General features: G+C 58.8%; 21 protein-coding genes and 7 pseudogenes. 12 read left to right on the forward strand and 16 right to left on the reverse strand.

The genetic code is table 11. The annotated features are described in order from the left end of the window. Positions 1–137 precede the first annotated feature (137 nt). From ACXYMN_RS18415 to ACXYMN_RS18425, 3 pseudogenes are all read left to right on the forward strand, one after another. Positions 138–1388 (forward strand): annotated as a pseudogene (locus tag ACXYMN_RS18415) (IS256 family transposase). A gap of 353 nt (positions 1389–1741) precedes the next feature. Continuing rightward, a pseudogene (locus ACXYMN_RS18420) lies at positions 1742–1822 on the forward strand (IS66-like element accessory protein TnpA); the annotation flags it as partial. Between the two features lie 83 nt (positions 1823–1905). Continuing rightward, positions 1906–2747, forward strand: a pseudogene (locus ACXYMN_RS18425) (IS3 family transposase); the annotation flags it as partial. Positions 2748–3031: 284 nt separating this feature from the next. On the opposite strand, the gene ACXYMN_RS18430 reads toward ACXYMN_RS18425, so the two are convergent. From ACXYMN_RS18430 to ACXYMN_RS18470, 9 genes are all read right to left on the reverse strand, one after another. Next, positions 3032–4585, reverse strand: coding sequence for an ISL3 family transposase (locus ACXYMN_RS18430; protein WP_459015394.1), 1554 nt, complete (start codon positions 4583–4585; stop codon positions 3032–3034). A gap of 270 nt (positions 4586–4855) precedes the next feature. Next, complete coding sequence (locus tag ACXYMN_RS18435; RefSeq protein WP_459015396.1) at positions 4856–5455, reverse strand: hypothetical protein; 600 nt, start codon at positions 5453–5455, stop codon at positions 4856–4858. A gap of 125 nt (positions 5456–5580) precedes the next feature. Continuing rightward, positions 5581–6954, reverse strand: coding sequence for a DUF3131 domain-containing protein (locus ACXYMN_RS18440; protein ID WP_459015398.1), 1374 nt, complete (start codon positions 6952–6954; stop codon positions 5581–5583). Then, entirely contained in the window at positions 6951–8783 is a 1833-nt protein-coding gene (locus ACXYMN_RS18445; protein WP_459015400.1) for a glycosyltransferase family 2 protein, read from the reverse strand. Before ACXYMN_RS18445 ends, ACXYMN_RS18440 begins: the two co-directional genes overlap by 4 nt. Then, positions 8780–9919 (reverse strand): acyltransferase, encoded by a 1140-nt coding sequence (locus ACXYMN_RS18450; protein ID WP_459015401.1) that lies wholly within the window; start codon positions 9917–9919, stop codon positions 8780–8782. Before ACXYMN_RS18450 ends, ACXYMN_RS18445 begins: the two co-directional genes overlap by 4 nt. After that, positions 9916–11655, reverse strand: coding sequence for a DUF3131 domain-containing protein (locus tag ACXYMN_RS18455; RefSeq protein WP_459015403.1), 1740 nt, complete (start codon positions 11653–11655; stop codon positions 9916–9918). Before ACXYMN_RS18455 ends, ACXYMN_RS18450 begins: the two co-directional genes overlap by 4 nt. Before the next feature lie 47 nt (positions 11656–11702). Beyond that, the gene (locus ACXYMN_RS18460; RefSeq protein ID WP_459015405.1) at positions 11703–12113 is read right to left on the reverse strand and encodes an ATP-binding protein; all 411 of its coding nucleotides are present in this window, start codon (positions 12111–12113) and stop codon (positions 11703–11705) included. Further along, entirely contained in the window at positions 12110–12454 is a 345-nt protein-coding gene (locus ACXYMN_RS18465; RefSeq protein WP_459015406.1) for an STAS domain-containing protein, read from the reverse strand. The genes ACXYMN_RS18460 and ACXYMN_RS18465 overlap by 4 nt, the downstream gene beginning before the upstream one ends. A gap of 4 nt (positions 12455–12458) precedes the next feature. Further along, the gene (locus ACXYMN_RS18470; RefSeq protein ID WP_459015407.1) at positions 12459–13676 is read right to left on the reverse strand and encodes a PP2C family protein-serine/threonine phosphatase; all 1218 of its coding nucleotides are present in this window, start codon (positions 13674–13676) and stop codon (positions 12459–12461) included. 224 nt (positions 13677–13900) lie between these two features. Here ACXYMN_RS18470 and ACXYMN_RS18475 point away from each other — a divergent pair, with 224 nt between their 5' ends. Both ACXYMN_RS18475 and cynS read left to right on the forward strand, forming a co-directional pair. Next, positions 13901–14434, forward strand: a complete 534-nt coding sequence (locus tag ACXYMN_RS18475) for an ATP-binding cassette domain-containing protein (protein ID WP_459015453.1) — start codon at positions 13901–13903, stop codon at positions 14432–14434. Between the two features lie 17 nt (positions 14435–14451). After that, complete coding sequence (gene cynS / locus ACXYMN_RS18480; RefSeq protein ID WP_459015409.1) at positions 14452–14919, forward strand: cyanase; 468 nt, start codon at positions 14452–14454, stop codon at positions 14917–14919. 142 nt (positions 14920–15061) lie between these two features. Here the strand turns inward: cynS and ACXYMN_RS18485 are convergent, their stop codons facing one another. Beyond that, the gene (locus tag ACXYMN_RS18485; protein ID WP_459015411.1) at positions 15062–15847 is read right to left on the reverse strand and encodes an acyl-homoserine-lactone synthase; all 786 of its coding nucleotides are present in this window, start codon (positions 15845–15847) and stop codon (positions 15062–15064) included. A 138-nt stretch (positions 15848–15985) separates the two neighbouring features. Between ACXYMN_RS18485 and ACXYMN_RS18490 the strand changes: the two genes are divergently transcribed. After that, the gene (locus ACXYMN_RS18490; protein ID WP_459015412.1) at positions 15986–17413 is read left to right on the forward strand and encodes a sensor histidine kinase; all 1428 of its coding nucleotides are present in this window, start codon (positions 15986–15988) and stop codon (positions 17411–17413) included. A 224-nt stretch (positions 17414–17637) separates the two neighbouring features. Here ACXYMN_RS18490 and ACXYMN_RS18495 read toward each other — a convergent pair. Next, positions 17638–17928 (reverse strand): annotated as a pseudogene (locus tag ACXYMN_RS18495) (integrase core domain-containing protein); the annotation flags it as partial. 215 nt (positions 17929–18143) lie between these two features. On the opposite strand from ACXYMN_RS18495, the pseudogene ACXYMN_RS18500 reads away from it, so the two are divergent. The 3 genes and pseudogenes from ACXYMN_RS18500 to ACXYMN_RS18510 form a co-directional block, all read left to right on the forward strand. Further along, positions 18144–18347, forward strand: a pseudogene (locus ACXYMN_RS18500) (IS21 family transposase); the annotation flags it as partial. A gap of 287 nt (positions 18348–18634) precedes the next feature. Then, positions 18635–18880: pseudogene (locus ACXYMN_RS18505) on the forward strand (ATP-binding protein); the annotation flags it as partial. A gap of 197 nt (positions 18881–19077) precedes the next feature. Next, complete coding sequence (locus ACXYMN_RS18510) at positions 19078–20628, forward strand: hypothetical protein (protein WP_459015414.1); 1551 nt, start codon at positions 19078–19080, stop codon at positions 20626–20628. A 61-nt stretch (positions 20629–20689) separates the two neighbouring features. On the opposite strand, the gene ACXYMN_RS18515 is transcribed toward ACXYMN_RS18510, so the two are convergent. The 3 genes and pseudogenes from ACXYMN_RS18515 to ACXYMN_RS18525 all read right to left on the reverse strand — a co-directional run. Continuing rightward, on the reverse strand, positions 20690–22447 hold the full coding sequence (locus tag ACXYMN_RS18515) for an ATP-binding protein (RefSeq protein ID WP_459015415.1): 1758 nt from the start codon (positions 22445–22447) through the stop codon (positions 20690–20692). 13 nt (positions 22448–22460) lie between these two features. Further along, entirely contained in the window at positions 22461–23003 is a 543-nt protein-coding gene (locus tag ACXYMN_RS18520) for a heme NO-binding domain-containing protein (protein ID WP_459015417.1), read from the reverse strand. A 293-nt stretch (positions 23004–23296) separates the two neighbouring features. Next, positions 23297–23485, reverse strand: a pseudogene (locus ACXYMN_RS18525) (integrase core domain-containing protein); the annotation flags it as partial. Between ACXYMN_RS18525 and ACXYMN_RS18530 the strand changes: the two are divergent. From ACXYMN_RS18530 to ACXYMN_RS18540, 3 genes are all read left to right on the forward strand, one after another. Further along, the gene (locus ACXYMN_RS18530; RefSeq protein ID WP_459015457.1) at positions 23441–23716 is read left to right on the forward strand and encodes a carboxymuconolactone decarboxylase family protein; all 276 of its coding nucleotides are present in this window, start codon (positions 23441–23443) and stop codon (positions 23714–23716) included. The pseudogene ACXYMN_RS18525 and the gene ACXYMN_RS18530 sit on opposite strands and share 45 nt — an antisense overlap. A gap of 696 nt (positions 23717–24412) precedes the next feature. Continuing rightward, entirely contained in the window at positions 24413–27022 is a 2610-nt protein-coding gene (locus ACXYMN_RS18535; protein ID WP_459015419.1) for a Hint domain-containing protein, read from the forward strand. Between the two features lie 270 nt (positions 27023–27292). Next, complete coding sequence (locus ACXYMN_RS18540; RefSeq protein WP_459015420.1) at positions 27293–28225, forward strand: IS5 family transposase; 933 nt, start codon at positions 27293–27295, stop codon at positions 28223–28225. Positions 28226–28287: 62 nt separating this feature from the next. Here ACXYMN_RS18540 and ACXYMN_RS18545 read toward each other — a convergent pair whose 3' ends face one another. Beyond that, positions 28288–31764, reverse strand: coding sequence for a hypothetical protein (locus ACXYMN_RS18545; RefSeq protein WP_459015421.1), 3477 nt, complete (start codon positions 31762–31764; stop codon positions 28288–28290). An 18-nt stretch (positions 31765–31782) separates the two neighbouring features. Beyond that, positions 31783–41571 (reverse strand): DUF7507 domain-containing protein, encoded by a 9789-nt coding sequence (locus tag ACXYMN_RS18550; protein WP_459015423.1) that lies wholly within the window; start codon positions 41569–41571, stop codon positions 31783–31785. Between the last annotated feature and the right edge of the window lie 112 nt (positions 41572–41683).

Here is a 41683-nt window from a genome sequence, read left to right on the forward strand (position 1 = left end):
ACTCGGCATCGGTCCATCATGACCCAGAGGGGTACGATCCATCCCCCGCTATCACGCCAATTTGCGCGATCAGCGTGATGGCTCCCATCATGCAACGGGAGCTGCCAAAATCATAAGACAAGAAAGGGATATGCCACATGTCAGAGACTACCATCACCAAGCTGCCCGATCCATCAGGATTTGGTTCCGACCCGTTCACCGACGTCCTGCGCGACGGGGCGCGCCAGTTGATCGAACAGGCGATCCACGCGGAACTGGCCGCGCTTATGAACATCTTTTCCGGGGAAAGGCTCGAGGGAGGGCGGGCGCTCCTGGTTCGCCATGGTCATCTGCCGGAGCGCGAAGTTCTGACCGGCATTGGTCCGGTGCCGGTGAAGGTGCCGCGTATTCGGGATCGGGGGGCTGGCGAGAACAAGACCACCTTCACGCCCAGCATCCTGCCGCGGTATCTGAGCAAGGAAAAAAACGGTCGAGGGCCTGCTGCCTTGGCTTTAACTCAAGGGCGTGTCCACAGGCGACTTTACCGAGGCTTTGGAGGCCCTGCTGGGCCCAAATGCCAAGAGCCTGTCTGCCAAGACTGTCACCCGGCTGAAGGCCGACTGGTGGCACGACTATAAGGCTTGGCAGAAACGCGACCTCGGCACGCGGCGGTTCCTCTATATCTGGGCCGATGGCGTCTACTTCAAGCCTCGGATGGCTGAGGAAAAACAATGCGTTCTGGTGATCGTCGGGGCGGACGAATACGGTTGGAAGGAGCTGCTGGCCATGACCGACGGCTTCCGCGAAAGCACGCAAAGCTGGCGCGAGGTGCTGCTCGATCTCAAGCTCCGTGGCCTGAGGCAGGACCCAAGCTGGCCGTCGGTGACGGTGCCCTGGGGTTCTGGACCGCGCTGCGCGAGGTATTCGCCACGACGCGGGAACAGCGCTGGTGGGTCCACAAGACGATGAACGTGCTGAACGCGATGCCACAATCCATCCAAGCCAAGGCGAAGGGGCATCTGCACGACATCTGGCAGGCCGAGACAAAGGCCAAGGCGAACACCGCCTTCGACTTCTTCTTCGAAACCTACGGCGTGAAATGGGACAAGGCGGTTGCAAAGCTGATCAAAGACCGGGAAGCGCTGCTGACCTTCTACGACTAACCGGCGGAACACTGGAAACACATCCGGACGTCAAATCCGATCGAGAGCACCTTCGCCACCGTCCGGCACCGGCCGAAACGCACCAAGGGCTGCCTCAGCCGCAAGACCGGTCTGGCCATGGCGTTCAAGCTGATGATGTCGGCGCAGAGGTAATGGCAAAAGCTCGACGGCCAGAACCGCCTGCCCGAGATCATTGAAGGGGTTGAGTTCCGCGACGGGCTCCGCCACGTTCAAGCCGCCGCCTGATCAAGCGTCACCAACTTTTGCGCATATCTCGGAAGCGCCATCATAGTGGCAATCGCTCTCAGATCTGGTCTCGGCAGTGTGAACCAAATCTTCGACGTATCCGTTGAAGACGGCGCGCGCCCTGGCTGTGAGCCCGTAGCGCTCAATGTACTCGAGGAGGGCCTCTTCAAGCCGTTTTTCTCGATTACAGTCCATAGCGTCCCTCCAATTTTCTGCATTAGTGAACCCGAATATGGTTAATATTGGGTTAACAAAAGGGCGGATCAGCCGCTGGTATAGTGACCTGGCCCCACTTTCGACCGGACATTCAGGCATAACCATGGAGGCTTAGGGATAGCCCTAAGCACGTGCTTATGTCTGACTATGAGATCATCACCGATGGCGGTCGCAGGCGTCGCTGGTCGTCATCTGAGAAGCTTCGCATCGTTGAGGAGAAGTGGTTCCGGAAATCTGAACAGCCGGGACAAGTGGATTTTCCGCGCAACAGCAGCATGATGCTGCGAGCGAGGAGAAGACCATGGCAAGACGACCGCGCCGGAACCACAGCCCGGCATTCATTGCGAAAGTGGCTTTAGCCGCGATCAAGGGCGAGAGGACTCTGATTGAGCTGGCGCAGGATTTCGACGTCCACCCGAACCAGATCAAGCAGTGGCGTGATCAGCTACTTGAGGGCGCGACCGGGGTCTTCGGCGACGGCCTGAAGACGGTTCCGGAACCGATGATCGACGTGAAGACCCTGCATGCCAAGATCGGGGAGCGGACGCTGGAGAACGATTTTTTGTCCGGCGCGCTCGGCAAGGCGGGTCTGCTGCCGAGCGCAAGCTAATGATCGACCGCACAGCGAAGCCAAGTTTCGACCATCAGGCCAAGGTGCTGGGGATTAGCCGGGGCAGCCTCTACTACAATCCGCGCCCGGTGTCAGACGCTGATCTGAAGCTGATGCACCGGATCGACAGGCTGCACATGGAGTTCCCGTTTGCGGGCAGCCGGATGCTGCGGGGGCTGCTGGTCCAGGAAGGCTTCAAGGTTGGGCGGTTGCACATCGCCACGCTGATGAAGCGCCGGGGCATCGAGGCGCTCTATCGCAAGCCAAACACGTCGAAACCGGCACCGGGGCACAAGATCTACCCTTATCTGCTGCTCAAGCTGGCCGTGACCCGGCCAAACCAAGTTTGGGCAATGGACATCACCTACATTCCAATGGCCCGGGGCTTCATCTACTTGGCCGCCGTTCTGGACTGGTTCACCCGCCGGGTGCGGTCCTGGCGTGTGTCGATCAAGCTGGAGGCAGACTTCTGCATTGAGGCCCTCGAGGAGGCGCTGGCTCGGCACGGCCAACCGGAGATACTCAATACGGATAGTCATACGATTGGTGCCAGTTCTCGGGTGGTTTGACTCAAACACCGATCGACCGTTCGCTGGGTTGGTGCCGCATGGCTTCCCGGTTGGTTTGACCCAAACAGCGACCGACCAGACACGTGTCTTTCCCTGGACCTGTCAATCACCCGGAAACGCACTGCGGCGAGCTTGTCTCAAAGGTGCGCCGTGACCCGGTCAAAAAGAGCCGCCTGACCGGTCTACCCCGAGGGGCGCACTCCAATAGAGGGTCAAGATTGGGGTCCGACTCAATTTCTGTGGTGCCATCATGCCGAATGTTGGAGGCGTGCGAGGAGGAGGTCGATACCGGCGGCACCATACATCTGCCGTTTCAGCATCTTCAGCCTGTTGATCTGGCCTTCAGTCTGGCCGTTGGACCAAGGCTCGCGAAGCGCCGCCGCAACCGCGTCGAGATCGGCAGAGAGCCCGCGCGAAAAGGCCGCCAGCCCAGACGCCTTCGCCTGATCCAACCAGTCAGCCAGCCCGTCCTCCTCGCTGTTGCGGACCATGGAGGTGAAGGCATCGAGGAGCCGACGGTCCTGCGCCAGTTGCGGCAGAGCGTGCTCGACCTGCGTGACGAATATGCTGTCCGCCTTCGAGAGCTGGTGCCGACCAGAGGCCATCATGCGGGCAATCTTGCGGCTCGGAGGACATTTGCCTGAGCCGTGGGGGATGGCGGCCTCGGCGCGGCGTTGACGCGTGGCCCATTCACCGACGACACGGAGACTTCCTTGGAAGCCGTTCGACCGCAGTCGGCGCCAGAGTTCAGCGCCATTGCGACATCCGTCCAGCCAATGCTTCTCCAACAGCGGGAACCAGGGAGTAAGGCTGCTTTGTCGCAGCCGGAAGACGTCTTCTCGTTCGTCACGGAGGACGCGCCGGACAAGACCCCGGCTCAGACCAGTGATCCGCACGATCCGCTTGATGGGCACACCTTCGGACCCCATGCGCTGGATCATCACGTTGGTTTGCTGGCGCCGCTGAAAACCTTCGAATTGCAGGCGCTCCGCCGCAGTCAGAATGCCGGGGTCCAGCTCGGCGCTGCAGGCCGTTCTTCTTATGGTGGGCATTGCGCGACGGACGGCGGCCAAAAACGCATCGCTCGCGTTCTGCAAGAGATGCCAACGGTCGGCAACCTGGGTCGCATCAGGGAGCGCTTCGGAGATTGCCTGCCTGTATCCGCCGTTTCGGTCACGAGCGACGACTTCGATCTGCGGATGCTGACGCAGCCAGGCAGCGACCGTCGCAGGCTCGCGATCCGGCAGCAGGTCGATAACGGCACGCCGCTCGAGATCGCAGATCAGCGTTCCATAGCGCTGTCCCTTGCGCCAGGCCCAGTCGTCGATCCCGATGACGCGCGGTTCACAGCCCATGGTCCGCACACCTGACGCAGCCCCACGGAGGAAGGTATCCTTGCTCAAGCCGAACCGCAGTCGCCGCCCAAGTGCCTGGGCTGGCCGACCGCCCATCGCACGGCCGAGGTAGGCGACGAGGTCCTGAAATCGCCCGGTCCGACGACCATGACGGCACGCAAGGCACTCCGGGACTTTCTCGCTGAAAGTTTTCGTGGCGCAGTGCGCCTCAACACAACGGAACCGCTGCACTGACAAGCGCACCTGCACGGAACGACCATGCGCTGGAAAATCCTTGAGGTGCCGGACATAACGTCCATGCCGACGGGAAGACCGCTGCCCGCAACCCGGACAGATCACCTCGGCATCAATGACCTCTGCGTCAATCGCAAGGATCGCGCCATCTGCGCTGTATCCAGTTGCGCGAAGCCCTTCAGGCAACAGCCTGGTGTCGAAACGTCCTGTCATGGCGCTCATCCCTTCAGATTATACGCCAAATGTAGGGGCTATGCCGCAAAACATCACACGATGTGCGTCAGAGCCAAGATTGCGTGCCGATTGACACCCATAGGTTTGGGGAGGATTACCCGATCAAGACGCGCGGCTCATTTCGCTACCGTCCGCTTGCGCCGAAAAGCATCGTACCAATGGACCAAGGGCTGACGATACACTAACCCTCAAAACAGACACCCGACGGTGGCCCGTCAGTTCTAAAACGCGCAACTCTGGCATTGTCGGTTAGTCTGTTGTCCGACACAAGAAAGCATTCAGAGCGGCAACCGCCGCTTCGAGCTCGAGATCCTCGGCGCTCTCCCCCAACACCTGAACAAGGGCTTGTCTGGTATTCCGGCCGGGCAGCCCGTCGATGGGGCCGGGATCGACATCCGCCTCGACCAGCAAGAGTTGCAGCGTGGTGCCTGGATCTTCATCTGGAACAGCCGCCAACCCGCATGCGGCGGAAGTGGGCTCTGGGTCGGTTGTTTCTGCAACCGGCTCCCCTGGTTTCGGGGTCACGTCCCATCCCTCTGTCGCGGGAGCGACAAGGGCTGGTCCGGGAGCAGTGATGGCAGGCGTCTTGAGGTTGTCCGGTGCAACGAAACACTGCCCCATCAAGTTAGCAACCAGAAAAGCAGCCTCGGGTGGGGAACCCTCGGCGGTTTCAGTACATGTTCTGGCTTCAAGGTCGCACAGAACAGTAATTGACCAGTCGGGCTCGGCACCGCCGTTCTCAAGGGTTGCCTCGCCATTGGCATAGAGGAAGTAGCGATCGCCGTTGATCCGACCTTCCTGCCATAGGCCTGGGAAACGCGGCGAAGGAACATCGGCATAACGGGTCAACACGTCCGTAGCCCCGGGAAATGGCTGGTCAAAAGTTGGGCCCACACAGGGCGCGGCGAAAGCCGGTCCGGCCAGAAGCGGATGGACCAAAACACAGACAGTCCAAGGATGCAGGCCCGACCGCATCACAGATCCGCCCGGGCCAAGGGTCCGTGTACGCGGAACGCAAGTGCAGCCAGAACGACGGCGTTTGTATTGGTGGTGAAGGACCCATTGATCGATCCGTCAGCCTCATACAACCCTTCGGGCCAGCCACGCTCTGTGTCCCCCAACGGAGCCAAGGCATCAACCAGCTCGCGGGTGTACTCTGTGCCGAAAAGCGAATCCCAGGCAAAAGCTGTTTTGACCGTGACGGTGCGTTTGCTGTCCAATCGATCCCCTTGGAAGGTCATGACGGCCCAAGGTGCACCGCCGCCCCAGATCGTCGAATAGATGAAGTAAGGCGCCTCATCGAGGTGCGACTCGCTCACCGCGGTCAACTGGCCGGTCTCGCGCCAACGTGCTTCTTGGGCCCTGTAAATCGCGGTGGCAAAACGATGTGAACGTGCATCAAAGCCAAACTCCAGCCCGTCAAATAGATAGGGCTCCGATACAGTGAATGCTGGCGTGACGTTGCGGTGTAAACGATCATCCACCGGAATTGGCTGGTCTTCGACTTCTTTGACCATCAGATGCGCTTCGGCGTCGTAGGCGTGCACCATGTCGAAACCGTAGAGCATCATGGCCTTAGCGGCATACTGACCATAGCCGATACGGCCTTCCTGGTCGCGGCGCAAACCGTCTTCGCCGATGTTGCCGCCGATGAGCTGACCGTCATCGACCATCTGATCGAGGTCCCAATGATTCATGACCGCGGCAACCTTTGGCGCAAGACCCGGGTAGTTGTTCTCGGCATGGCTCATTGCGCCGACCATGCGTGCGATGTCCAACGCAGACCAACCAAGGCCACGCTCGACCGGTTTGTTGGTGTAATCCACCAGTTCGCCGGATTGAACGTTGTAGGCTTTGTTCGGCAGAATGTCGTCGAATAGCCTTATGGTTGCCAAGGTTTCCAGCGCACGGTCGAGGCGCACTGTGGCCTCATCGGCATCAATCAACCCCAACAAGTCAGCAGAAATAACAGCGACAAAATAGGATCCCGTTTCCCACATGGTGGTCGAGGGGTATTTGTCAGCGGAGTTGACAAGGCCCGTGTCAGGATTGGTGTTGTTCTCGAAATAGGTCCAAGCGATGCGGGCATGGGCCAGATCCTCGGGGCGGCTTGCGCCGGTGATGGAAAGGGCCAGCGGCTCGACATCGCCGAAAGCATCAATGGGAGCAGGCAAATCCAGTGGCACCGAGAATTCCGAAGGTTGCGCACGCGGTACGGGCGGCGCGGCAGAGGGGGGATCCGAAGGCATGTTCTGTTCCAGCGAAATGACAAGCGCCAGACCACATCCCAGCGCCAACAAAAAGACGATATGGCTGCGCGCGTTTATCAAGTTCTCTCGAAAGCTCATGCAGCTTGATCCTCATCAGATTCAGGTGGTCGCCACATCGCGGCCGCTATTATCCCACCCATAGCGAAACAGTTGTTCAGCCCCCAAAGCACGTTTGCCACCACGCCGCTGGCGGAGTGACTGGTGTTGCCCAGCCAGAGCGCTCCGCCCCCCCAGATAGCACCGGCCAGAGTAAGGACCACTACCGCGATCTGGGGCCGTACGAGACCCAGGAAATTGCCCGATTGGCGGACCTTGGGCGTCACCTTGAACGATATCTTTTGACCTCGCGCTACGGTCAGTATGCTCTTGAGACCCAGCGGGAAGAACGCCAAGTAACTGGCCTTTGCCGCGTATCCGGCGATACCCCAAGTTCCCAACATGATGGCAAGTTCAAGTGTCACGAGGAAGGGGACCAGATGAAGAAAGAATTCCGTCGAGTAGGCGGAAACAGGCGATATGCCGGTAAACAGGTAAACCACTGGTGAGAAGAGAAAGATGACGTTCCACAACGGTGCAAGGTAGGAATAAAATGTCGTGCCGTACATAAGCCGCTGACCAAGGGTCAGACCTCTCCGGAAAATCGGGTTGTCGTTGATTAGAATATCAAGGCTGCCTCCCGCGTATTTAAAGCGCTGGACCGTCCATGTCACCAAATCCTGCGGCGAAAGCATCTTACTTTCGACAATAGGGTGCATCTTGGACTTCCATCCTCGTTCCCTGTCTGAATGAAGGACGATAGACGTATAGATGTCCTCGGAGACGTGAAACCGATATGGGGTCAGCACCTCGTCAGCAGCGGCTTCGGTCTTGATCGCCTCTATGAGTTCGGGGGCAATGTCGCGTTCCTTTGAGGAGACGGTCACGACCTCTTCGACGGCCCAGGTGCGTTCTTCAACCTTCTTGCCGAAGCTGCGCAAGGCCGCCTCCATCACCGCCTCGCGCCGGTGGATCGAGCCGGCACCGCAGCAGAACGAGGCGTTCACCCAGTTCCGCCGACGCTGGATGATGTCGTAGAACATCTTGGGGTCGTTCACGAAAGGATCGTCGCCGCAAATGACGGGCCCGATCACCTTTTCGATCCCTCGGCCAAGCAGTCGCCCAGGTGCGCCGATGTAATTGGCCAGCCGGGCGGGCAAGCGCTCGCCCTCAGGTAGGTCATAGAACCATTGAGGCGTCTGGACCCAGGCCATTTTCGGATCGCGAAAATATCCCAGCGTGTGTTCCAGCAACGTCGGAAAGGGCCGCGTGTCCGCGTCACAGATCACGAGGAAGTCGCCATGCGTCACTTCCATGGCATTGCGCAGGTTGCCGGCTTTGAACCCCTCGTTGCTGGTGCGGGAGATGTAGTTCACCCTTTCAGATTCGGTGACCGCGCGCATTTCGTGGCGGCAGCCGTCGTCAAGGATGTGAATACGTACGTCGATGGGATGCGGATAGGTCATCCGCTTGGCGTCCTGAATGCCCAAGCGCACCAATTCGGGATCCTCGTTGTAGGTGGCGAACATCACGTCGATGACAATCTGTCGGCCACCTTCTGGGTGATTCGGATCGACGTCACGCAGCAGCGCGGGTGGTTCTTCGAGCTTGACCGGTTCGTCTTTCCACAGGTTGAAGGCGAACAGCAGCATGCCGAAATAGGCGCAGGTTTCTGCGAGGGCCAGCGGAATTGCGAACCACATCGCGTCAGGATTCAGGGAATGCGCCCAACGCCACCAGATGTACCAGCCGCCGGCCACGAGAGCGACAGTGACAGTAAACTGCCACAGCGCTTCTCGCCATGGGTTGTAGTGCAGCGGAGGCGGCGGGGTGCGATACTCGAATTTGAGGAAATATTGGTCGTCGATCATGCGCGTGCCTTCGCCTTGCGCGCTTCCCACGGGGGCGGACCCAGCCCGACGGTCCATGCCAGCAAGCCGATCTTCGAGAGGCTCAGTGCGACGAGGAACGACCCCGGTAGCGCGAACGCATAGCGCAGGATTACGATGGCCGTGGGCGACATGCTGTCAGACAGGCCAGAGGTGAACAGCGCAACGTCATAGAGATCGATCACTGCCGGGTGCACGAGGTAGACCCCGAAAGTGTATTTGGCCAATTTCGACCAGCGCGACGACCAATCCAGGTATTGGCCGCCGAGGAAGATCAGGAAGATACAGATCGGCATCAGAAAGTGGCCGTAGAAATCCCATCCACTGCGTATGCCCCAATTTCCTGTCTCGTAGGCTACCGCGAAGAAGGGGGTCGTAGCAACATAAGCCAGTGCTGCAAAGTAGAGCCCGCCCCGCCGAATAAGACGGCTTTCGCCGCGCGGGATGCCGTGTTTCCACAGGCCGTAGAGGGCGAAGGCCGCCAGCCCGTATCCGACATAGCCAAAGATTTTCAGCGCTCGGATGATGTAATCCCTGACGTCGGGCTCCAGGCCAATCCCCCAGACCCAAACCTGAGTGTTGTTCATGATGCCCAGAGTCAGGAATAGTGTGAGCCCAAGGATCGGGTAACGTGTCGCGCCGCGCATCAATGGGTAGAACAGGAACAGAGCAAATAGGGTCGGCAGGAAGTGCATGTGATACTGGACTTTGCCCAGCAGGAAGTAGCCGAACCAACTCTGGACCTCAGTAACTTGGCCCCAAATGTAATCAGTGTAGTCGAACGCCTCTGCCTTCAGCAGACGGAAGAAGGAATAGAATACCACCCAGAACGCAAAGGGGATCAGCAGGCGCTTGGCCTGCGTTCCGATGGCCGAGCCGTAGCTTGGCAATTTGCGGTCTACCCTCATCGCCATTAGGAACAGCGAGAAGAAGAAGAACATCTCCGACCCGGAAAACTCTCCGATGGAGCGGAGGAAAAGTGGTATCAACCTCTCTGATGGCTCGGCGTAAGCGAAGGGTTTGCCGCCGAAGTCAGTGGTGGAATGAATGAGCACGACCCCCATCGCGGCGAACACGCGATTGGCGTCGAACCAGACAAGACGAGGTTTCCCGCTCACGGATTGGTTGCCGAAGCTGGGGCAACGCAGGACTTCGGCAGCACGCGATGAGGTTTCGGTGCCGGAAGGTTATGCTTTACTGTACTGCAGTTGGTCGCGGCGGTCTCGCCCGCAGTTGGCACGGGGCGGCAATAGAGGAATTCGTCCAGCGGGATCACCGGCGGAATGTCCACGCCTTCGCAGTTACAGCAGTTCACGACCTCTTCCATCAGGCGAGGATGACATTTGTTGTCGCGCAGATCGGTCCCGGCAAACGACGTGTTCCAGAACTGCGTGTTTGTCGATACCTGTTGCAGGATCGGTCCCTGTACCTTGTAAAGAAGCGCGGCCATAATGATGCCGTTGTTGTTGGCGGTCTGCAGCGGGATGAAGCCGTTTCCGTTCTCGTATAGGCCCTCATAGAACCCGAGATCGGGTTCATACAGGTCAGCCACGCTTTCGAACAAGAGGTCGGTGTAGTCCGTATCCCAAAGAGCCCACATACCGATGGCAGCTTTGGCGGCGATGGCTGCGCGGTCGGGCTGATATTCGCCCGTCGGATCCAACGTATTCCACGCATAACCGTTGGCAAAAATCGAGTCGTAGACAAAATATGGCTTGCCATTCACTTGGTGTTCGGATCGCGCAGTGACGATACCGGTCTGTTCGTAGCGGCGCTGCTGCACAAGGTAGATACGGTTGGCAAATTCAGCACGCCAGCCATGCGAGGCAGTCAGACCATCATTGCTGCGATCAGTGGGCATGTCCCACCCAAGCTCCAGCCCGTCCAACAGGTAACCTTCTGTCAGAACATAGTTCTGATTCTTGAATACGCGCGGGTCGCGCCCATCGTAGGGGATCTTGACGTCGTAGATCATCTTATAGGACAGAGGTTCGGGCGACATGGCGCGGGGCACTTCGAACCCCCAGAGCGCAAAGCCCTTGGCGGCGTATTCCTCATAGCCAAGACGCCCTTCTTGCACATAGCGGGTGTTGCCGTCCCCCTGCGTGAATGAGCCGAACAACCGACCGTCTTCGTTCACCAAGTTACAAAAGCTCCAGCGAAGCGGAACATTGTCGACGCTGTTAGCAAGATGTGGGTGGCGTTCCTTGAGAATTCGCAGCCAGACAAGCATCCGACCAATGTCCAGCGCGGACATGCCGACTTCGCCCGCCTCGTTTGCATAGTTCACTTTGGCACCGGTCTTTGTATTGTATACCTTGTTCGGTGCTTCGCCGCGGTAAAGATCCAGATTGCGCAGCGTGTTGATCAATTTAGTTGCCCGAGTATCGAATTCTTGCTTGTCGATTACGCAGAGCTCAAAAGCAGCAATCAGTGCGCTGATGTAAGACGCCGTATCCCACAAAGTGGTCGATGGAAATGACCCCACGGCGTTCACAAGACCGGTCTCTGACTGATAACGCTTTTCGAAGTAGGACCACGCAACGCGCGCCATCTGGTTTTCGCGTTCAGTCAAGGGGCCGCTGCGTCCGAAATGAGCGCTGGACATCTTTATCGGTCCGCGAATGCATTCCGAATCAGCGCGGGCGCTATCGAAATCGATGATCAGCGGAGATTCGGAAGTGATCGTGACGCTGTTGTACCTCGCACCGTCGACTGTCACGTTGTCGATCGTCACGGATCGCGGCGAAGCGGGCTTGGTTTCATCTTGCGCCTGCGTTTCGGTGGATGCGATCAGAGAAAGACAAACCGTTGCTCCAGCTGCAATTTTTTTTGTCAAGGCTTTTAACTTCATTTTCGTACTCCGATCACAATGGGCGGATAATCGATACGGATCATCGCTCATCCTTGCAAACGAAAGCCAAGGATAAGTCTGTTTCTCTTTGCGACCGCGCCATACTCTACGCGATCTGCACATTCCATGATCAGCCCCAATCCCCGACCGGACTCGGCCATGGGGTCAACTTGCAACAAGGCGCTCGCTTGTTCGCGGGGATCGAAAGCAGGCGCGCCCTTCGGGTCGAACAACTCGACTACGATTTCTTTTTCGATACTTAGGGATATGTCGATCACCGCCTCCTTGTGCGGGGTCGGTGCATGAAGGACCAGATTGGTCAGAGCCTCGCTCAGACAGATGCCGAAACGGGACTGCGCAACTCCTGAAAGGCGGCCTTCCACTTGCCGACAGAGCGTGAGGACCATCGGATCCACCGCCTCGAGAGAATTGGACATACGGAAGGTGTGCAAGGTCACGACTTTTCTCTAAGGCCTTGAATAGCAGCCGCTTCGTCGATGTAAATCGTGAAGACACGGTCCATGCGGCAGATCTTGAACATCTGCTCGACGTCAGAGTTCAACCCGCACACTACCAGTTCCCCCCGGTGACCGACCTTCTTGAGTACGCCGGTCAGGGCACCAAGGCCCGATGAGTCCAGGAAAGTGGTGGCATTGAAGTCGATCACCAATTGGCTGGCGCCAGCATCGACGAGGGCCACGACTTCTTCCTTAAAGGTCTTGGCATTGATCGCCGTCAGGCGTTCCACCCCCGGTCGGACCACGGTGATTTTACTGGCGTGCGAAGTTGAATGGATCATCTTTTCAATTCCTTTTCAGTGCCACCACGGTCAGGTCGTCTTCCAGTGCCGCGCCGCCGCGCCAGTCGTTCAGTGCCTCCACGATCAGATCGGGCATGTCATCAGTGTTTGCGCCGCGGTTTTGGTGAATGGTCTGCCTGAGACGCTCAGACCCGTACGGAGATTTTTGCGGGTTTTCGGCCTCCTGCGCGGCGTCGGAGCAAATCACTAAAACCTCACCCTTTCCAAAGCTCATCGTGTTGTTTTCATAGTCGACATCAAGAAACACCCCTACCGGAAAACCTCCATCACCGACGGCTTCGGTTTTATTGTCGGACGCGATGTAAAACGGTGACGGGTAACCCGCCTGACAATAGTCCAGCCGCCCGGAATTATTGTCGAGTACGCCACAAAACATTGTGAAATAATCATCGTTCTCCGAGGCGCTGAAGCGCTTGTTGAGGTCCAAGACTAACGCCGCGGGATCCGGAGGCATGCCCTTTCTCAAAACAGTGTTGGCAAAGTAATCGCGCGTGATCAGGTGGCCGATCGCGACGGACAGCAGTGAGGCGTGGATGCCATGTCCAGAGACATCCACGGCGTAGAAACCGACCCTGCTGTCATCGAGGGCGAAACATCCAAACATGTCGCCCGAGACCACCGCCGACGGCACAAAAGCCGACGCGATCCGGGTTCCAAGAATATCCGCGTGGATGTCCGGCAGCAGTTGGCGCTGCGCATTGGCGGCGGCCTTGAGGTCTTCGATGATGCGGTCGTTGGCTTCCTTGAGAATGCGATGCTGATCGGCCAACTCTCGGGAATGGTGGATCAACCGCGATGCAGCGCGCAGACGCGCCCGCAGCGCCGCAGCGTTTCGGCCCTTGCTCAGGAAATCGTCTGCCCCAGCTTCGAGGGCTGCCTCCCGAACATCATCCTCTGCGCTGCCGGTCACCAAAATGATGTGCACGTAGTTGGCAAGGTTGAGCCGACGCACCTGTCTGGTCAGTTCAATGCCATCTACGATAGGCATGCGGTAGTCGCTAATAACGATTTGAGCGCCGGTCTTTCTGATCAGGTCAAGCGCTTCTTGCCCGTCTTCGGCGGGAAAGCTCTTGTAGCCAAGATTCTCGATTACTCTTGTCAGGTAAGTTCGCTGGATCAGGTCGTCTTCGGCGACTATGATTCCAAGAGGCGGAGGCATATTTTGTGAACTCTTGCCATGTCGTATTTCTGTCGCGCGCATCTTCTCACAATGAGGCAGAAAATATTTTTCAACAACCGCTTGGGACTTCGCGTTTAGGGTTGTGAGGCAAAGCAGGCACATTTTTCGAATTGTCCTATTGGACGAAATTTCGATTTTGGAAAGAACAGTCTGATCTTGCCCCCGATTCAGCGGACACTCAGGTGCTCTGCCCCCTGAAAACTGGACCGTTCGAAGCTGGAGTTTTCGGTTACTCTTTCCTGGCTATGGTCGGGCTTGAGGGGGACGTGATCTACCGCAAACCCAGCCAACTGTCAGGTGGCATGCGCCAGCCTGTGTCCATCGCGTGGGCATTTGCCAATCACCCCAAACTGCTGCTTCTTAATGAACCCTTCGGTGCGATTGATGCGCTGACGCGGGGCACCATTCAGGACGAGCTTTTGAAAATCTGGGGCCAGATGGATCAAACTGTTTTCATGATCACCCACGGTATCGACGAAGCAATCCTGCTGGCCGACCGCATCCTTCTATTGACCAACGGGCCGCAGGTCCGCGTCGCGGAAAGCGTCAAGATCACAATCCCGCGACCGCGCAACCGGACCGAAATCGTCGAACATCCAAACTATTACGCGATCCGCAACCACCTCGTCCAATTCCTTGGCAAACGGTCCAAAGAATTGGCAGGCCAGCTCACGCAAGACGGTCAGACCAACAGACACGAAACCGTGCGGATCGACAAAACCGAAACCCCCGACGATCCAGAAGACACACGACCCGCCTTGCATGCGGTGAACAGCTAAGCCCGGAGGAGACCAACATGACAGACCTCGCTATGACTGAACTGGTGATCAAAGAAGACGTAACCGCAATGATCCTCTCGGCCAAGAAACAGGCCGGACTGACATGGGAACAAATCGCTGAAAAGATCGACATGTCCCCTGTCTGGACCCATTCAGCCGCCATGGGCATGAACGCGTTTCCTGCCGACAAAGCCAAACTGATGGTCAGCGTCATGGGCCTGCCCCAAGAGGCCGAAAGCGTGCTGGTCGAAAGCTCCACCAAGATCTGGGAACAGGCCGTGCCAACCGACCCATGCATGTATCGATTCTACGAAGTCGTAGGGGTCTACGGGCCAACGCTCAAGGCGCTTATTCAGGAAAAGTTCGGCGACGGCATCATGTCTGCGATCGATTTCAACATGTCCGTGACCCGTGAGGAAAATCCCAAAGGCGACCGGGTCGAGATCGAGATGTCGGGCAAATACCTTGACTACAACAGCTGGTAAGCCCAACTTGAGTTGCCGCATGCGGCAACTCAGGTGCCAGACCAAGCAATCGGATTTCTAAGCGCGATTACCCGAAAGTTGCCAACTTTCTATACACCCAGCCAGAGGGATATAGGGTGAATTCATTGTGCGGTTGCAATCCTTAGTTAATGTACGTTTGTTGATCTGATTGCATTGCTAATTGCGAAACGTGCATAACTGCTGCTTGTATCTTGTCGCCATCGATGACTATCTTTGGACCGAGAGGCAGAGCGCTAAGTCCTATCCGCGCCATCCATCTCCGAAAAACGGCTGGAACTATTCCAATGACGTGAGATGCACCATGTTGGACGGCGACTATTGCCATTTCGGTCATCAAATGGGCCTGAACGAGACTTCGTCGTTCGGCCGGAACATCTGCTGCCACAAACAGTCGTGTAGCTTCCCAAATATGATCCGCCACGGGAGCGCGCTCATACAGTATATTTGAAGGTATATCTTCGAGCAGGCCACGCTGAGCATCCCGCAACATGTAACTGTAGCACCCACATCTTGCTTTCGTGGGCATCAGACGTATTCCCGCAAGTACCTCCCCGAAATCATGGATAACCACCGAAATGCTTTGTGGGGTGTCGTACTGATCGAACTCCATTCCATCGACGTCAGAAAGTCCCCATCCTTTTTGATCGATGAAGATTCTTTTTCTCGCTTTTAGGAGCTCCTGGTAGAGATCGCCGTACCGAGAATTAGTGTGGATTGAGAGCTCGGCGGTACGCAAGCGATTCGGATAGATTCGAGATAAAGTTTTATCCAGTGCGCCGATTTTTGTGCACTGGCGTCGTTTCGCGCATAGATCATTTCCCAGCTTGTCCGACGAATCATCCGACGGCACCAAATCCGGAAATTCCTCCCGTTGAAACGCCGACGAGATCGAATCGTGTATCCCCATGCTACCCATCCCTATCCTTTTGGAACACTGTTTCCAAAAAGCTTTCTATTGTTTCCTTGAAGTTGCCATCTTCCCCCCAAGGTTTCACCATGTTAGTTTTGTACAGCTTAAGGTTGTGACATTTTTGCAGGTCTTAGCATGATGGAAGTCCCAGGCCTGAACAAGGCCTTCTCGAACTTGGCTTCATCCATTGAAGTCGACAGCGCAGACCTCTGGTCTGTGCGACGCCGTCTCAGGGAATATGCGAAGATTGGCCGGCAGCTTTTCCTTCAGAGGGTCATAATCTACTCGATGGCGATCACGCTGGCGGGAGCATATTACAATTGGCGTGTTGCAATTATTTTCTACTTTGTGGTCGCTTTGGTTGAGCTGTATGACAGCAGGGTCTTCCTTTCAATCTTGAGTACACGCACCTGGTCATTAATGCACGTGCGAGGTGCGATGATCCGTATCTACATTGGAACAATTTTGAGTTCCTTGGCGATCTCCGGGTTCTCGATCTCCTTAGCCGTACTACAAGGTCCATTAGATGGACACTTCTTGTCTCACTTCTTACTGTTCTCTGCTGCTGTCTTTGCATGTATCAATAATCGACACTTTGTTGGTGTGCTTGTTGCACGGCTCATCCTCTACGGTCTGACGATTTTATTCATTCCGATACGAGATATTTTTTTGATTAAACCTCCGGTCTCATCAGAAATTTGGCTTCATTTCTTCACCGTGATCTTCGTTTTGGGGTTCATATTCGAATGTGGACGTAGCTTCATTGTTGGCTATAATCAGTATTTGGTGAGCCGCCAAGAACTCGAGGTCGAACACGAGCGGACAAAAGCGGCCTATGTCGCAAAGTCTCGTTTCCTGTCGACAGTCAGCCACGAGCTGCGTACGCCACTAACGTCAATCAAGGGCTCTCTCGATATCATCAATTCCGGCATACTTGGTGAGCCTTCCGAAAAGTTGAAGAAACCTCTTGATGTCGCCGCTCGCAACAGCCATCGACTTGCTGATTTGGTTGATGACTTGCTCCTTCTTCAAAAAGGTGAAGCTGGGGAGATCGAGTATATTTTTGAGGTGCACGACTTTGGTGCTGCTGCACTTGAGGCAGTTGAGCGATTTCGACCATTTGCTGAACGCCAGGGTATTTCATTGGTATCAAGCGTCCAGATCGGTGAACGCTGGGCACGCTTTGACACCAAACGCGTCGACCAAGTTATCACAAACATGCTCTCAAACGCTGTGAAGTTTTCCAAGATTGAAGGCGTGGTCACTGTATCAATGAGCAGTGATGGTCAAAATGTTCGCCTATCAATCAAGGATGAAGGACATGGCATTCCTGAGGAAGCTCGCGAGAAGGTCTTCGAAGAATTCCAACAGATTGATTCGTCTTCTACACGTGCTCATGAGGGCACTGGCTTGGGTTTGACAATATCGAGGCAAATCATGCAGGCCCATAATGGCCTAATTGATTTTAAAAGTCAGATGGGTGTGGGCACAATCTTTTTCATCGAGCTCCGCGAAGAAGATGAGCCAATCACAATGGTAACCGCTGACGAGAGAGTAGCGTGATTTAGGGATTTTTGCACAAATCCCCTGTTGTCCGAGGCTCGCTTTCCCCGAACAGATTCATCCCACGCGCTCTGAGACAGGTATGCCAAGCGCTGTGTAGCCGTTCATGACGATGATGCGGGCTTTTACCTGCCACGGAATTTACATCCAGCCGCGACCAGAGCCCAGTGGTGGTGCAGTGCTCCCCAATCTTGGACGCCAGAAGCTGAATTTTTCCGGCTGTTTCACGACGACGGGCTGGTTGCACCATCGGGAAAATGCATGGCGATCGGGACGTTGTATCCGATCGCGCTATGGGGTCGATGCTCTTCGTAGTGTCTGCGCCAATCTTCCCGCTTTTCGCGGGAATCGGCAAGGCTCATGAACCAGTGCGCGTTAAGACGCTCCGCCTGGAGCTCGCTTTTGAATGCCTCGATAAAGCCGTTGTCCGTGGACTTACCCGGTCGCGAGACGTCCAGGGTAACGTCGTTGGAATAGGCCCAGAGGTCGAGGTCCCGGGAGACGAACTCGCTGCCGTAGCACGTCGGGAAGAAGCGCTTTTGATAGGTTTTGGCCACGCGGCCAGCCCCCAAATTGCGCAGCGGGTGGCCATGACCGGGTCTCCGGTCTCAACAGTGTGTTGGATGTCACTGAGAACTGACCCAGCAGCAGTCGAAATTGTCACTGAGATTTTACCCATGTGGAACCTTGCCCCTGACGGGATTTGTCAGGGGATATTGGAGTGATTGACATGGGATTTTTGAACGTCATTCGACGTTGGGCTTTGCGGGACAAGATGCCCATCCGCGAGATTGCGCGGCGGACCGGGCTATCTCACAACACCATCAAGGAGTATCTGCGGGCGGGGATCGTTGAGCCCCAGTTTCAGACACCGGCGCGACCGAGCAAGCTGGACCCATATGCAGAGAAGCTGTCAGGCTGGTTGGTGACCGAACCGCCCCGTCAGCCTGCACATCTACCCCAAACGCCTGGTGATCGTGGCCGAAGGGCACGTGGTCTGCGAGCATCAGCGCACCATTGAACGGTCACACCGGCAACCTGGCCGCGTAATCTATGACTGGTGCCACTACCTCGCCGTGGTCCAGCGCAAGCCCGGCGGCGACTGGATCAGCCTCTACAACAACCGCCGCCCTCATCAGGCTCTTGCCATGCGCACGCCTGCCGAGGCATGCAGATTAGCGGCTTAACCTGAGCAGATTCCGCTGGGTCGATACACCTGAGGCCATCCAGGCCATCGAGCATCACGGCAAGCCGGTGCGCTTCTTCTCGACCGTGGAATTGGTCAATGCGCTTGAGCAGGAAAAGGCACAAGGCAAAGCAGGAAAGATCGCCGAAACCTTGGTGAAGACCGAATTGGTGATCCTCGGCGAACTGGGATACCTGCCGTTCAGCGCCTCGGGCGGTGCGCTGCTGTTCCATCTTCTCAGCAAGCTCTACGAGCGCACCAGCGTAGTCATCACCACCAACTCGCGGAGTAGCTCAGGAACCCATCGGAAACATCCCGCCAGCAGAGGCCGCAGAAAACTTCTACACGGCTCTGGAAACTGAAAACATGGCTGCGTAACTTACGCCAAACAGCCTCCGGCAAACCCGGCGCGGTTCAATGAGCAGAACAACGAACGACTGAGATAATGGTAGGCAGTGCCATGTTGGAAAGGCGCCCATTGAAGATCTATCGATCATCGAGGACACGCAGGCAGTTTCTGAACAAGAGTGGCTCGAAGCTAATTAAAATTGCTACGTTCACCAGCTATTGCCTTGCTTCGCCAGCTGTCAGCGAAGAGCCCAGAAAAACACTTCTTATTCCTCCGCCAAGTTCTGCTTTTTTGAACACTGCCGAACTTGCAGCCCCCGACGCACAAGAGATCGTTCTTGACCTTCCAAGCGCGCTGCATTGGTCTCGCCATCAGCGTGGGCAACTTGGACCATGGACCTATATTCTCTTTCCCAACGGCACGGCAAAAATCCTGAGCAAGGCCGAACGCCCAAATGTCGTGGCCACACTTGCGTGTGAGGCCGGGGTCGGCTGTGAGATTAACATGAAGGATGGATCGGCTTTCATCGTCGAGGTTGGCGCGGGCGAACGCCCGCCTTTTCCGATTAACGATGATCTGGTCATAGTGGCGCGCTATCTGGCCGAGTGGATTCTCGCTGGAACGACTCCACGTGTTCCTTCTCCGCCCCCAACTGAACGCGTTTCTTCACGCGACGCAATCGTTTCGGAAAAAACGACATCGGCACCTGCGAAAGGGCCGGATCCAGTTGCCCAGGAGGGCGAAATCGACGCGAAAGAATTGGCAGTTGGTGGCGCGGTCGCCATGCTGACGGAGAGCGGTCCGCCCGAAGGGAAGGATCCGGTCTGCTCCGACCAGGAACCGCTTGGCCCGATCGCCTGCACGGAGCAGACCGGCCCGTTGCGCGCCGACAGTGTCACAGCCCTAACTTCGACGCCGAAAACGGCACCGGGCTATGCAGGCTCGCCCGATGCCGAACGATCCGAACCAGAAAGACTTGGCCCAGAGCCGGATGCGCCAAGCCAGTGGGAGCGTTTTGTAAATCGGTTCAAGGTTAACTGTTCGTTGACCAGTACTACTTCTCTTGGCCACCTGAACCCTGATCCGAACAGGCGCGGGATTGCGAAACCGCGCGCCAGCCTTGGATGCAGCGCGCGCCTGACCGAGAAACTGTCCTTCCGGGGCGCATTGGTTGGCTATGGCAACCCAAAGGACCAAGAGCCTTGGGACCCGGACTACACTTATGACTTCACCTATAAGGTGAACGAGAAAATGAGCGTTGGCTACAGCAATTATTCCGCCCGGTTCACCGACGGAGACAGTCCTGAGGCCAGCCTGTTCGGAGGCCAGTTGCGCGTTACTTATAAGCTACCTGCCCTTCATCTGCCCAATGCCAAAAAAGTCCCCTGTACCGCCAGCATAGGTCTGCCCCATGCGAATAAAGAGAGCGTCAACGTCTCTTGCAGATATGCCGCCAAAAAGAAGCTGAGCGTCAGCGGCACGACGTATTTTTATCTGCCGGGAGAACAGGACACATATCAACCGGACTTCAGTTATACCGCAAGCTATCGTTTCAACGCCGACTGGGTATTGTCCTACGATAACTACAGCAATAACCGTTGGCCGTGGAACAAAGGCGAAGCGCCCGGTCCCGGATTTACTGGCGGCAGCCTATCGCTTCGCTACAAATTTAAGTTCTGAAACAGAGCATCAGGCCTCGGACCTGTACCGGAACAAATACAGACTGTCGTCTGCCCAGTTTTCACCGCTTCAGCAGCACGTCCAATTCGTCCAGTTTCGCTTTGAATTTTGCGGCAGTCTGCGCGACCGTCTCATCATTTAAATGCGTTTCTCCGATTTCGATCTGGCGGGCCCATTCGACCATGTCGGAAAATCCGAACGCCATCGCCGCGCCCTTGAGCGAATGCGCCTGCTCAAAGGCTTTCTTGCGGTCCCCGGCTTGTTCGGCAGCCAGCAGCGCGTCGATCCGCATGCTGGATTCCTTGACGAACTTGGCGGCGAAATCGGACAGCCCTTCAAGGCCAAAGATATCCAACAGCGACTCGTGTGCATCGGGCGACATTAGGTCGACAAGCGAACGGACCTCATCGGATCTCGCCGACGCTACGATCTTTTTTTCTTGCGCAGGTGCCGACGGGGCGCGCGACTTTTCCGCAGCGTGTGGGGCCAAGGCGTTCTCGATTGCCTGTTTCAGTTTGTCGAATGGAATCGGTTTATTCAGGATCTTGTCAATACCAACTAAACCCGCTTCTTTTTCGATGGAATCCATGACATGGGCCGTCAGTGCCAAGATGGGCGGGATCTCCGCGTCTGGCCACTTATCACGGATCCGGCGGGTCGCTTCCAGCCCGTCCATTTCCGGCATGGCAACGTCCATGAGAACGAGATCATATTTCCCCGGCGCAAATTTTTCCAATGCGATTCGCCCGTTCTCGGCAAGGTCGGTCTTTATCTCCATCTGGTCGAGATACGTCAGCAGCAATTTTTGGTTGATGATATCGTCTTCGGCGATCAGCACGCGCTTGCTCGCTATATCTCCGAGAATGCGGCCGCGCTCGACCGCACCATCTTCCCTCCCCTCGGCCTCAGGCCGAGAGACGACGCGCACCGGCACTTCGAACCAGAAGATCGATCCCTCACCTTCTTTGCTGTCCACCGAAATTCTGCCACCAATGCCTTCGATGATCCTCTTGGAGATCGCCAGCCCCAACCCAGTGCCCTGAGCCACAGCGGTTAGCGGGTTGGCAATCTGGGTGAAGTCTTTGAACAGGTTTTCAATTTGGGATTCGGCAATGCCGACACCGTAGTCTTCGACCTCAACGCGCAACAAGGCTCCCTTGGGATGATCCAATGCGTTCGCGCGAACAATGATCGGCCCTTCCGTCGAAAAGCGCAGAGCATTATTGACCAAGTTGGAAATAACTTGTCGCATCCGCGTCGCGTCTCCGAGAAAGAGCTCGGGCACGCTGTCGTCGATCTTTGCAAGAATTCTTCGGTTTGCTCCATGCTCATGCGAGGCGGCCAATAACCGAATGCTCTCAATCAGCGCCCGGATATCGACGTTCTCTTCCTCGAACAGAAAAACCCCCGCCTCCATCTTGGAGAAATCGAGGACTTCGTTGACAATCCGGCTCAGTCCAACGCCAGCAGTCTTTGCATAGGTCAGCAACTCCAGTTTTTCAGCGTCTGTCTCATCCATCGATAACAGGTCGATCATTCCGAGAAGACCGCCCAGCGGAGTCCGGATTTCATGGCTCATCGTAGACAGAAAGCGGCTGCGCCCTATCGCGGCCGCCTCAGCCCGTTCAAGAGCAAGGTGCAACTCGGCCGTACGATCGAACACGGCCTGTTCCAGTGTCGCAGAATACTGAGAGAGCTTCTTGTTGGCCAAGAACAGATCGCGGCTCTTTAGCTCCAACAAGTTCTCTGCTTCTTCGCGGGCCCGAACCGCCCGTTCGTAGCGCGCGCGGGAAACACGGTCGCCGGGAGTGTTTGTCATTTTGGTTGGGCGTTCATAGATGCAATGTGATATCAAAAGTTGTCGAATTGGCCCCGGCAGGGTGCAGAACGCGTTTTATGCTCGCTTCCTGGCCAAATCGCGCCAGACAAGCCTCGATCAAGCCCTGACAGAACGCGTGCAGCGGTCGGGGGGAATAATAGACCATTTTCAATCGGTCTTCGCCTTGCCGCTCTGTTTCGAATCGGGGCAATTCGGCATCTGGATACAGTTTTTTGACTTCTACGTGGATTTCCTGATCCACAGCTTCCAGAAACGCAAAAGCGCACGATTTTTCGACAAAGAACTCCGGATAATGCTCAGCGAAGAAATCCATCATCCAGTGACCGAATTTGAGCTGTAGAGTATCGGCGCTCAGGCCCGAATGATCGCTGAAGGCCATGACAATCTTGATCAATTCTGAACAGGGATAGTTCCCCACGGTCGTGAAGGCACCACCGTTTGCGAGATCCACATTTTCGATCACCTTGTCCACGGTGTCTTCGCCAAAAGCATGCTCGGCCATCCTAATCAGCTCAACGAAGATCACTCCCTTCATGGTCGCGCCCTTTTTTTCATCATGTCCTGTTTTCTTTCAGTTTGTCGAGTGGATGTTGCAAGCTCAATACATCACTCCCTCCATAATGCAGCGTTCTGCAAGTGATCAATCAGCTACTGCGTCGTCGGATGCCCATTCTGTGGTCTGTCCCCACCGAGTGGTCCTGTATGCATGTTCGTGCATGGTCGGCCTGCTCTGCTCCCCTAAATTTGGACCGCCGGGAGCTGAAATCTCCCGGCTGCTGCGCTGCTCCCCAAGCTTGGACCGCCGAAAGCTGGAATTTTCCGGCTGCCTCACGATGACGGGCTGGCTGCGCCATCGGGATAATGCATGTCGATCGGCACGTTGTATCCGATCGCGCTGTGGGGTCGGTCCTCGTTGTAGTGTCTACGCCAATCTTCCAGCTTTTCGCGGGCGTCGGCAAGGCTCATGAACCAGTGGGCGTTCAGGCATTCCGCCCGGAGCTTCGAATTGAACGCCTCGAAGCGCTTCGGACCTTCACGCTGGCCGCTGTGCGTGACCGAGGCTATGTCGACGAAACAGCCGTCCGTACTTTCCTTGATGCAGGCTTCACCAAGCGACAGGTGCTCGAGGTGATCCTCGGTGTCTCGCAGAAGGTTATGTCGAACTACACCAATCACTTGGCCGAAACATCGGTCGATGAGCCGATGAAGGCCCTTGCTTGGGAAAAGGCGCGTAAAGACGCGGCCTGACAGGACGTCTTATCCAAGATGCGCGTGGCGCGACCACGCCTGCAGCCTGGCATCAGACAGATGCCGGGTTCCATTTTTCTTGAGAATGCTCTCCGAAGAAATTGACGGCTGCATGGATCAGGAAACCATTACAAACTCGCAAAATGAGAGCTCTGCTTTGGGTTAATTCCGTTGAACAACTCGCCATGTTGCTCGGAGTGGCCATATCACTGGGATATCATCCCGGGAAAGCGCCCATCTTGAAGCATAGTTTGCCAACCGTCCAATCACGGGAACAGTGCTCCAAGTTTCTGAGGGGATTTTCGCTTAGTAGAGTTTTTCAACGGAATAGGCTCAAAGCTGAAATCGCAGCGCGGGTTCGAAGATTGGCCATCGGACATCGACGACCTCGAGACGTGGTACTGCGGGCAGAGAATTCGGTCCTAAGCCGAGAAACTGTCTGCGACAGAACCCGAATAGTTCGTCAAAGCCGAACACGATCACAACATGGAATTATTTCAACCTCAGACACCAGAAATAATTTTAAGCAGTCCAAAAATTTCTTGAGTCGGCTCCGGGGCCCAGCCAGATCTGTACCCATCCTGCAATCTCGCCCAAATGATTTCTCGTGAGCGTCACAATCTCAACCCTGGTCGCTGTTTAGGGTCCTGATTGGAAGCAATCGGTAGATCAAGAACAGGAACGGACAAGCCGAGTATGGGATACCAACTTACGGTTTATGACTGGTCTTTATTCACGATCCCGTCGGGCATTCCAATGGCCGATATCCAAGGCGACACCCATGCCAATGATCCCAACAGCCCAGATTACGCCAGCAGCGCGCCGAGTTGGATCGGAGAGACGTTCACTTACAACGGTGGATCAGGCATTGAGATAATCGTCTCAGACGATGACGATGATTTTGAAGACGCTTACGTTGAAACTGGCGGCGCTCAGACCTTGGCGCAGCCAGTCACGATAAACGGGACCACATATCCCGCGGGCTCTACGATTGAGAACGAATTCTCGATGCTCGATGACCTCGGGAACGAAGTCTGGGTGTTGCGGATCAACGGTACCAATGTAGGGTTCATCTACGCCGCAAACGATCAACCCACCGCTGGCGAAAGCTTCACAGCGTCCACGGGTCGCGATGGTGCCCCGGAAGACAGTGGAGATGGCGCCGCTTCCTCCGAGCCCTACAGAACGGTCGATACCAGCGACGGCATTGTGTCCGGAACGGTCGGTGACGACAGCATAGATGCGGCCTATTCGGGCGACCCCGATGGTGATCAAATTGACGATGGTGCCGCAAGCGGGCCCAGTGGCAATGCCAACACTGTCAATGCGGGAGACGGCAACGATACCGTCCTTGCAGGTCAAGGAGACGACACGGTCTTTGGTGAGGCGGGAAATGATTTTCTGCAGGGCCAGGCCGGAAATGACTCGTTGGTCGGCGGTGATGGTGCAGACATCATTCTCGGAGGCATTGGAAACGATGTTCTGCAAGGTGATGCAGGAAATGACTCGCTCTATGGGGAGGCAGGCGACGACACTGTCATCGGCGGTGACGGGAATGACGTCCTATATTTTGGTGCCGGAAATGACTCGCTGCGCGGCGACGCAGGTTCCGACCAATTCATAGCCGTTGATGGATTCGGCAATGACACTGTTGTCGGCGGTGAGATGGGTGCCGACACAGATTTTCTCGACTTTCGAGCCATCTCCAGCGGCCTGACAATAACTTTTGGCGGTGACGAAGCTGGTTCCGCGACTGCAGGGACAGACACGGTAACCTTCAGCGAGATCGAGAACATTTGGCTGTCGAACCAGGCAGATGTTGTCGATGGATCTGCAAGCACGACCTATATGGGCATCGGTGCCGGGGATGGTAATGATACAGTCGTCACCGGCTCTGGCGACGATCTCGTTCTCGGCCAAGCCGGAAATGATAGCCTCGAAGGAGGTGCAGGCAGCGATTCGGTCGATGGTGGTTTGGGTAACGACACCATCTTGGGCGGTATCGGTAATGACAGCCTGACTGGCGGAAACGGGGACGATGACATCGACGGCGGCGACGGAGCCGATACCATCTCGGGCGGTGCCGACAACGACGTTTTGTCCGGGAACGGCGATGCGGATTCGATTCTGGGCGGGGATGGTGACGACATTATTTTCGGCGGTGATGGCGACGATATCGTCGACGGCGGCACCGGCGCTGATACGGTCTATGGCGGCCAGGGCGCAGACTCCATCACAGGTGGCGACGGTGCCGATTACCTCTTCGGGGACGATTTCTCAGCCACGGGCGGCAACGACACGATCGACGGTGGTGCGGGCGACGATACGCTTCACGGAAATGCTGGAGATGACGTCCTAACCGGTGGTGGCGACAATGACCTTTTCATGGTCTCCGACGGCAATGACACCATCACCGATTTCAACTTCGGCAATACCGGAGCGCTTGGCGATGGAAACATCTTCAACAACGACTACATTGACCTCTCGGGCTATTACGACAACCTCGATGAAGTCCGCGCAGACCAAGCCGATGACAGTATCCTGAACCAATCTAATGCCTTTGACGATGAAGGCAACGCGGTCGACTATTCCGACAACATTCAGTTCGGAGCAAGCTCGCTGACCATGCTGGGTGCGACGGCATCGAGCTATACAGCTGACAATACCGGCATCGTTTGCTTCACTGCGGGCACCCGAATTCTGACGCCCCGGGGGCCAGTCGCTATCGAAAAACTCAAGATCGGCGATTTCGTCGTTACCCAAGCTCACGGAGCACAGCCCCTGGCCTGGATTGGGCGTCGCCAAGTGGGACGAAATCAGCTTGAAGCCGATATCAGACTCCGTCCAATCCTGATTTGCAAAGGCTCCCTTGGAAACGAGCGAGATCTTCTGGTCTCACGCCAGCATGGCATGCTGATAGGTGCCGACCACCTCGTACGTGCGGTTCATCTGGCCGAAAATTCTCAAGGCGTCCGCATTGCACATGGCAAGCGGGAAGTGACCTACATCCATCTGATGTTCGAAGCGCATCAGATCATCTTCGCCGAGGGCATCCCCAGCGAGAGCTTCTTCCCAGGGCCAATGGCGCTCAAAACGATGTCGCCTGACGCCCGGCAGGGTCTGGAAGAACGTTTCCCAGCTCTTCGGGGTATTAAGACCGTTGAGGATGCAGAAATGCGTTATTGTCCTTTGGTCCGGCCCTTCGCAAAGAAAAAATGTGTAAAAGCGTTGCTGGATGCCACCAAGCCCTACACACAGAAAGAGCGACACTTTCTTCCAGAAAAGCGCGTGCTCTGCGCAGCCTGACAGCCGCAGGATGGCAATGGGAATCTCGCGCCTTTCGTTTTGTAATTTCGTGACATCTAATCGGCGTTCTGCGGTGTTTGCCATTCCTCAAGTTGATATCTCCGCCCCAGAACCTTGATCGCAAAGATCCATCCGGCACCCAATTGAGGGCCGACATTGCACGTCGATGATGAAAGCCACGTAGACCATCCCTTGCCAGCTTGAGAGGCTTTGTTGCGCAAAGGCCGAGGGGGGATTCATCTTGCGAATCCGGCGTGGTAGCTGGCTTGCATGAGCAGACCTATCCCGCCGACCTACAAGACCAAGAACTGGCCGGCCTACAACGAAGCGCTGAAGCAGCGCGGTTCCCGGACGATTTGGTTCGACCCAAACATGGTCTGGGTGCCGCCACCGACGGGCAAGCGAGGCAGGCAGCCGCAGTATAGCGATGCGGCGATTCAGGCATGCCTGACGATGAAAGTCCTCTTCGGCATGCCCCTCAGGCAGACCACGGGCTTCGTCGAGAGCCTTCTGCGGCTGGTCGGCCTCGAGTGGAAGGTGCCAGACTTCAGCACCCTGAGTAGACGCCAGAAGACCCTGGCCGTGACCATTCCCTATCGGGGCTCGCAGGGGCAGCTGAACCTGCTGATTGACAGCACCGGCATCAAGGCGGAGGGCGAAGGCGAATGGCACGCCCGCAAACATGGTGGCGCGAAACGCCGTCTTTGGCGCAAGATCCACATCGGCGTCGATGAACAAACCCTGGAGATCCGAGCCATCGAGATCACCGGCAGCAATGTTGGTGACGCACCCATGCTGCCCGAGCTCCTTGACCAGATCCCCGCCGATGTGGCGATCGGCTCGGTCACGGCAGACGGAGCCTACGACACGCGCAGGTGCCACGACGCCGTCGCAGACCGAGGCGCCGATGCTGTCATACCGCCACGCAAGAACGCAAAGCCCTGGAAGCCCTCGACGGCCGGTGCGATCGCAAGAAACGAGGCGTTGCGCGCATCGAAATACCTCGGCCGTGCCATCTGGCGAAAATGGACCGGCTATCACCGCCGGAGCCGCGCCGAGACGAAGATTCATTGCGTGAAAATGCTGGGGCAGAGCCTCATGGCGCGCGACTTCGATCGCCAGGTCGCCGAACTCCAGATCCGCGCCGCCGTGCTGAACGGCTACACCGCGCTCGGCATACCGATCACAGTGGCCATGGGATAAGTCCGTCTGGGGAAAGGGGAGGTGCACCCCTCACCTCCTTTGCGCAGCAAAGCCATTTCGATTCAGAATTTCGCGATCAGGTTCACGAAAGCGCCCTTATCATCGTAGGTCAGGTCCGTGAGATCATCCGAGAAAGTGCCGAAGTTATAGCCGATACCGGCTTTGAAGTTATTGCCAAAATGGCGGTAGATCGTTCCGACGGCGGAGGCTTCGGAGATGCCGGCCTGTTCGGCCTCCAGATGGCGCGCCTCGATCAAGAGGTCCCAGTTGCGCACCATATGCCAGCGCGCATTGGCTACTGCCAGCCATGCATCGTTATCGGCAAAAGGCACGCTTTCGTCCGGACTGCTCCGTGACCAGCGTCCGCCCAGCTTGCCACCGATGGACCATTGTTCAGTCAGATCGTATTCCGCATCGACACTGACAACATGGCTTTCCTGACGCGGGCCGTACTGATCGGTTCCGTCGATGTCCTGCCCGATGCTGTCGAAAAGATAGCGGTACTTGAACAGCAGGTTGAACCGGTCATCGAAGATCGGTCGCACGGCGTAGCCCAGTGTCACCTCGCTATATGTACCTGCCTGTAGTGACGCATTGTTCGCATCGATCTCTGAGTAATCGACGTTGAACAACAGCCGCCGTTCTTCGTCTATCTCGTAAGTCGCGCCCGCGCTCAGTAGGAACGATTCCAGATCGCGATCGGTGCCGGACAAGGTCCCCTCGTCCACTCGGTATTCAAGCCGCGCCTTGGCCTGGAGTCCGGCGCCGTTGTCGTGACGGATTCCAAGCGACACGCCGTTGCGGTCGTAATCGTCGTCATTTCCGGCGTCGTTCACGCGACCGACCTCAATCGCGCCGAAGAAAACGGTCTGCTCCGTCGCGCGGTACTCGACACCATACGCACTCGTCAGCGCCCTATGACGCCCGAACAGATCGTATATGTTTTCACCGAAATAAGTGACGTCTTCATTCACCTGACGCCTGCCGCCCGCGACGAACGTCCCGCGATCCTCGCCGCTCAGCGTCACGCCGCTGAAATCACGACCAGGCTCGAGGCGATAGCCGAGGTAGACATTGTCGGTGCCCTCTCCCTGCCGAGTAAAAAGCAGAGCGCCACCAAGACCTTGCGTCCCGTCCGAGACCTCGCCTTCGACTGTCCAGTTTTCGTTGAAGCGATAGCTGACGCCCGCGCCGATCCGGTCGTTCCTCTTCAGACCGCCCGAGCTTTGCGCCGTGGCCTGACCGAAGACGAAGTATTGCAGCCCGTCCCGCGGCTCGAAGGTGACGCGCGCGGCGAAGTCGGTGCGCCCGCCCGTGTCGTCCGATTGTGCGGCGGGATTGTCGATATCCACATGCTCGATGCCGAAGCTGAGCGTTGTCGTCTGCGAGATCATGAGATCGAGCTCCGCGCCCCCTTCGCGCACGGCCTTGCCGGCATCGTCACGCGCATCGTCGTAATAGAAGCGCAACGTCACGGCTTCGGACGGAAGAAACTCGGCAGAGACGCCCCAAAGCTCCTCATCGTCGGTGATCTGATAATCCAGCGTCGAGAAGCCCGCATCCCGCTTCTCGTAATAGCCCGCGATGAACCCTTCCATACCGAGACCCGCATCCTGCAGCCCCAGACGCCCGCGAGCCAGCCATGCATCGCCGGTGCCACTGGTGACCGGATCGGTCGAAACGACGAGACCACCGTTGGAGGAAAACGAGGACCCGAAGCCCGGACCGTCGGTGCGCGCCTTCTCCAGATCGAGATAAGTCTCATCGGAATAGCGCAATCGCAGATCGACGCCTGTCGCGGTATGGTCGGCAAAACCCGTGCGCTCGATCGAGCGGGTCGCACCGAGTCGGAAATAATCGTTCAGCCAGACTTCGGCCCGCGCGCCGAAATTCGTTCCGTCCACCTGCCCGGCCGCCGGCGTGTATTCGTATTGCACCACGAGATTGACATCGTATTCGCCACCGGGATTGGTGACGACAAGCCCGCCTCCGGTCGAGCCGGTCAGCGGCGCGTTCAGGATGATCGAGCCTTGGGTGTAGTTGATCGTGTAGTCCCGGCCTTCGGCAAGAGTGCTTGTCGAGACGACGCGGCCCGTATCCTTGTCGCGAAGTTGAACCGTGACGGTTTCGGAGCCGATAGCGAGATCAGCGTTCTGCAGGAAATAGACGGACCCGCCCGTGCCCCGGAAAACCTCGCGTCCGGGCAAGCTGTCCGGGGTCGCTGCGAAGCCCTCCACGGAGACGCGGGATTCGCCATGCGCGGTCTGTTCGGGGCTTCGGTAGACCCCCTGAAAGCCATAAAGCTCCCGCTCGTTGCGCAGGTAATACGTCCCGCCGATGGTGGATTTGAAATTGCCCCACATCAGGTGGCTGCCGTCACGCTCGGCCCTGAGGTAGAACTTGCCGTCCGACGGCGTGTCATCCTCGATCGTGGAATCGTCCCCATATGTCGGGTACGCGCTTTCGCGACTCATGCGCAGAAGCGTGCTGTACGGATCCTTCTTGTCGAAATCCTCGAAGATCTCATCGAGATCCGTTTCGTTCGTGTCGATCGAGCCAGTGAGCGTCCAGCCGCCACGCACCTTGCCCTTCGCATAGGCCGCGATCCGGCCATAGGAATAGGTTTCGGGCAGAGACGCGCCATTGGTATCCTTGGGATCGTCGAAACGCCGACCGAAGGTCAGATCGACCGTTCCGGTATAGAACCATTCATTCGCAGGCACCGTGATGTCGCGCTCGAGTTGCAGGGCCTGCGCACGGCCATCCACCTGGACCTGAACCGGGTGATTGCCCGGCGGCAGGATCCGTTGAATGACGAAGCTGCCGGAGGGATCAGGCAGAAGCGTCTCTCCCAGCGTCTGAACCTGCGCGCCGCCGACGATATTGTCGCCCCGCACGGTCACGGCCCCGCCATGCACCGGAATGCGCGCGCGCGCCAGCGTCGAGGTGCCTTCCTCAACCGCGAGATCGCCAAGCCGGGCAATCGACGCCTCATCCGCACGCAGCGGGATCGGCGCGGTTTCATCATAGCGCCCGCGCGCGTCGTAGACCCGGTGGGTCAGCACAAGGTCCTCGCTGTCATCCGGCAGGGTGAACTGCGCGACCCCGTTCGGGGCCACAGGGATGACCTGCACATTGCGCGGCCCGCCCCGGGCCCCGAGATCCAGTATTCTGAATTCGGCACGCCGGACAAAGGCCGGGTAATTGAGCTGGCTTTGCACACGCATGACCTGGCCCGGAACGGTCGGCCCTTCGGTCAGCACAATCGCATCGAGCCGTCGTTTGACGTCCAGCCCGTCGAAGGTCACCGCGATATCGGCCGCTTCGAGTTGCACATCCACCGATTGCGGCGTGCGGGCACTCGTTGGCGGGGGCGCGATCACGGCGGTGAAATCCTCCGAGACCTGCGCAGGACCGTCGCCGGCATCCACGGAAATCACGAAGCCGGCGCCCGTCGCCACGACCCCTTGCGCGACAGACGGGCCCGCGAGCACGGACAGGGCAAGCGCCGTGGCGGCGCTGCGATTGAGCTTGGACATACCAGCCATCCTCATCACTCAGCGTCCCGACCGAACGACATGGCGTTCGATCTCGAGCCTGTAGGTTCCCCGCCCGCGCCATGCGCGACGGATGTTCTTTTCCAGCTCCCGCAGGCGCGTACGGGCTTGAGCCGCATCCTCGCCGGGCCGCAGCGTGTAGCTCAGCCGCAGATAGGAGGGCTGTCGCGCGATCTGTCCGACCAGACCGTCTATGGCCTGATCGAGCGCGGGCAGCGCTTTGGACTGGCCGGGCTGGAAAGCCTGATGTGTCAGGTCGATCCGCACGAGCTTGCCCAGCTGCACCCCGAAATTCAGCCGCGTCATCTTACCTGCCGTGACCCGGACATTGCGCGGGTTCTCGGTGGTCACGCGGAAGCCGGTCGGCAAGCTGCGAGGATCGAGCTTGAGCTGGAAGTTCGACCCGATATCGCGCGGAAGCGCGGCACAGGGCACGCTGAAGCGCCCGTATTCATCGGTCGTGATGATCGTCCCGTCAGGTGTGACGACACGGGCCAGCGGCATGCCGGGCTCGCTCGTGTCGGGACGCAGCGGCTCGGACGACATCTTTCCGCCCTTGCCTGTCTTGCCACCAGGCAGAACGTCATCGCGGTAGATCGGCTCCGGCAGGGTTCCGGGACCATCCTGGTAGCCGTTGCCGTTCCGGTCATGGAAGACCTTCCCGATGATGTCGGCGCAGTCGAAGACGTGCTCCGGCTCGATGGATACGCTGGCCTTGGCGATATTCGACAGGATGCGCCCGCTATTATGCTCGATCCATGTCTCGTTGACGCGTCCCCCGAAGTTTCCGGTCTGCGCCACCCGGGCCGAGAAGGTCACGGGGATCGTGGCCCCTGCCAACAGATCCGTAGTCCATGTCAGGCGCCCCCCTGCAACGACAGGCTCCTGTGCGGCACCGTTCACCCGGGCGCTGCCGGGTGTGTAGATGATGCCCGGCGGCAGGTCGTCGACGATGCGTGCGTCGATGTAGTCGTTCTGCGTGTCGTTGCGGAAGGTCAGGTTGTAATTGATCGTCTCGCCAAAGACGGCCGTGCGGCGATCGGCGACCTTCGTTGCGATCACGTCATTCACCCCGGCACATCCCTCGAAGGGAATGTTCACGTTGATGATGAACGGATCGCCCGCCTCGATCACGAAGGTCTGGGTGAACGGGTTTGCCGCTTCGCTGAAATCCGCGAGGACCCCGGTATTGCCCTGCTCCGGGGAGCCGAGCGCTGCCGGATTGGCCGGAAGAAGCGACGTCGCATCCAATGGCCCGCCAGACAGGCGCGTTGTGGATGGCGAACCTGCCGACGGATCCGTGAAAGTGACGGTATACGTCCCCGGCGCACTGACCTGGAACTGATAATACCCCAAGGAGCCATCCTCGACGACCGTGATCGGACCGGTCGTGCCGATGCCTGTCTGGGCACTGCCGCCACCGCTGACCGTGACGAGGCCACCAGTCAGAAGACGCCCGTCATCCTCGCAATAGAGGTAGCCCGTGGGATCGTAATCGTTCCAGTCCGGCACGCCGTCATTGTCCCGGTCCCCGGTTTCGAGGAAGTCCGGGATCCCGTCCCCATCCGTGTCCGTCGTCTGCACGAGCGCCTGTGCTTCTGTCGGCGTCGGCAGATCCTCGGAGATGATCGCGGCGGTGTTGGGCGCGCCGGGTTGTCCGGGCGCGGTGGAATAGACCAGCGTAAGCGTCACGGTCCCGGTTTCGCCCGGCGACAGGCGCGCATTCCCACCGATCAGCCCGGTATCGCCCGTGCCGTCGAAACCCGGATTGGGCTGAACGTCAGGGCCAAAGCCGGAAACCGTGATCTCGAGCGGATAGGTATCGGCCAGCAGAAGAGCAGGCGCGAGGAAGGCTTCCAGATCGTCATCGATCTGGATCTCCGACTGCGTGACATTGCCGGTATTGGTCGCCGTGAAGGTGAAGGTCACTCGCTCCACGGTCGGGAACAACAGCTCGGGCTGGCTCGCCTCCTTGGTCAGATCGAATGCGGGCAGCGGCACGATCGCACCGACGGTCGGATCGTCGATGCCTGTGCCATCGTCGTCCGACACATCCTGCAACGTTCCGCCCAGCGGCGTTCTGGCCGCTGCGGTCGCGCTGTTCAGCACGCCGCCTGCATCCAGATCGGCCTGGGTGAGCGTCGTGGTCACGGCATAGGTGGCCGTCTCACCGGGCGACAACGTGCCTTCGGCAGAGGGCGGCGTGCCGTCCGTACCCACGACGACGGCGGTCAGCGTCCGCGGATCATCGCCCGCGAGCGTCGTCATCTCGTCCGTGACCGTGATGTCGTTCAGGGTGATATTCCCGGTATTCTCCACCGTGATTTCGAAGGATACAGGCTCTCCCGCCGCGGTCCCGATCTCGGTCAGTGTCTTGATCACTTCGAGGGACGGGCTGGGCGCCACGGTGATCACGGTCGGATCAGCGCTGGTATTGCCATCGGTGAAATCATCATCCGCGGAAAGATCGCTGACCGGTGTGCCATCGACCGCTACGCCGCGGACCAATGCCGTATTGCTCAGACCGCCCGCATCCACATCCTGCTGCGTCAACACGTGGGTGACGCGCCAGATGGCCTCATCGCCCGGCGACAAGGTGGCGGGCAGCGTCACTGTCGTGACATCGACATCGACATCGAGCAGCGTGCCGTCGGTCCGCGTCAGCGTATCGGTCACGCTGATATCGGTCAGATCGAGGTTGCCCGTATTGGTCGCGACGATCTCGAATACAACGGAATCGCCCGGCCTGGTTCCCGGTTCGATCACGCTTTTGATCACGGTCACGCCGGGCTCCGATGCCGGGACGAAGATGGTGGGATCGTCGGTCCGGTTTCCATCCGTATCATCGCCATCGTCGGACACGTCCCGAACGGGCGCGCCACCCGGATCCGTCGCGGTGACCGTCACCTGATTGATCAGGCCCCCGGTATTGAGATCCGACTGCGTGAGTGTCCGCTCGGCGGTGTAGACCCAGGTCTCCCCGACATCGAGAAGACCGTTGCCGTCATCGCCGGATGCCAGCGCGAAGGGTGCATCGAGGCTGACCAGATCGTCTTTTCCATCAGTCATGACGTCGGTCACGACGACATTCTCAAGCGTAACATTGCCCGTATTCGCCACGTCCAAGCGATAGCGCACCTGGTTCCTCGCCACGGAAATCGTTCCGGGCAGCTGGATCTTGGTGGCCTCGAGCGCTGCAATCTGGGCCGGACCATTGGTGGTGATGCTGTCGCTCGCCGTCGTCGGCACCCCTCCCGGGGCGAACCCGGTCACAGAGGCCGTGTTCTCCTGCGATCCGTCATCGACCATGTCTTGCGTCACGACGGTCGTGAGGCTGCAGGCGCGGTTCGTGACGCCCGGCGCGAGGGTCGGAATGATGCACGAGAAATCCGGATCCAGCGGGTCCGTCACGGTGAGATCTGTCAACGTGACATTGCCAGTATTTTTCACGGCAAAGAGATATGTCAGCGCCGTGCCGACCCCGCCGAAGGGCGAGGGTGTCGCGGTCTTTGTCAGGCTCAGACCCGGATCCGCAGCGGGCAGGGCAACCGGCAGCGACACGTCGCCGACAACACCATTGCCCTGCGGATCGACCGCGCGGCCCGAGGCGATATTGACCAGCGATCCGGTATCAAGATCAGCCTGTGTCACGATGTAATCGCCGGTGCAGATCAGTTGCGCGCCGGGCGCCAGCTCATCGCTCGCGCAGGTGAAACCGTCGATCAACGGATCGCGCACAACGACATTCTCGAGCGTTTGATTGCCCGTATTGGTGGCCGTGACCGTGAAGGTCAGCTCATGCCCTGCCCCGCTTACAGGCAGCGGTGCCGCACTTTTGGCCAGCGTCATTGCGGGAGCCAACGCCCCGTCGACACGCACCAGGTCGGGCTGGGACAGAACGGTCGTATCATCCGCGCCGAAGGTCGTCTCCGCAAATGCCTCGTTCGTGATGAAGCCGCGGTCGAGATCCTTCTGGGTCACCATGATCTGCGCGTTACAGGTCGCCGTCTCGCCCGGGATGAAATCCGGATCACTCGCGCTCGGAACGAAGCACGGGATCTCGCCTGTCAGCGTGTCGTTGACCAGAACAGGCTGTGCAAAGGCGCGCGTGCCGGTGTTGGTCACCACGAATGTGTAGGGGATGACATCGCCCACGGCGTTGAACTGCGTCACTTCCGCGACTTTCTCCACAGCCAGCGACGGCACGCCCTCATTCGGCACCAGCGCATCGTCCAACAGGGACAGAGTGGTGCCATCGGTGGCATAGGCCACGTTGGTCACGCTGCCGAGGTCCACATCCGTCGATGTCACGTCGTAGGTGCCGGTGCAGGTATATGTCTCCTCCGGAGCCAGCCCGTCATCCGGGAAGGCCTCGCAGGTCAGGCCCGCCGGATCGATCAGCGTGTCGACGATCGTCACCGGTTCGGTCACGGTCACGTTGCCGGTATTCGTCGTGATGAAGGTGTATTCGGTGACCGCTCCGGTCACGAAGTCTTCCGCCGGGGTGTCCTGCGCGATCTTTTCAAGCGTCAGCTCGGGGACCTGCGTGGCGGTGATGGTGATCTCCGACGGATCCGAGGTCTGATCATCGAGCACGGCCGTGGCCGTGTTCGTGATCTGGCCCGCATCGATATCGGCTTGCGTCACGCTCAACGTCGCGGTGCATGTCAGCGTCGCGTCAGGCGCAAGACCCTCTGCAGGAACCGCCTCACAGACAGGCGCGACGCCGCGGTCCGCCAAGACCGGATCGTCGATCGCGACCGTGCCGAACAACGTGATGTTGCCTGTATTCGTGACGGTGAAGAGATACGGGATCGGCGTCTCGATGGCACCGAAGCTCGCCGGTGCATCCACCCCAAGCTCTTTGAGGAGCGCAATCGACGGGTCGGACGCGATGACCTGCTCGACCGGGCTGTCCGGCACATCCGTGAGCGGGCTGCCGATTAGCGGATTGCCGATCACAGCAACGGTGTTCGAAACGCCGCCCGCATCGACATCCGCCTGCGTGAGCGTGTAGTCAACGAGGTAGTCCGCCGTCTCGCCCGGCAACAGGACCCCAAGGCCGGAGCCGAGATCTGCCCCGGTGAAAACCGGCGTCGGCACAAGGGCGATCGACGTTCCGTCGAGACGGCGCAGCGTCTCCTCAGTGATTGCGACATCGCTCAGGGTGACGTTGCCGGTATTGGTGATCGATACCGTGAAGCCCAGAACTGCGCCGACCTCGGTTGCAGGAGCGCTGACGATCTTCGCCACATCAATCCCCGGCATCGCGGGAATGGAGACGACGGCAGGCTCATTGCCGGTGCCGCCCGGTACTCCGTTCCCGGAAATATCCTGGGCCAGCGTGTCATCGGGTGACAGGCCGCGCGCGATCACGCTGTTCGAGATGCCGCCCGCATCGATATCCGCCTGGGTAAGCGTGTACTCCGCCCGGTAGGTCCAGGTTTCGCCAACGACCATGACGCCGGGAACGCCCGTATCCCCGCCGGTCAGAACCGGGGGCGAATCCAGCGTCAGTTGACTGCCGTCGTTTCTGCGCAGGACCTCGATCAACGTAATTGTATCGAGCGTCTGGTTACCGGTATTCGTGACCGTGATATCGAAACCGGCCACCTCGCCTGCGACGGGCGGATCGCTCAGAGCGGCATCGTCAAGAATCTTTAACGCCGTGATCGCAGGTGCCGCCGGAGCCACGGATACCGCCACGGTTTCGCTATCGGACAGCTGCCCGCCATTCGGGTCCTCCGCGACGACCGTTGCGGTGTTGGACAGTGTCACCTGCGCGTCGATGTCGTCTTGGGTGACGAGATAGGTCGCGCTGAATTCGGCCACATCGCCGGGCCGCAGCACATCCCATACGCCATCGTCGACGGCATCGGTGCTGTCGCCTGCCGGCGCATTATCCGCAAACAGCCTGTCGCCACTGATCGTCAACGGGTTCGTCCCACTGGCGGAAGTATGATCATCCGCGACCGTCACATCCGTAAGGGTCTGATTTCCGGCATTGATGACGCGGTAGGTATAGCTGAGCGCCGTGCCAACGGTGACGTCCCCAGCCTGCGACGGGATTTTCTCGAGGATCAGGGCCGGTGACGCGGTGACTGGCAGCGTCAGCGTGGTGGTCTCGGCCCCCGGTGCATCCGGCAGCTCCGCCTGATCCGAGAAGGCCCGCGCCAGATTGGTCACTGCGCCTGCATCCACATCTTGCTGCGTGACGGTATATTCCGCCGTGCAGGTCAGCAGCGCCCCCGGTGCGAGGCCGCCTGCGGGAAGCGCGGGGCAGGACACGTCGTCGATCTTGTCGTCGATCACCGACATCGGCGCGGTCAGTGTCACGTTCCCGACATTCGCGACCGCGTAGCTGTAGGTGATGATTTCTCCCGCCTCGGTGACCGCCGAGATATCGGCGGATTTCTCCAGTGCGACCTCGGGCGTGGCGTCGGGCCCGCGCACCGTCACCTCACCGACGCCAACCACACTGGCCGCGTCGGGCGCGACGCTTGTACCGGTGGCTGTTGCCGTGTTCACGAAGGACCCGAAGCCGTCTCCCGGTTGGCCGTCGATATCGGCCTGCGTCACCGTATAGGTGACCACGCAGAGCGCAACCGTCTCGCCGGGCGCGAGCGTGCCTGCAGCGCAGAATGCCGGCACCACCGGCAGCTCGTCCGCGATCGAGATGTCGCGAATCGTGACATCGCCATCGTTGGTCACTGCGATCAAAAAATCGACCGTATCGCCCACCTCCGTGAAGACCGGCTGACCGCTGGCGGGTGTCGGCGTCACGCTTTTCACGACACTCAGGCGCGGCGCGGGTACCGCGAGCGGCACCGCGGCAGCGGCGTCGTCTTCGACATCGGCGCCCGTGGGGTCGAAACCGCGCACCGAGGCTGTGTTGGTCAGGGTTTGCGCATCGAAATCCGCCTGCGTGACCGTGTATGTCCCGGTGCAGACCAGCGCCGCATCGGGTGCCAGCGCGACATTGGCCGGAGCCGCGATGCCGTCCACGCTACAGGTCAGAACCGGCAGCAGCGGATCGGAGATGGTCACGCCGGAGATCGTCTGATTGCCCACATTCGTTGCCGTGAGGGTAAATTCGATCACATGGCCGGTCGTCGCTGCAGCGGGTGCGTCGCTGACAACCTTTCCCAGTTCGAGCGCTGGCGCGGTCTCAGCTGTCACCGTCTTGACGGTCGGATTGGAACTGACCGGGCGCTCTTTCGGCGTTCCGGGGGCAAAGACCGTTTCGGCCACCGCTTCGTTGGTGACAGATCCCGCGTCGAGGTCCTCCTGAGTGACGGTGTAAACCGCAGTGCAGGTGTAGCTTTCTCCGACACTGAACACGCCTTCGGAGGCCGGACGGCACAAGAAGGGATCGTCGAAACGATTATCCGTGACGGTGATATCCTGATCGAACGCGGCGTTCGAGTTGTTGGTCAATGTGTAGCTGTAGGTGATTTCATCGTCTGCCGTCGCAAAGGTCACGTCAGCAGGATCACTGTCCTTTACCAACGTCAGCGCCGGCGTGGCATCGACCGGATAGATCGCATCATCCGCCGGAGAGACCACCGGCGCGCCATCGAACGTACCGTTAGCCTTGGCAACGTTGTTCACGGAACCGAGTGCAATGTCGCCGTCCACAATCGTGTATCGCGCCGTACAGGTCAGTTCAGCTCCGGGCAGAAGCACACCGCCTGCCGGGGCAGCGCAGGACACAACATCGATCAGGCTGTCACCGACCGTGATCGGACCATCGATCGTGACGTTGCCCGTATTCGTGATGGTGAACGCGTAATCCAGCACCGTGCCGGTATCGAACGTGTCCGGCGTTGCCGAGAGCAGGTCCTTGTCGATGCTCAGCTCCGGCGTCTGGATCGCCGTCACGGTAACGCTGTCGGGATCGGAGGCCCCTGGCGCACCGTCATAGGCCGTGTTCGCGGTGGCAAGGTTCGTGACCTCGCCTGCGTTCAGGTCCTCCAGGGTCACGATGTAGCTGTGGCTGCAGATCAAGGTTGCACCGGGCGCAAGCGGTCCTGTTCCACAGGCCAGCCCGTTGCCGATCCGGTCGTCATCTACGGTGAATGGTCCCGCCAGCGTGATATTACCGCTGTTAGTGATCGTGTAATCGTAGCTGATCATGTCGCCGACCGCGTCGAAAGTTCCTGCCGACAGCGCAGACAGCGCCTTGCCAAGATCAAGCGCGGGGCTTTGTGCCGCGGGAACAGTCACGCCGTTGCTGGGGGCCGTCGCGGTGATCTCGGTCGGATCGCCCGGAGCTTCGGGGACCACGGGCTGGGTCACGCTGGCCTCTGCCGTGTTGATCACCTCGCCGGCATCGAGGTCGTCCTGCGACACGACATATCTGCCCGCACAGGTCAGCGAGGCGCCCACGGCCAGCGGCGGGGCATCGCAGATGATGGCGCTTTGCGTTTCGATCAAGGGATCGCTGACCGAAATCGGCGCGGTGATCGTGATGTTTCCCGTATTGGTGACCGTGAAGCTGTACGTCAGCGTATCGCCGAGCGCGCTGAACGGATTCGGTCCGGTATCCAGGGCCTTCACCACGGCGATGTCCGGCGCGCCCCCGACGGTGACGAGTGTCGGGTTGTCCGGGCCTGTGCCATCATCATCCGAGACGTCGGAAACCGGGCCATCCTGCGGATCGGAGGCGTTGACCGTCACCTGGTTCGCGACGCCGCCCGCATCTATATCCTCCTGCGTCAGCGCGTAGCTGGCACGGTATTCCCAGACCTCACCGACCTCGAGCGCGCCCGCCACGCCGCCATCGCCCGACGCCAGGGTCGGTGTCAGGCTCAGCGGTGTCCCGTCGCGCCGCCGGAAGTCTTCGTCCAGCGTCACGGCATCCAGCGTCACATTGCCGGTATTCTCGACATTGATGACGAAGGTCACGGTGTCGCCCAACTGCACCGGTGTCTGGAGCCCCGATGTGATTGCCGTCTTCACAACCTCCATGGCGCCATTCGCCGGAATGGCGGTTTCGGTTGGCGCATCGCTGCCCGCGTCCTCGCCGCTCAGATCCTCCGTCAGCGTTCCATCCGGGCCCTGTGCCGATGCTGTCGCGGAGTTTTCAACCCGCCCGGCATCGATATCGTCTTGGGTCAGCGCATAGGTGGCGGTGTAGACGACCGGGGCGGCGCCCACCGCGATATCCGGGCCGTCGCCGTCACCATCGAGGTCCGCCCCGCCGGAAGACAGCGTCGGCACGGGTGCGGTCCCTGCCCCGCCGAAGCCGCTCTCCGTGACACCTGCGTCGAACAGGGTAACGTTCCCGGTGTTCTCGACCGTGTAGGTATAGCGGATCAGATCACCCACACCGGCAACACCATCAGCCCCGAGATCGAGAGTGGACGTCTTCACGCCGGTCAGTGCCAAAATTGGCGTCGCCACTGTCACGCTCTCGCTCAGGTCGTCACCGACCGTCGACGGATCGACCTCGTTGCCCTCAGCCGCCGTCGTCGTGTTGGTGATCGTCTGACCGGCCTGGCCCGCATCGACCGTGCCTTCCAGCGTCAGTGTCGCGCTGGCGCCGTTGGCCAGGCTTGGGATTGTCCACGTCCCGGTCGCATAGCTGCCCGCCGTCACGCCGCCGTTGTTCACCGTCGCCGTCAGGCCCGACGGCAGACTGTCCGTAAGGCTCACACCCGTCGCCGCGTCCGGGCCGTCATTCGTCACCGTGATCGCGTAGGTCACCGTGTCGCCCTCTGAAGGCGTCGCGTCACCCGAGACCAGCGTCTTCGCCGTCACCAAATCCGCCGATGCAGGCGTCGCCACTGTCACGCTCTCGCTCAGGTCGTCACCGACCGTCGACGGATCGACCTCGTTGCCCTCAGCCGCCGTCGTCGTGTTGGTGATCGTCTGACCGGCCTGGCCCGCATCGACCGTG

This window comes from Roseivivax sp. CAU 1753 (assembly GCF_054482575.1).

Excerpts from the sequence above, each read along its gene's own strand:
- ACXYMN_RS18430 (WP_459015394.1), bottom strand. The coding sequence starts at position 4,585 with ATGACAGGACGTTTCGACACCAGGCTGTTGCCTGAAGGGCTTCGCGCA.
- ACXYMN_RS18440 (WP_459015398.1), bottom strand. The coding sequence starts at position 6,954 with ATGAGCTTTCGAGAGAACTTGATAAACGCGCGCAGCCATATCGTCTTT.
- ACXYMN_RS18445 (WP_459015400.1), bottom strand. The coding sequence starts at position 8,783 with ATGATCGACGACCAATATTTCCTCAAATTCGAGTATCGCACCCCGCCG.
- ACXYMN_RS18455 (WP_459015403.1), bottom strand. The coding sequence starts at position 11,655 with ATGAAGTTAAAAGCCTTGACAAAAAAAATTGCAGCTGGAGCAACGGTT.
- ACXYMN_RS18465 (WP_459015406.1), bottom strand. The coding sequence starts at position 12,454 with ATGATCCATTCAACTTCGCACGCCAGTAAAATCACCGTGGTCCGACCG.
- ACXYMN_RS18470 (WP_459015407.1), bottom strand. The coding sequence starts at position 13,676 with ATGCGCGCGACAGAAATACGACATGGCAAGAGTTCACAAAATATGCCT.
- ACXYMN_RS18475 (WP_459015453.1), top strand. The coding sequence starts at position 13,901 with ATGGTCGGGCTTGAGGGGGACGTGATCTACCGCAAACCCAGCCAACTG.
- cynS (WP_459015409.1), top strand. The coding sequence starts at position 14,452 with ATGACAGACCTCGCTATGACTGAACTGGTGATCAAAGAAGACGTAACC.
- ACXYMN_RS18485 (WP_459015411.1), bottom strand. The coding sequence starts at position 15,847 with ATGGGGATACACGATTCGATCTCGTCGGCGTTTCAACGGGAGGAATTT.
- ACXYMN_RS18490 (WP_459015412.1), top strand. The coding sequence starts at position 15,986 with ATGATGGAAGTCCCAGGCCTGAACAAGGCCTTCTCGAACTTGGCTTCA.
- ACXYMN_RS18515 (WP_459015415.1), bottom strand. The coding sequence starts at position 22,447 with ATGACAAACACTCCCGGCGACCGTGTTTCCCGCGCGCGCTACGAACGG.
- ACXYMN_RS18520 (WP_459015417.1), bottom strand. The coding sequence starts at position 23,003 with ATGAAGGGAGTGATCTTCGTTGAGCTGATTAGGATGGCCGAGCATGCT.
- ACXYMN_RS18535 (WP_459015419.1), top strand. The coding sequence starts at position 24,413 with ATGGGATACCAACTTACGGTTTATGACTGGTCTTTATTCACGATCCCG.
- ACXYMN_RS18540 (WP_459015420.1), top strand. The coding sequence starts at position 27,293 with ATGAGCAGACCTATCCCGCCGACCTACAAGACCAAGAACTGGCCGGCC.
- ACXYMN_RS18545 (WP_459015421.1), bottom strand. The coding sequence starts at position 31,764 with ATGTCCAAGCTCAATCGCAGCGCCGCCACGGCGCTTGCCCTGTCCGTG.